Annotated in this window: 40 protein-coding genes and 1 tRNA gene; 13 read left to right on the top strand and 28 right to left on the bottom strand. The window is 63.6% G+C overall.

The window, feature by feature from the left end; translation table 11 throughout:
- Window positions 1–1226, top strand: a 1226-nt coding sequence (locus tag A3736_RS02700; protein ID WP_067678871.1) for a L,D-transpeptidase family protein, incomplete at its 5' end; no start/stop codon positions are given.
- A 100-nt stretch (window positions 1227–1326) separates the two neighbouring features.
- On the opposite strand, the gene A3736_RS02695 is transcribed toward A3736_RS02700, so the two are convergent.
- The 3 genes from A3736_RS02695 to ispG form a co-directional block, all read right to left on the bottom strand.
- Complete coding sequence (locus A3736_RS02695; protein ID WP_067678845.1) at window positions 1327–2043, bottom strand: murein L,D-transpeptidase catalytic domain-containing protein; 717 nt, start codon at window positions 2041–2043, stop codon at window positions 1327–1329.
- An 89-nt stretch (window positions 2044–2132) separates the two neighbouring features.
- Window positions 2133–2675 (bottom strand): TIGR02281 family clan AA aspartic protease, encoded by a 543-nt coding sequence (locus A3736_RS02690; RefSeq protein ID WP_067678868.1) that lies wholly within the window; start codon window positions 2673–2675, stop codon window positions 2133–2135.
- Window positions 2676–2719: 44 nt separating this feature from the next.
- Complete coding sequence (gene ispG, locus A3736_RS02685) at window positions 2720–3871, bottom strand: flavodoxin-dependent (E)-4-hydroxy-3-methylbut-2-enyl-diphosphate synthase (protein WP_067678843.1); 1152 nt, start codon at window positions 3869–3871, stop codon at window positions 2720–2722.
- A 192-nt stretch (window positions 3872–4063) separates the two neighbouring features.
- On the opposite strand from ispG, the gene A3736_RS02680 reads away from it, so the two are divergent.
- Together A3736_RS02680 and A3736_RS02675 are read left to right on the top strand one after the other, a co-directional pair.
- Window positions 4064–4849 (top strand): hypothetical protein, encoded by a 786-nt coding sequence (locus A3736_RS02680; RefSeq protein WP_067678840.1) that lies wholly within the window; start codon window positions 4064–4066, stop codon window positions 4847–4849.
- 44 nt (window positions 4850–4893) lie between these two features.
- Window positions 4894–5895 (top strand): zinc transporter ZntB, encoded by a 1002-nt coding sequence (locus A3736_RS02675; RefSeq protein WP_067678837.1) that lies wholly within the window; start codon window positions 4894–4896, stop codon window positions 5893–5895.
- A gap of 87 nt (window positions 5896–5982) precedes the next feature.
- On the opposite strand, the gene A3736_RS02670 is transcribed toward A3736_RS02675, so the two are convergent.
- Window positions 5983–7263: a mechanosensitive ion channel gene (locus tag A3736_RS02670; protein WP_067678834.1), complete on the bottom strand. Its 1281-nt coding sequence runs from the start codon at window positions 7261–7263 to the stop codon at window positions 5983–5985.
- A 103-nt stretch (window positions 7264–7366) separates the two neighbouring features.
- Here A3736_RS02670 and A3736_RS02665 point away from each other — a divergent pair, with 103 nt between their 5' ends.
- Window positions 7367–8449 (top strand): isoaspartyl peptidase/L-asparaginase family protein, encoded by a 1083-nt coding sequence (locus tag A3736_RS02665; protein ID WP_082851274.1) that lies wholly within the window; start codon window positions 7367–7369, stop codon window positions 8447–8449.
- An 18-nt stretch (window positions 8450–8467) separates the two neighbouring features.
- On the opposite strand, the gene bla is transcribed toward A3736_RS02665, so the two are convergent.
- Window positions 8468–9391, bottom strand: coding sequence for a class A beta-lactamase (gene bla, locus A3736_RS02660; protein WP_067678831.1), 924 nt, complete (start codon window positions 9389–9391; stop codon window positions 8468–8470).
- On the bottom strand, window positions 9388–10302 hold the full coding sequence (locus A3736_RS02655; protein WP_067678827.1) for a prephenate dehydratase: 915 nt from the start codon (window positions 10300–10302) through the stop codon (window positions 9388–9390). The genes bla and A3736_RS02655 overlap by 4 nt, the downstream gene beginning before the upstream one ends.
- Before the next feature lie 160 nt (window positions 10303–10462).
- On the opposite strand from A3736_RS02655, the gene A3736_RS02650 reads away from it, so the two are divergent.
- Window positions 10463–11170: a cytochrome c family protein gene (locus A3736_RS02650; protein ID WP_067678824.1), complete on the top strand. Its 708-nt coding sequence runs from the start codon at window positions 10463–10465 to the stop codon at window positions 11168–11170.
- Between the two features lie 71 nt (window positions 11171–11241).
- On the opposite strand, the gene A3736_RS02645 is transcribed toward A3736_RS02650, so the two are convergent.
- Both A3736_RS02645 and A3736_RS02640 read right to left on the bottom strand, forming a co-directional pair.
- Window positions 11242–11907 carry an RlmE family RNA methyltransferase gene (locus tag A3736_RS02645; protein WP_067678821.1) on the bottom strand — a complete coding sequence of 222 codons (666 nt, stop codon included), beginning with the start codon at window positions 11905–11907 and terminating at the stop codon, window positions 11242–11244.
- Window positions 11904–13109 (bottom strand): Ppx/GppA phosphatase family protein, encoded by a 1206-nt coding sequence (locus A3736_RS02640; RefSeq protein ID WP_067678819.1) that lies wholly within the window; start codon window positions 13107–13109, stop codon window positions 11904–11906. The genes A3736_RS02645 and A3736_RS02640 overlap by 4 nt, the downstream gene beginning before the upstream one ends.
- Window positions 13110–13314: 205 nt before the next feature.
- Here A3736_RS02640 and A3736_RS02635 point away from each other — a divergent pair.
- Window positions 13315–13388 (top strand) — tRNA-Gln (locus A3736_RS02635).
- Between the two features lie 652 nt (window positions 13389–14040).
- Here the strand turns inward: A3736_RS02635 and A3736_RS02625 are convergent.
- From A3736_RS02625 to A3736_RS02600, 6 genes are all read right to left on the bottom strand, one after another.
- Complete coding sequence (locus A3736_RS02625; protein ID WP_067678813.1) at window positions 14041–16215, bottom strand: prolyl oligopeptidase family protein; 2175 nt, start codon at window positions 16213–16215, stop codon at window positions 14041–14043.
- Between the two features lie 124 nt (window positions 16216–16339).
- Window positions 16340–18445 (bottom strand): TonB-dependent siderophore receptor, encoded by a 2106-nt coding sequence (locus tag A3736_RS02620; protein ID WP_067678810.1) that lies wholly within the window; start codon window positions 18443–18445, stop codon window positions 16340–16342.
- A gap of 14 nt (window positions 18446–18459) precedes the next feature.
- Window positions 18460–18690, bottom strand: coding sequence for a hypothetical protein (locus tag A3736_RS16915; RefSeq protein ID WP_233999190.1), 231 nt, complete (start codon window positions 18688–18690; stop codon window positions 18460–18462).
- Window positions 18687–19844 (bottom strand): PepSY domain-containing protein, encoded by a 1158-nt coding sequence (locus A3736_RS02610; protein ID WP_067678807.1) that lies wholly within the window; start codon window positions 19842–19844, stop codon window positions 18687–18689. The genes A3736_RS16915 and A3736_RS02610 overlap by 4 nt, the downstream gene beginning before the upstream one ends.
- A 67-nt stretch (window positions 19845–19911) precedes the next feature.
- Window positions 19912–20448, bottom strand: coding sequence for a group 1 truncated hemoglobin (locus A3736_RS02605; RefSeq protein ID WP_082851269.1), 537 nt, complete (start codon window positions 20446–20448; stop codon window positions 19912–19914).
- An 18-nt stretch (window positions 20449–20466) separates the two neighbouring features.
- Window positions 20467–21531: a DUF3034 family protein gene (locus A3736_RS02600; RefSeq protein ID WP_067678804.1), complete on the bottom strand. Its 1065-nt coding sequence runs from the start codon at window positions 21529–21531 to the stop codon at window positions 20467–20469.
- 84 nt (window positions 21532–21615) lie between these two features.
- Between A3736_RS02600 and A3736_RS02595 the strand changes: the two genes are divergently transcribed.
- The 3 genes from A3736_RS02595 to A3736_RS02585 all read left to right on the top strand — a co-directional run bounded on the left by A3736_RS02595 (window position 21616) and on the right by A3736_RS02585 (window position 25517).
- Window positions 21616–22227 carry a plastocyanin/azurin family domain protein gene (locus tag A3736_RS02595; protein WP_067678801.1) on the top strand — a complete coding sequence of 204 codons (612 nt, stop codon included), beginning with the start codon at window positions 21616–21618 and terminating at the stop codon, window positions 22225–22227.
- On the top strand, window positions 22224–24539 hold the full coding sequence (locus A3736_RS02590; protein WP_067678798.1) for a bifunctional diguanylate cyclase/phosphodiesterase: 2316 nt from the start codon (window positions 22224–22226) through the stop codon (window positions 24537–24539). The genes A3736_RS02595 and A3736_RS02590 overlap by 4 nt, the downstream gene beginning before the upstream one ends.
- Before the next feature lie 84 nt (window positions 24540–24623).
- Window positions 24624–25517 (top strand): LOG family protein, encoded by an 894-nt coding sequence (locus A3736_RS02585; protein WP_067678795.1) that lies wholly within the window; start codon window positions 24624–24626, stop codon window positions 25515–25517.
- 13 nt (window positions 25518–25530) lie between these two features.
- Here A3736_RS02585 and thiD read toward each other — a convergent pair whose 3' ends face one another.
- On the bottom strand, window positions 25531–26352 hold the full coding sequence (gene thiD, locus A3736_RS02580; RefSeq protein ID WP_067678792.1) for a bifunctional hydroxymethylpyrimidine kinase/phosphomethylpyrimidine kinase: 822 nt from the start codon (window positions 26350–26352) through the stop codon (window positions 25531–25533).
- Window positions 26349–27686, bottom strand: a complete 1338-nt coding sequence (glmM, locus tag A3736_RS02575; protein WP_067678789.1) for a phosphoglucosamine mutase — start codon at window positions 27684–27686, stop codon at window positions 26349–26351. The genes thiD and glmM overlap by 4 nt, the downstream gene beginning before the upstream one ends.
- Before the next feature lie 205 nt (window positions 27687–27891).
- On the opposite strand from glmM, the gene A3736_RS02570 reads away from it, so the two are divergent.
- Window positions 27892–28506: a superoxide dismutase gene (locus A3736_RS02570; RefSeq protein WP_067678786.1), complete on the top strand. Its 615-nt coding sequence runs from the start codon at window positions 27892–27894 to the stop codon at window positions 28504–28506.
- A 78-nt stretch (window positions 28507–28584) separates the two neighbouring features.
- Here A3736_RS02570 and A3736_RS02565 read toward each other — a convergent pair whose 3' ends face one another.
- The 3 genes from A3736_RS02565 to A3736_RS18240 all read right to left on the bottom strand — a co-directional run bounded on the left by A3736_RS02565 (window position 28585) and on the right by A3736_RS18240 (window position 30677).
- Window positions 28585–29802: an AI-2E family transporter gene (locus A3736_RS02565; protein ID WP_082851268.1), complete on the bottom strand. Its 1218-nt coding sequence runs from the start codon at window positions 29800–29802 to the stop codon at window positions 28585–28587.
- Between the two features lie 75 nt (window positions 29803–29877).
- Window positions 29878–30486 (bottom strand): sigma-70 family RNA polymerase sigma factor, encoded by a 609-nt coding sequence (locus A3736_RS02560; protein ID WP_067678784.1) that lies wholly within the window; start codon window positions 30484–30486, stop codon window positions 29878–29880.
- Window positions 30486–30677 carry a NepR family anti-sigma factor gene (locus tag A3736_RS18240; protein WP_067678781.1) on the bottom strand — a complete coding sequence of 64 codons (192 nt, stop codon included), beginning with the start codon at window positions 30675–30677 and terminating at the stop codon, window positions 30486–30488. Before A3736_RS18240 ends, A3736_RS02560 begins: the two co-directional genes overlap by 1 nt.
- Window positions 30678–30958: 281 nt before the next feature.
- Here A3736_RS18240 and A3736_RS02550 point away from each other — a divergent pair, with 281 nt between their 5' ends.
- Window positions 30959–32584, top strand: a complete 1626-nt coding sequence (locus A3736_RS02550; RefSeq protein WP_067678857.1) for a CHASE domain-containing protein — start codon at window positions 30959–30961, stop codon at window positions 32582–32584.
- Window positions 32585–32753: 169 nt separating this feature from the next.
- Here A3736_RS02550 and A3736_RS02545 read toward each other — a convergent pair whose 3' ends face one another.
- A complete protein-coding gene (locus A3736_RS02545; RefSeq protein ID WP_067678778.1) occupies window positions 32754–33548 on the bottom strand; it encodes a response regulator in 795 nt (264 codons plus the stop codon).
- Between the two features lie 208 nt (window positions 33549–33756).
- Between A3736_RS02545 and A3736_RS02540 the strand changes: the two genes are divergently transcribed.
- Window positions 33757–34443 (top strand): Crp/Fnr family transcriptional regulator, encoded by a 687-nt coding sequence (locus A3736_RS02540; RefSeq protein ID WP_197465466.1) that lies wholly within the window; start codon window positions 33757–33759, stop codon window positions 34441–34443.
- A gap of 261 nt (window positions 34444–34704) precedes the next feature.
- Here A3736_RS02540 and A3736_RS02535 read toward each other — a convergent pair whose 3' ends face one another.
- Together A3736_RS02535 and A3736_RS02530 are read right to left on the bottom strand one after the other, a co-directional pair.
- Window positions 34705–35133, bottom strand: coding sequence for a response regulator (locus A3736_RS02535; protein WP_067678854.1), 429 nt, complete (start codon window positions 35131–35133; stop codon window positions 34705–34707).
- A 143-nt stretch (window positions 35134–35276) separates the two neighbouring features.
- The gene (locus tag A3736_RS02530; protein WP_233999189.1) at window positions 35277–36476 is read right to left on the bottom strand and encodes an N-acetyltransferase; all 1200 of its coding nucleotides are present in this window, start codon (window positions 36474–36476) and stop codon (window positions 35277–35279) included.
- A gap of 124 nt (window positions 36477–36600) precedes the next feature.
- On the opposite strand from A3736_RS02530, the gene A3736_RS02525 reads away from it, so the two are divergent.
- On the top strand, window positions 36601–37707 hold the full coding sequence (locus A3736_RS02525) for a fatty acid desaturase (RefSeq protein WP_067678769.1): 1107 nt from the start codon (window positions 36601–36603) through the stop codon (window positions 37705–37707).
- Window positions 37708–37717: 10 nt separating this feature from the next.
- On the opposite strand, the gene A3736_RS02520 is transcribed toward A3736_RS02525, so the two are convergent.
- The 6 genes from A3736_RS02520 to phaP all read right to left on the bottom strand — a co-directional run.
- The gene (locus A3736_RS02520) at window positions 37718–38200 is read right to left on the bottom strand and encodes a GNAT family N-acetyltransferase (protein ID WP_067678766.1); all 483 of its coding nucleotides are present in this window, start codon (window positions 38198–38200) and stop codon (window positions 37718–37720) included.
- Window positions 38197–39294, bottom strand: a complete 1098-nt coding sequence (gene lptG / locus A3736_RS02515; protein ID WP_067678763.1) for an LPS export ABC transporter permease LptG — start codon at window positions 39292–39294, stop codon at window positions 38197–38199. The genes A3736_RS02520 and lptG overlap by 4 nt, the downstream gene beginning before the upstream one ends.
- Window positions 39295–39312: 18 nt before the next feature.
- Complete coding sequence (locus A3736_RS02510) at window positions 39313–40572, bottom strand: LptF/LptG family permease (RefSeq protein ID WP_082851266.1); 1260 nt, start codon at window positions 40570–40572, stop codon at window positions 39313–39315.
- Window positions 40573–40675: 103 nt separating this feature from the next.
- Window positions 40676–41173 (bottom strand): DUF427 domain-containing protein, encoded by a 498-nt coding sequence (locus tag A3736_RS02505; RefSeq protein WP_067678848.1) that lies wholly within the window; start codon window positions 41171–41173, stop codon window positions 40676–40678.
- A 28-nt stretch (window positions 41174–41201) separates the two neighbouring features.
- Complete coding sequence (gene clpS, locus A3736_RS02500) at window positions 41202–41612, bottom strand: ATP-dependent Clp protease adapter ClpS (protein WP_082851265.1); 411 nt, start codon at window positions 41610–41612, stop codon at window positions 41202–41204.
- A 204-nt stretch (window positions 41613–41816) separates the two neighbouring features.
- On the bottom strand, window positions 41817–42020 hold a 204-nt coding region (phaP, locus tag A3736_RS02495; RefSeq protein ID WP_156501935.1), incomplete at its 5' end, for a phasin family protein.

Below are 42020 nucleotides of genomic sequence, written 5' to 3'. Positions count from 1 at the left end.
GGTTCGGCATGTCGAGCTTCATCAGGCCCAATGAATTGGTCGGCGAATGGTCCCTGGCGGAGGCGCAGGCGCTTGCAAAATTCATCGACGGAATCGGTGCGGAAGGCCTGATGCCCAAGGATTACGGCCACGAAGCGCTCGCCGCCGCGATCGCTAAAGGGCCCGGCCCGGCGCTGAACCAGATCGCCAGCGAACGCTTCGTCTGGCTGGTCGAGGATATGCGCGACGGGCGCACTCCGATGGACGGGCGCAAGCAATGGTTCGCGATGGACCCCGATGCGGACCGGATGCCGACGCACATCCTGCTCGAACGCGCGCTCGAAACCGGCGACATCGCGGGCACGCTGACCGCGCTCGATCCGGTGCATCCCGATTACGCGCTGCTGAAGGCCGAACTCGCCAAGACTCCGGCCAGCAATTCGGCCAAGCGCAAGCTGATCATGGCGAATATGGATCGCTGGCGCTGGCTGCCGCAGGATCTCGGCAAGAAATATCTGATGACCAATGTCCCCGAATATCAGCTGCGGCTGACGGTGAACGACAAGATCATCAAGAATTACCGGACCATCGTAGGCAAACCTGGTCGCACGGCAACGCCCCAGCTTGCCGAAATGGTCGAAGGGGTGATCTTCAACCCGACCTGGACGGTGCCGCAATCGATCGTGAAAGGCGAAGGGCTGGGCGCGCGCGTGCTCGGCAATCCGGCCTGGGCGCGCCGCAATGGCTATACCGCGACGCGCGCCGATAACGGCTTCGTCACCGTGGTGCAGCAGCCGGGGCCGACCAATTCATTGGGCCTGATGAAGCTCGACATGCCGAACCGCCACGCGATCTTCCTGCACGACACGCCTTCGCGCAATCTGTTCGCGCAGGATGCCCGTGCGCTGAGCCATGGCTGCATCCGCGTACAGGGCGCGCGCGAGCTGGCGATGACGATGGCGATCCTCGGCAATATGGAGAGCAAGGACGATATTCCCGGCATCCAGCAGGAGGTGCAGGATATCGCCGCGTCGGGCGAATACACCTCCTACCCGATCACCAATCAGTGGCCGGTCTACATCACCTATTTCACCATGGCGCGCGACGTCGATGGCAAGATGGCGACCTTCGACGATATCTACGACCGTGACGGTGCCGTGCTCGCGAGCTTCGACGCGCCGCGCAAGGCGAACCGCAGCCGGGTGCAGGATGAAGAGATCATTCCGCTCGAAGCGCCGGGGGCGTAATTCGGATCCGGGGCCTCGACGGCCTGAATAAAGAATTATGGGGCGGGGCGGACTTCAAGGTCGTCCCGCCTTTTTCGGTCGTGAATTACGAGGCGGCCGCTCAGTAAACGCCCGGATTGGTCCTCTCGAACGTCCCGCCGCGATCGCTGCGCAGCAGGTCGGTCTGGACGATCGGCGGCCTCACGATGCTGCCATCGGCGGCGAGGCCATAGCTGCCCGCCACCACCAGCCGCCCGCCCGACAGATCGATCAGAGCGCGATCGAACTGTTCCGGGCCCATGGCGAGGCAGCCATTGGAACGGCCGAGCCGACCCCACCGCTCGACATGTTCCGGCGTCGCGTAATCCGCCTGGTGCATCACGATGGCGCGCGGCAGAGCGTTGGAATTGGTCGGATCAAGCCCGTCGAGCCGCAGGGACGTGCCGTAGCGCCCCTTGTACCAGCTGCGCGTGAGATAGGCGCCGCGGCTGGTCGCTTCGGAGCCTTCGATATTCGAATAGCGCTTGAGCCAGCCGTCATGCTCCGAATCGGAGCCGGTGCCGTGGCTGACATGGTAGCTTTCGACGCGTTCCTTTTCGAGATCGACGAAATGGAAGCGCCGCTGGGAGGAATGGAGGCCGAAATCTGCGATCCCGACGATGTCGGTCCGCCACACGTGATTGCCGCCTTCGATGGCACGCGCGATTTCCTCGCGGGCGATCGAAAGCAGCTTGCGGTCGCGTGCGGCAGTCCCGCCGAACTGCGCAAGCGCGCCGGTCGGGGCGGCCATGACGGCGCCCGCGGCCAGAGCGCTGGTGATGAGGGTACGACGGTCCATGATCCAGGCTTAGCAGCCCCGGCGTGGCCGGGCCATGAACGATGGCGATTTGCGGCGCGCGATGCGGACGAAGCTTGTCGAAAACGCGATCAACTGCCGATGACCATACGGTCCCCTTCGATCCGCATCGTGCCCATCTCCGAAAGATAGCTCTGGCCAAGCAGCGACACGGGTAGTCCCTGCGGGACGATCACCGCGTTCAGATTTCGAATTTCATGATTGCCCAGGTCGATCGCGTCGATCGTCACGCGCACGCCTTCGACCGGGCCGCTCGCCCCTCGGGCCACGGTTTCCAGATCGGTCGGCGACCAGAATATCCCTGCGGCGCGCGCATCGTCGCCGGTCAGCGCCACGCCATTGGCCCCGGTATCGACGAGGAAGCGGATCGGACGGTCGTTGACGCCGACCTCGGCGTAGAATTGCCCGTCGGCAGAGCGCGGAACCGCGATTTCACCCGGCGCCAGATAAGTCGGCGTGGGCGAAGGTTCGGCAAAATTGCCCGGTTCGGAAAGTGTTTCGGAAGGCGGTGCGGTCTGCTCGGGGCGGGTCGCCGTGTCGATCGCCCCGCCCGGCACGAAGGCCGAGGCGATGAAGGCCGCTATGGCCACGATCAGGAGGGCAGATTCCCGCATGCCTGCCGGCATAGACCGACAGGGTTAGCGGACCGTTAAGGATATTATTCGGCGGCTTCGCGCTGATTGGCCGCATGCGGATCGAAAGCGGTCGCTTCGCCCGCTTCGATCAGTGCGGCCTTTTCCTCGACCAGCTTGACGATGTGGTCGAGCATGTCGTCGGACTGGACGTGGTGGTCGGTCACGCCGGACAGATAGACCATGTGCTTCCCCGCACCGCCGCCGGTGATCCCGATATCGGTTTCCCGCGCTTCGCCCGGCCCGTTGACCACGCAGCCGAGGACCGAGAGGCTCATCGGGGTCTTGATGTGTTCGAGGCGCGCTTCCAGTGCTTCGACCGTGCGGATCACATCGAAACCCTGGCGCGAGCAGCTGGGGCAGGAGACGACGCGTACGCCGCGGGTTCTGAGGCCGAGCGCCTTCAGAATCTCGAAGCCGACCTTCACCTCGCGTTCGGGCTCTGCTGAGAGCGAGACGCGGATCGTGTCGCCGATCCCGGCCCAGAGCAGGCTGCCGAGGCCGATCGAGGACTTTACCGTACCGCCGATCAATCCGCCCGCTTCTGTAATGCCGAGATGGAGGGGGCAATCCACCGCGTCCGCCAATCCGTGATAGGCGGCGACCGCCAGGAAGACGTCGCTGGCCTTCACCGCCACCTTGTATTCGTGGAAATCGTGGTCCTGCAAAAGCTTGATATGGTCGAGCGCGCTTTCGATCAGCGCTTCGGGGCAGGGTTCGCCGTATTTTTCGAGCAGGTCCTTTTCGAGAGACCCCGCATTGACGCCGATGCGGATGGCACACCCGTTCGCCTTGGCGGCGCGGACCACTTCGGCCACGCGCTTGCTGTCGCCGATATTGCCGGGATTGATACGCAGGCAGGCCGCGCCCTTGTCGGCGGCTTCGAGCGCACGCTTGTAGTGGAAGTGGATGTCCGCAACGATCGGGACATTCGCCGCCTTGGTGATCTTGTCGAAATGCGCGGTCGATTCGGCTGTGGGGCAGGACACGCGGATGATGTCCGCGCCCGCATCTTCGCAGCGGCGGATCTGGTCGAGCGTGGCGCCGACATCCTCGGTCGGCGTGTTGGTCATTGTCTGGACCGAAATCGGCGCGTCGCCGCCCACGGCGACATTGCCGACCATGATCTGGCGCGATTGGCGGCGCTCGATCGAGCGCCAGGGACGGATAGAGGACATGGCCCTCTTATAGGGCGGATCGCGGCGGAACTAAAGGCGTGGATCGCATGGCGGGCCCAGACGGTAGGACTTGGCCGGCGGAATGTCCTGAAATGGTCAGATGCGTTCATCCGGGCTGCGCGGCGGTCCCGATCGGTCTAGTCGGGCAGATCGGTCGCTCGATCGCAGACCCAGACACGCAGGCAACCCGCCATGACGCTTTCCGAGATTTTGAGCCAGTCGCGCCACTTCCCGACCCTGCTGCGCGATCTGATCCGCTCGCCCGCCTTCCGGAATTCCGCGCTCCTCGTCCTACCCTACGCCAGCCTGCTCGTCGGGCTCGACATCGCGACGCGCTATGGCGAGCTGACGGGGGCGCTCTTGCCCCGCGATTTCATGCTTTCGCAGGATCGCAGCTTGGGCGAATATCTCGAATACGGGCTGATGACTGCGATGGCGATCATGCTGCTGCGCATGTGGCGGCGTGACGGGTCTCCTCTCTATCTCGTCAACGCGATCCTGTTCGTGGTCCTGACGCTCGATAATGCGCTGGAGATCCATGAGGCGTTCGGTTTCTGGATCGCCCCGATCCTGCCGCAAAATCTGCCGATTTCTGCGCATCATCTGGGTGAGCCGCTGATGTTCGCCGGGATCGGCGTGCTGTGGCTGGCAGGTCTGGGTCTGGCGCTGCGCGCGGCGCGGATCGATTCGGTGCTCAATTCCCTGATCATCGTCGGCTGCATCGGCGCGACCGCGATGTTCGGCGTGGTCGAGGATGCGGTGGTGAGCTACGGGACGCACAGCGATCTGATGATCGTCACGGAAGCATTCATCGAAGATGCGGGCGAATTCGCCATGATCATCCTCGCCTTTCTGTTCACCGTGGCGATTTACGATGCGGCGCGGCGGCGGTGGCTAGCGGAGGACGGGGTCGGATCGGCCGCACGCGAGACGCGCGCAGCCGGCATGCCCTTGATGGGATCTCCCCGCGCCGTCTGAGCGAGGCCATTCCCAAACGCGGCGATCCGCGCCATGACCGGCGCATGCCTGTTCAGACCGACGATACCGAAACCGATACGCCCCTGCTCTTCGGCCGTGTGCTTGACGGGCAAGGGGGCGGCCGCCCGATCCTGTGGGACGAGGCGAAGCAATGGCGACCCGGCGCGCCGGGCGAAGTCCTGTGGCTCCATCTGTGTCGCAATCGGCCGGGCGTACAGGACTGGCTCGAAAACGCCCTGTCCATACCCGAGCCCACCGCCGAACTCTTGACCAGCGACGAAACGCGACCGCGCGCCTTTCGCGAGGGCGAGGCGCTGGTTGCGACCCTGCGGGGCATCAATTTCAATCCGGGTGCCGAGCCCGAGGACATGATCTCGATGCAGGTCTGGTCGGACGGGGAGCGCCTGATCACGCTGCGCCGTCATCCCCTCCAGACCCCGCGCGACGTGCTGGCCCAGGTAGACAGGGGCCACGGGCCGCCCGATGCCGGCGCCACCATCACGCTGCTCGCCGAGCTGCTGATCGGGCGGATGAGCCAGTCCATCGTCGATATGAACCGGGTGCTGGATACGCTGGAGGAGACCGATCCCGACGAAATGGCCGAATCGATGCTGACGCAGATTTCGATCATCCGGCGCAATTGCCTCGGCCTCAAGCGGCACATGGCGCCGCAGCACGAGGCGCTGGAACAGATCAGCCGCGATGCGCCCGCCTGGTTCGAGGACCACGATCGCCGCGAGATCGCCGAGAGCATCGCCCGGCTGCGCCGCTATCTCGACGATATCGACATCAGCAAGGAAAGCGCCGTCGTTCTTCAGGACGAAATCCGGTCGCGCAGCGCCGCGTCGAGCGAGCACGCGACCTATATGCTGACGATCGTGGCGGGCATCTTCCTGCCGCTCGGTTTCCTGACTGGCCTTCTCGGCATCAATGTCGGCGGAATGCCGGGCATGGACGATCCGCATGCCTTCTGGTTCGTGGTGGTCGGCTGCGTGATCCTGATGGTGGGCTTGGTTGCCATCTTCCGGCGCTTGCGCTGGCTGTAGATCGGACAGCTCGAACGGAAAACTCCGTTGGGACGAGAAAAGGGCGCGAAGAACCGGTCTTCGCGCCCTTTTTTGATGGAATGGCGATCAGGCGCCGGGCGGCAGCGGATCGTCGTCCGTCGAAGCGGCGGCGGGCTTGTTCGTGCTGCGCGCGGCAGGTGTCGAGCCCTTGCGAGTGCCGGACGTATCCGATGTCGAGGCGCTGGCGATACTCTCGTCCAACTCTTCGAGCTTGCGCGCGGCCCATTGCCGCCCGCCAAGCCCGAAAGCGAGAGCGAAGGCCACCGAGACGCCCGCGACCAGAATGGTCAGGGCGGTGCCGGGGATCATTCCGCCGATGCCGGTGAATTGCAGGCCCATGAAGACGAACAGCACGATGGTTGCCCATTTCACGATCAGCGCAGCCGTTCCTTCGCCGCTTTCGCCCCCGATAAGGCGCGCGAGCAGATTGGCGATGAAGAACCCGAAGGCAATCACCACCGCACCGAAGATCACGCGTCCGCCCAGTTCGAGCAATTGATCGAGAATGCTCGTCAGCTCGGGAAAGCCCAGCAGGCGAGTTGCCGCGATGGCGAAGAACAGGATGATCGCGACCTGCACCACGCGGGCGATGATGCCCGAAGCGGTGGTGGATGTGCCGACCATGCCGGTTTCCGCCAGCGCGCGATCGACACCCAGGCCCGGCAGCACTTCCTTCAGGATCTGCACCACGAACTTGCTGATCAGATAGCCGATCCCGAGCAGGATCGCCGCGCCGATGATGTTCGGAATGGCATAGAAGATCATCCGCAACATGTCCGAAGCCGGTTCGCTGATGGCGCGAATGTCCAGCACGTCCAGAGCCATGATCGCGACGAAGATCACGATCAGCGCATAGACGATGGTGGCCACGGTCTTGCTGATGGCGTGATTGCCGGTGACGGCGTCGACACCGCCGCGATTGGCCCATTTGTCGAAATCGACCGTCTGCAACGTCGTGCTCACGATGTCGCGCACGATGCGCGCCACCATCATGCCGATGAAGAAGATCAGGCCTGCACCGACCAGGCGCGGAATGAATTCGATGAAGTTTTCGAGCAGGCTGTCGATCGGTCCGGCGACGGAGCCGAGGCCGAGCACGGTGAGAATGATCAGCAGGCCGAACAGCCAGATCACGAGACCGACGATCTTACCGAGCGATTCGCCCAGCGAAGAACCCGTTCCGGTGCCGCGCTGGAAGAAGGAGATGTTGTCGACCAGCTTGGCAAAGGCCCATTGGGCGGCCTTGGCCAGCGCCCACGTAATCAGCAAGACGAGGAGCGCCAGCCCCACTCGTTCGAGCAGCATCATCGCCACATCCTGATCGTAGCGGTATCGTCCGACTTGCATGATTTTTCCCCTGTATCCCTGTCAGCAGGCGCTTGTTGGCGCTCCATGCTCCCAATCGAAATGCATGGGTGATGGCGATGGTTCCGCGTGCTATCGTCGGCCCATGACTCACAAAGCCCTCCGTTCTCTTTCGCCGCTGCCCGCCGCACTGCTCGCTCTTGCTGCCGCGCTGTCCTTTCCAAACCAGGCCTTTGCGCAGGAAACCGGGCGTTGGTCTCTGGCGATCCACGGCGGGGCGGGCACGCTGACTCGCGATGCGATGACGCCCGAGCGCGAGGCGGAGTATGAAGCCGCGTTGCAGGCGGCTCTCGATGCCGGTGCAGCGGTGTTGCGCGATGGCGGCGCGGCGATGGACGCGGTCGAAGCGGTGATTGTGCGGCTTGAGGACGATCCCAAATTCAACGCCGGGCGCGGCGCCGTCTTCACGTGGGACGGGCGCAACGAATTGGACGCAGCCGTGATGGACGGACGCGATCGCTCGGCAGGCGCGGTGACGGGTGTCACTTCGGTCAAGAATCCGATCCGCCTCGCACGCGAAGTGATGGCCGATGGCCGCCATGTCTTCCTGAGCGGGGCGGGCGCGGAAGAATTCGCACGCGATCACGCGTTGGAAACCGCAGGCCCCGAATGGTTCGCGACCGAGGCCCGGCGCGAGGCGCTGGAGCGGATGAAGGCGGAACAGGTCTCCGCGCTCGATGTGGACCGCAAGTTCGGTACTGTCGGGGCCGTCGCGCTCGATCAGAACGGCAATCTCGCGGCAGGCACCTCGACCGGCGGGATGACCGGCAAGCGCTGGGGCCGGATCGGCGATGCGCCCGTGATCGGCGCGGGCACCTATGCCGACAATCGCAGCTGCGCGGTATCCGCCACCGGATGGGGCGAATATTTCATCCGTGTCGGCGTGGCGCAGGAAATCTGCACCCGGCTGCGCCTGTCCAGCGAAACCTCGCTCGAAGACCTCGCGGAGGAGAACGAGGCAGGCGGCGATGTCCAGCTGACCGACGCGCTGGTCCAGCGTGTATCCGATGCGGTTCTCGACGAGGTCGCCGATCTCGGCGGCGATGGCGGCGTGATCGTTGTCGCGCCTTCGGGCGCGGCGATCTACAGCTTCAACACCGCAGGCATGTATCGCGGGCGCGCAACCAGCGAAGGCGTCAGCGAAGTGGCGATCTTCGGCGAGGAATAGCAGGCGGTCCGCCGCCCCCTAGCGAGCGAAGACCGCCGCAATGGTTCTGCCGACCTCCGCGAGGAGCGCTTCGGCTTGCGGGTCCATATCGTCATGGACGGCGTCGACCATGTAATAGGTCGCGAATGTCAGTGGGCCGCGTCCATCGGGAACGACGAAGCCGATATCGACATAAGCGCTGCCCATGCCTTCGATCATCGCGGTGCCCGTCTTGTCCCCGGCACGCCATCTGTCGGGCAGGTCTGCGCGCACGCGGCGCGATCCGGTTTCGGTCTTCGCCATCCAGCTCGCAAGGCGTTCGGAAACCGAGGGGGCAAGGGCATCGCCATAGAGGATCGTCGCCATCGTCCGCGCCATGGCATCCGGCGTGGTGGTGTCGTGGACTTCGCCGGGCAGGACGCGGTTGAGGGCCGGTTCGGTCCGGTCGAGGCGGCTCGTTCCATCGCCGAGCGCGCGCCACCATGCCGTGAGCGCTTCCGGCCCGCCAAGTTCGCGCAGGAGTACGTTCGCGGCCGTATTGTCGCTCGTGACCTGCGTCGCGCGCGCCAGTTCTAGGAAAGTCGCGCCCTGGCCGAGGCGGCGTGTCGTGAAGGGGGAGACCCACATCAGATCCGCTTCGCTCCAGTGCAGCAGCCGCTTGCCGTCGATCTGCCCGCGGGCCACGAGGTCGAGCACCATGGCGGCGAGCGAAACCTTGAAGCTGGAACAATGGGGGAAGCGCCTGTCACCGTTCCACGAAGCGAATGCGCCGCTGCCGGGATCGAGGACTGATGCGCCCAAAGTGCCCTCAGCGCGTTCAGCGAGTTCGGCTAGGCGCGCGTATATCTCTTCGGCCCAATAGCCAGTCTTACCTTCGGACGAATTCGTAACCGGAGCGCAGGCCAGTGCCGCCAGGCTGGCCGAAGCCGCGATCAATTCGCGTCGGCTGAGACGCCCTTTCATCCCCGCTTTCTCGCCTGCGCGTAGCTGCCGAGCAGGCGTACGCTGTTGCACTGGAATTCCAGTTCCTCCAGCGCCGCATCCATGCGCGGATCGCCCGGCGCGCCTTCCGCATCGGCATAGAACCGCGTCGCGGCGAAGCTGGCGCCCTTCTGGTAGCTTTCCAGCTTGGTCATGTTGACGCCATTGGTGGCGAAGCATCCCAGCGCCTTGTACAGCGCGGCGGGCACGTTCTTCACTTCGAACACGAAGGTCGTCATCGCGGTCTCTTGCCCGCCCGTAAGCTCGGCGGGATCGCGCGGCTCCTTTGCCAGCAGCACGAAGCGCGTGGTGTTGTCGTGCGCGTCCTCGACTGCGTCCTCCACGATTTTCAGCCCGTAAAGCTCGGCCGCCATGGGCGGGGCGAGGGCGGCGAGGTTCGGATCGCCCTTCTCCGCAACGAACGCCGCCGCACCTGCCGTATCGGCATGGCTCATCGGCACGATATTGCGCGCCAGCAGATATTCGCGCGATTGGCCCAATGCCTGGGGATGGCTGTAGGCGGCCTGGAACGGCCCGAATTCCCCGCTTTCGTTCGGCAGTGCCATCAGCGCATGCGTGATGCGCATGAAATGTTCGGCCACGATGGAAAGGCCGCTTTCGGGCAGGAGGAAGTGGATGTCCGCCACGCGCCCGTGCTGCGAATTCTCGATCGGGATCATGGCCGCGCCTGCCGCGCCGCTCCTCACCGCATCGAGCGCGTCCTCGAATCCGTAGCAAGGCAAGGGGAGCGCTTCGGGCGCGAATTGCATCGTCGCCTGGTGGGAATTGGATCCCGGCGCGCCGCCGAAGGCGATGGCGCGCATCGGATCGGCGGCGGCGGCGGCGCGCATGGAATCGACCATGGCTAGAGCGGGGGCGGGAAACTTACGCATATCCGCCTGCTATCCAGCGACGGAATCCGCCGCAAGCGGTTTGCAAGCATCCGATCCACGCACGCGCCCTTTCGGCCATGCCACTTGCGCCGCGCCCCCCGTCACACTAATGCCACCCCGAACACCTCGAAACAGAACAGATACGCGGACCTTTTCTCGCATGGACGACAAGTTCAACACTGCCGCCGGTTGGGTGCTTTTTGCAGGCATCGTCGCATTGGGATCCTCGATTGCATCGGACATGTATTTCCATGCCGATCGTCCCGAAAGCCCTGAAGAGCCCGGCTATTTCATCGACGCGCCGGAAGAAGGCGCGGGCGAGGATGCAGGCCCCGATCTCGGTACGCTGCTCGCCAGCGCCGATGCGGCGGCGGGCGAGAAGGTCTTTGCGAAGTGCACGGCCTGCCACACGATCAACCAGGGCGGGGCCAACGGCATCGGTCCGAATCTTTATGGGGTGATGGGCACTGCGATCGGCGCGCACGCGCCGGGCTTCGCCTATTCCAGCGCGCTTGCCGATCATGGCGGCCAGTGGACCTGGGAAAACATGAACGAGTGGCTGAAGAGCCCGCGCGCCTTCGCCAGTGGCACCAAGATGAGCTTCGCGGGCCTTTCCAGCCCCGAAGACCGCGCCAACGTCATGGAATATCTCGCGGCCAATGGCGGCGCGCCCGCCAAGCCCGCGCCCGCGGCGCCTGAAATTCCTGAAGAGGGCGAAGCGGTCGACGGTGCGGCTGAAGGGCCCGGCGCGATCGCAGGCGGCGATACCGGTTCCGTCCAGGCCGCAGGCTCCATGGGCGACGATCAGCCCGTGCCCAGCGAGCAGACGGCGACCACCAATGATGGGACCATGAAGGCGGGCGAATGACGCTTGGTTTCGAGCCGGACAATTCCGGCTGTCTGTAACCGGCGAGTTGCCTGTGCCGGCGGGATTGGCTTTCAGCCTCGCCCCTTGAAGCCCTGCGCGATCACATACCATTCGCTCGATCCCTTGCGGCTCGCGGGTGGCTTGGCGTGCTTGACCGTGCGGAAATGCTTCTTGAGCAGCGCCAGCAGATCGGCATCGGTTCCGCCCGCCAGCACTTTCGCCACATAGGCACCGCCGGGCGCCAAATTCTCGGTTGCGAACCAAGCGCCCGCTTCGACCAGACCCATAGTGCGCAAATGATCGGTCTGTTTATGGCCGACCGTATTGGCGGCCATGTCGCTCAATACGAGATCGGGCGGCCCGTCCAGCTCCGCTTCCAGAGCGGCGGGGGCGGCATCGTCCATGAAATCCATCTGTAGGATCGCGACGCCTTCGATCGGTTCGACTTCCAGTAGGTCGATTCCGACAATTGCCGCCTTGGGCGCGCGCTTGCGTACTACCTGGCTCCACCCACCGGGCGCGATGCCGAGATCGACGACGCGCGATACGCCCTTCAGAAGTCCGAACTTGTCGTCAAGCTCGATCAATTTATACGCCGCGCGGCTGCGATAGCCTTCGGCCTTGGCCTGCTTGACGTAAGGGTCGTTCAACTGCCTTTCGAGCCAGCGGGTGGAGGACGCGGTCCGCCCACGCGCCGTCTTCACGCGCTTGCCCATGTCCTTGCCGCTTCTGCTCATGCCGATGGTCCTTCGCCGATGTCGTGGCGCGAACGCTGCAATTGGACGCGGCTGCGTTCCCCCTCGGCATCGGCTGCGATCAGGCTGCGCAAAATGCCTTCGCGAATGCCGCGATCGGCGACTGCCAGTTCGCGCGCCGGCCAGATGTCGAGGATCGATTCGAGAATGGCGCAGCCTGCAACGACCAGATTGGCGCGATCGTCGCCGATGCAGGGCAGAGTGCCGCGCTCGGCTTCGCTCATGGTCGAAAGGCGCGTCGAGATATTTCGCATGGAGGCGGAAGGGACGATCAGCCCGTCCACCGCACGGCGATCGTATTGCGGCAATTCGAGGTGCAGGCTCGCCAGCGTGGTCACTGTCCCGCTGGTGCCCAGCAGGCGGATGCCGTCGCGGGCCTTGCGATACGAGGCAATGCGGCGCGCGAAGGGCGCGAAGCTCTTATCCACGATGTCGCGCATCGCGGCGTAGCGCGCGGCGCGCCCTTCGGCAGTCCCGTCCGGCCCCTGGACGCTGTCGGTCAACGAAACAACGCCCCAGGGCACGCTCATCCAGTCGAGAATGCGCGGGACGGGGCCGCCCGGTTCGATCAGGACCAGCTCGGTCGATCCGCCGCCGATATCGAAGATGACCGCGGGGCCTTTGCCGTCTTCCAGAAGGATATGGCAACCGAGCACAGCTAGGCGTGCTTCTTCCTGCGCGGAGATAATGTCGAGCACGATGCCCGTTTCCTCGCGCACGCGTTCGATGAAACGTTCGCCATTGGCGGCGCGGCGACAGGCCTCGGTCGCGACCGAGCGGGCGAGATGGACGTTGCGCCGTCTGAGCTTTTCCGCGCAGACATGCAGCGCCGCGAGCGCCCGATCCATCGCGACGTCGGATAGCCGCCCGGATGCGGCCAATCCTTCTCCGAGGCGTACGACCCGGCTGAACGCGTCGATGACCGTGAAATTCTCGCCCGATGGGCGCGCGATCAGCAGGCGGCAATTATTGGTGCCGAGATCGAGCGCGGCATAGGCCTGGCGTCGCGGCCCCCTGGCACGCATGGCCGCCGGGAGCGGTGCAATAGAGCCGGGGCGCGCGTCGCGGCGCTTGTGTTCGGGCTGGGCGGGGCGCTTGTAGCGGAAATCGGCTACCTTGCCGGACGTGCCGCCCCTTCGCTTGCCAGCCCCTGATTTCAAGTCCGGCGGAGGAGCGTCCGCCATAAGTCGTGTCTTTCCAATATCCTCCCGCACCGCGAGCTGCGACGCGGGGACCTGACGAAGATGCTACAGGCGAAGCGCGACAAGGGCAAGCCGCGGTGGGATCGCAATGAGATGGACCCTCTTGACCGCTCGACGCCGTTTTCCTAATGGCCCCGCTCGCATCGCTTCCCGGTGGGATTAACCCGCCAGGCAGCCCCGGTGCCGATGCCCCGTCGTCTAATGGCAAGACTACGGACTCTGACTCCGTCAATCGAGGTTCGAATCCTCGCGGGGCATCCAGTTTCGGCTCAGTAGATCGACAGCGCCGGTCAGGAAGACTGCGCATCGCCTGTATCCGAGACTATTGCCTAATGATCGCACGCTTTTTCGGGCCATAGACCCCGCATGTCACGCTTGGAAAATGTAGCAGCAACGATGCCGGGATCGCTTGCTGGCTATCGGAGGCGTTAACATTAAGCGGCCCGAAGGCCGCGAATTGACGCGCTAGTCCGCAGTGCGCGGCATGGTATCGATCTGTGGGGCCGGCGATGGCAGCTTCGGTCGTCGCATTCAGAGCCAGCATATTGGTCTGACTCGCCAAATCATGGATCGTGTCCGAAAAGGTGACAATCCCGGCGGCGCGATCCCGTCATTCCTTCAACGGATCGTGCGCGGTGCCAGCGGTTTCATTGGCATTCTCGCTCAATTGCACCTGTTGCGAGACTGCGGCCGCAATGGTCGAGATCGACGAGGACAGCTCGCTCGCGTGCTTCGCAAGATCGCGAATTGCTAAATATCGTCGAATGGCGCAGCTTCGGGGCAGGAGGAACGCGCGGCCGGACGCCATCCGGTCGTGCAGCAGATATCTCACTCCATCCGGTCCGTGACCGCGTTTTTCATCGGTTAGGCGGCGCGGCACGCCTTTTGTGGGCCGCACCGCCTCTTGAACGGACTATTCCTCGTCGTAACCGCCGCCTTCGTCCATAAGCTGCTGCATCAGATAGACGTGTTGCAAGGCCAGCAGCTTGGCGCGCTGATCGTTATCGACGCCGCCCGAATGGCCGCCGGTCATGTCCTCGTAATAGTAATAGGCCTGGCCCTGCGCGCTCATCCGGGCCGCCGCCTTGCGCCCGTGGGCGGGGTGGGTGCGGTCGTCGGCGGTGCTGGTGATATAGAAGGGCGTCGGGAAATCGGTGTCCTGGGTCAACTTCTGATAGGGCGAGTACGGCTCGATCCAAGCGCGCTGCTCCGCAATGCGCGGATCGCCATATTCGCCGATCCACGATGCGCCGCGCCCGATCTCGTGATAGCGCAGCATGTCGAAGAGCGGGATCTGGACGATTGCCGCATTATAGAGGTCGGGGCGCTGGGTGAAGGCGGTGCCGACCAATAGGCCGCCCTGGCTGCCGCCCTGAATGCCGAGATGCTGCGGGCTGGTAATCCCGCGCTTTACCAGATCTTCGGCGATGGCGATGAAATCGTCCCAGGTGCGCTGCTTGTTCTCGCGGATCGCGGTCTGGTGCCACTCGGGGCCGAATTCGCCCCCGCCGCGCATATTGCCGAGCACATAGGCTCCGCCGCGCTCCAGCCAGAGCTTACCCGTGGTGCCGAGATAGCCGGGAAGGCGCGGAACCTGGAAGCCGCCGTAACCGGACAGCAGCGTCGGCGTGGTCCCGTCCATTGTCATCCCTTCGGGCTTGACCACGAAATAGGGGATGCGCGTTCCATCCTTGCTGATGGCCTCGAACTGTTCGACCTCCATCCCCTCGGCCGAAAAGCGCGCAGGGCTGGTCTTGAGCACTTCCGGCGCGCCGCTGCCGTCCGAATAATAGAGCGTGCTGGGCGTCAGGAAGTCGGTGACCGAATACATGATCCGGTCGCTTTCATTGTCCGACGCGGCGACGCCGACCGTGGCGTTATCGGGCAGGGCGACGCGGCGGCTGGTCCATTCGCCGTCCTCGTAATCGAATTTGAGGACCTGGCCGCGCACATTGTCGAGCAGGTTCACGAACATCGAATTGGCGGTGATCGAGGCGCCCTGCTTGGTCTGGCGCTCGGCAGGCGCCCAGACCAGGGATTTGGCCGCGCCATTGGGATCGGCCTTCCATTCCGCGAGATCCGCGGCGACGATCGAATCTGCCGGGAAAGTGGTGCCGCCGACCGTCCAGGGCACGTCGGTGCTGAACAGGACATGCCCGTCGACAATCCCGAACAGGCCGGATTTTTCCGGCATGTCGAGCCGGGTCCAGTCCTCGCCCTGTTGCAGGTAATAGGCACGCTCGTGGAAGCTGAGGCCGCGATAGGCGGCGCGGGCCTGGACCGTCCCGGTCGAATCGCGCAGCAGGATCGCGCCCGCCGACACGTCGAACGGCTCGCCGCGGAAGATCTCGGGCGCGTCCTCGATCGGCGTGCCGCGTTTCCAGAGGCGAGTGGTGTACGGATAGAGGCTTTCGGTCAGCGTCCCTTCGCCGAAATCGCGGCTGACGAGCAGTGTATCCTCGTCGATCCAGCTGACGCCGCCCTGACTTTCGGGCAGGCGGAACCCGCCATCGACGAATTGCCGCGTTGCCACGTCGAATTCGCGCATTTCGTTCGCGTCCTTGCCCCCATCGGACAGGCCGACCATGCAGCGATTGCCTTCGGGCGGCAGACAGTTGAACCCGGCGAAGACCCATTCGCGGCCCTCCTCGCGCGCCAGCCTGTCGATATCGAGCACGGTTTCCCATTGCGGGTCGTCGGTGCGATAGCTGTCTAGCGTGGTCAGGCGCAGCACGCCTTTGGGATTGTTCGCATCCTGCCAGAAATTCATCAGCCCGTGCGGGGTGAAGCTGACATAGGGAATGCGATCCTCGCTATCGAGGATGGCAAGCGCTTCGGCCTTGAGCTCGGCAAAGCGCGGGTCTTCGCCCAGTGTCTGATCGACGCGCTCGTTTTCCGAGCGGACCCAGGAAAGGGCGGGCACGCTGCGCGCCTCTTCCAGCCAGATGAAGGGATCGTTTTCGCTTTCGAACGGCGCTTCGGCGTCTTCGGCCATGGTGCTGGTCTCCTGTGCCCGCAGCGCTTGCGGACCCATCTGTGTCGCCATGGCTGCTGCCAGCGCGAGCGCGGAAATCGTGTTTGTTTTCATGATAAACCCCTTACCCGAACAGTCGCACAGATCGTGCGGCGGGATCGCCGCGGGGGCAAGGCGAAACTCGACGAAGATACCATCCAGGCGGTCGGGTGACGGGCGCGCCGCTACCCGGGCCCTGTCAGAAGTCGGCGGAGATCGAGGCTTTTACAGCGCGCGGGCCGCCTTGCAGCAGAGCGGGAGAGAAGGCGTCGAACGCACTCGCCCAATAGCGCTCGTTGGCGACGTTATCGACCGAGAGGCGAACGGTCACCGGCGTCTCGCCCGCCGCGAAGACATAGCGCGCGCCGAGATCGAAACGCGTCCAGTTGTCGAGCTCCAATGTGTTGGCCTGGTCCACCCATTGTTCGCCGGTCCGGACCACTCGCCCGGTCAGCGTGAGGCCGGGGACGAAGCCCAGATCCCATTCGACATTCGCATTGGCAGTGTATTCGGGCACGCCCGCAACTTCGTTGCCGTTCACGAATTCGGTATCGGTCAGCGCCGCGCCGCCGATCAGGCGCAGGCCGGGTGCGATCTCGCCATTGGCGGTAAATTCGATCCCCTCGTGGCGCTGATTGCCGAGATAGCCGAAGCTGCCATCGGGCAGCACGCCTTCGCCCGGCCGCTCGATGCGATAGGCGCCGAGGGTGAGGAACATGCCGCCGAGACCGAGCTTCCCGCCGATTTCGTACTGGACCGACTTACGCGGAGCGAGCGACTGGCCGAAATTGGTGGTGGGGTTGTTTGGATCGACCGGCACGCTCGGCCCCTGCTGGAGCGCTTCGATCCGGTTGGCGTAAAGCGACAGGCGCTCCACCGGCTTGATCACGATACCGGCGACGGGCGTCACCGCGTTCTCGTCGTACAACGTACCCGGTGATCCGTCGTAATTGGTATTCTCCTGTCGAATGGTCTGGAGGCGCAGGCCGCCGGTCAGGAGCACGCGATCGCCGAACAGGCCGATCGTGTCGTTGGCAAAGGCGCTCCACAGCGTGGTGCGCGCGGTCGGATTCGGATCGTCGAGATCGCCGCCGACGAAGCCGGGGCCGATGGGTTCGGGCACTTGCGGCGTCGCATAGAGATTTGTGGCGTAGCCGGGCAGGAAGTCGAAGGCGGTGCGGAAGACCTGCCAATTGGCGTTGCCGCCGAAATTGAACTCGTGCGTGATCGTGCTGCCCAGCTTCACACGAAGGCCTGCCTCGATCGCTTCGTTATTGGTGGTGGCGGGCACGAACAGGGCCGAGCCGGAGGCTGCGCCGGTTGCCGCGTCGTTCACGGTGATGCCGCCATACAGTCCCGCTTCCTTGCCATCGCGTGCGCCGCCGCGCGCATAGAGCAGCGCATTGTCGGCAATATCGTATTCGAGGCTCAGGGTCCCGAACACGTCGCGCAATTCGCTATAGGTGAAATCCTGCGCGTAATTGGCGTCCGCTTCGGGAACGCTCGGTACCGTGGCCGTCGCGACCGTCACCTTGGGGCGCAGTGCGTCGACGCGGACTTCCTGAAACGCAAGGTCGAGCACGGCGCGGAATGGCCCGCTATCGTAATCGAGCGCGCCGCCGATCACGGCGGTGCGGCGATCCTCGCGGTCGATTGCCGTTTCGCCATCGCGATAGGCGCCGTTGACACGCAGGCCCCATTCCCCGCTCGCTCCGAACCGGCGCGAGATATCGACCGCACCGCCGAAGCGCGCGCTCTCTTCCGCGCTGGCGGTGACGCGAACGAAATCGCGCGCCTGCGCCCGCTTCAACACGAGATTGACGTTGCCGCCCAGGCCCGATCCGCCCGGCGCGGCCCCGTTCAGGAATGCGCTGGCCCCGTTCAGCACCTGGACGCTGCCGAACAATTCGGGCGCGACGAGCTGGCGCGGGCCGATCCCGTAGAGCCCGTTCACGCCGACATCGTCTCCGAACAGGCTGAAGCCACGCACGATGAATTGTTCGGCGGCGTTGCCGAAACCGTACGTTGTGCGGATGGTCGGATCGTTTTCCAGCACGGCACCCAAAGTCTGGGGCTGCTGGTTGCGGATCAGGCTCTCGTCATAGGAGCGCAGGTTGAAGGGCAGATCCTCTGCAGGTTTGTCGCCCAGAACGCCCGCCTGGCCGCCATTGACCACTTCGGTCGCGTTGCGAGCTTGCGCGGTGACGACGATCTCTTCGACCTGCTCGGTAGCCTCTTGCGCATGCGTCGCAGTTGCAAGCGATGCGATCAGGGCGAGCGAAGAAATGCGGTAAGCGAGTGCCATGAGGGAAGATCTTTCTAGCGATTTGACTGAGAGCGGCGGCGTGCGAGCGCCCCGATGATAACGAGCGGTACAAGGCCAAGCAGGACCCAGCAGATAAGATCGCGGATGCCGTCGCCGGTCAGGCCGGAGATCAGGCCTAGCAGGCTCGCAAGGGCAAGAGCGAGCGGCCAGGCGAACACTTGCGCGTTGGTGCGGCGACGCATGATGCGGCGCGGACGGACCGGATCGGGCGAAAAGTGGATCATGCGCGGACCTTCCTGAAACCGCCCGATGCGATTTCCTCGATCCGGCGGTCCAGCCCGCCGGGGCGACGGCGCAGCCACAACAGCACACCGGTCCACAGCACCCAGATCGTCGCCAAGGTCAGCACCGCCCAGATGATCTTGAGCGGAAGGCCGCCGTAATCGCCGAAATGCAGCGGCTTCGACATCATCAGCGCCTGATTGAGCGCAGGCATGGTGCGCGCATCGGTCAGCTCGCCGGTTTCGGCATCGACCAGCGCCGGTGTGAGGAGGTTTTCGGTCAGCGGGCGATCGCCCTGAAAGAAGATCGCATAATGATGCCCGCTCGACCAGTCGCCACCGGGAAAGCCGATGAATTGCGGGCGGCGACCGGGAAGGGCGGCTTGCGCCGAGGCCATCGCCGTGTCGAGCGAGCCATAGCGTGACGGCGGCAGGGGCGCTTCGCCCTCATAAGCGGCGGCCATCGCGGCGACCTCGCCATCGCGCCAGCTATCCGTCAGCGGATCGGCAAAGGCATTGATGGCACCCGTCAGCCCGATCACTGCCATCCAGGCGAGAGCGACGATACCGATCAGATTGTGCTGGTCCAGCCGCTTCACCCGAGGGCTCCGCTCGGTCCGCACGGTTCCGAAGGCGATCCGCCGCATGAAGGGAGCATAAAGGACCGTGCCCGAGATGAGCGCGACCACGAAGAGCAATCCCATCGCGCCCAGAACCCACATGCCCGGGAGGCCGAGAAACATGTCGGTGTGAAGCTGGAGGAGGAAATCCATCAGCGGATTGCCCGGCGCTGGCCCCAGCGAGGCACCGCTCGCGCGGTCGAGGAAGAGCAGGCTCATATCCTCGCCCGCCGCGTCGGGGGTGGGGCCGGTGGTGACAGTCAACAGCGGAGAATCGGGGCTGAAAGCCATGAACAACGGTACTTCGCCGGGCCGTTCGGCCAGAGCGGCGGCGAGCATCCGGTCGAGCGGGAGGCCCCCTTCGGCAGACGGTTCGCCCGTCAGCGCGTTCGCGGAATCCGCGCCCATCGCGATATCGATCTCGTCGTGAAAGATCAGCGGCAGGCCGGTCACGCACAGCATCAATAGGAACACGGTCGGGATCAGACCGCTCCATTTGTGGATCAGATACCAGATCTTGATCGTCCCGCGCGACATGGTGAGGCGGCTAGCCGGGCTGGCCTAGCCCGTCAATGCGAATAACTCGCAATAGCAGAATATACGATCAGCGCTCGATCACATCGCCCGACATGGGGGCGAGCTTCGACAGGAAGCGGTTCTGCGACCGGAAATCCACGCCTTCTTCGCGCATCGCCTTTTGCAAATTCTCGACCAGCGCGTTCATGTCGCCCCGCGTGGTGCCCATGCCGGAATGCGAGCTTTCCATGTCCCGCCCGGTATAAGTGCAGCCCGCGTTGAGGATGTAGCAGAACTGTTCGAACAGGACGCGCCGCAGGCGGACCATGTCGTGCCCTTCGAACACCGCGGCGATGCGCGGGTCGGCGGTGTTGAGCGCGACCAGGCGATCGGTGATGCGGCGAATACCGTCCTGACCGCCGAAGGCGCGTGCCATCGCATCGCCGGAGAAGGGCTTGGCCCCGGCATTGGCGTTGCTCTGTCGATACTCCTCTACCGGCAGCTCGCCCGTCACGGGATCGCGCTCGACCTTCTCGACGCCGAATTCAGCATCCCAGTCGACATCCTCGGCAGGCGCCTGCTGGAAGAGGAGAGCAAGGGCGATGGTGGCGGCATTCGATAGCATGCGAAAATTCCAGTCGGATCAGAAGGCCAGCTGGGCCTGGAGAAATGCGCCGCGCTGGTCTTCGAAGGTCGCGATCGAGCCGAGATCGGCATAGGCGGCGGTGAGCGTGAGAAAATCGGACGGCGCGTAGGCGGCGAACAGGTCCATCCAGTCGTCTTCACCGAGGCCCAGATTGTCCGGCTTGGTGCGAACCTCCGCGCCCACGACCGCGCGACGCGAAAGCTGATAGGCGAGCGAGCCTTCGAATTGGAGCGAGTAGTCCGGGTTCGATGCGCTCCCGAACCCGAGCAGCCCCGTCTGGTTCGCCTTGGTCAGGCGCACGGCTCCGCCGAGCAGAATGCTTTGCGCCAGCAGAAGCTTGGTCGCGGAAAGCGAGATATCGGTGCCGCTGTCGTACAAGGCACCGACCGCGCGCACGATGTCGCCATCGCGGTTGCGCTTGTGCTGCACGGAAAGGCTGACCTGCGGCAGCAGCGGGTTTCCGTATACCACGTCGCCGAACAGGCGCAGCTTCGCGCCGAACACGTCCTGATCGAACGTGAAACCCTGTCCCAGCCCCAGCGCCGCGCCGACATCGCGCGTGTCGAAGCGCTGCCGGGCATAGGACAGCTCGATCCGGTTGGCATAGCTCACGCCCGCGCCGAAACTCTGCCAGTCGAAATCCGGCAGCAGCACGGCGGTCGCATGGACGCCGCCGCCGAGGCCGCGCTCCTGCATCCCGGCGAGGATGGCCCAATTGGCGATGCCCCCGCCGCTGGCGCCTTCGAGGCTCGCGATACCGTTGGTCAGCAGCAATTTGCGCGAATAGCCATCGGTGAAGGACGGCATGTCCAGAGGCTGAGTCGGCCCGGCGCTCTCATCCGAATACGCAAATTGCGTAGCGCGCGTGTCATTCGAAGAACCGAGCTCCGCCATCGTTTCGGGCGGCGTGGCCGCTGCGTCGAACGCGGTCGGCGAAGGCGCATCGAAGCCATCGCCGAAGCTCGACGTATCGTAGGCGATCCGGGGCTCCGAAGCGTGGGCCACGGATGCGCAGAGGAAGACGGCAATCGCTGAAGCAGAGGGGAAAAGGCGATGCATCATGGCCGCCCTTTCCCATGGAATGGTTAAGTTTCTATCAAGGCTGACAGCAGGGAATCTTAAGGATTTTCGTGATAGTGCGGGGTCATGTTCCGTATCCTCTCCGCCCTCGCCGTTCTGATCGCCATTCCGCTCACTGCCGCCTGGGCTGCGTCGAGCGTGCCGGTGCGCGTGCAGATCGTGGATGCCAAGGGCGTGCCCGTACGCGATGCCGTGGTCGAGATCGATGCGGCGGGGCCTGAAACCGGGCGGATCACCTTCCCCTGGCGCATGGCGATGGCGCAGCGCAACGAACAATTCGTGCCCGGTACGCTGGTGATCGCGCGCGGCAGCACGGTGGCGTTCCCCAATCTCGATACGGTGCGCCACTCGGTCTACAGCTTTTCGAAACCCGCACGTTTCGAGATCGACCTGTTCGGCCGCGATCAGACGCGAACGCAGAAATTCCCGATCGCGGGCGCGGTCGCGCTGGGATGCAACATCCACGATCAGATGCGCGGCTATATCCGCGTGGTGGACACGCCTTACGCAGGAAAGACCGACCATAACGGCATGCTCGCACTCGACGCCGTGCCGAGCGGCGCGGCCAAGATTACGGTTTGGCACCCACGCCTTCGCGCTCCGGGCAACGAAATGCAGCGCGCGGTTGAGATTTCCGGCGGGTCCAACCGCCACCGCCTCGCGGTCACTCTGAGATGACGAGAGCTCTTTTCGGTCGCGTGCCGAACTTTCGTTTCGGCACGCTGCGGCTTCGCATCGCCGTACTGTTCACCATCCTGTTCGCGGCCGTCATGGCCGTCGTCATGCTTCTGGTCAGCCAGAGCATCGAGCGTTTCGGAGAAAAGGCTGCCTCCGGAAACCTGAGCGCGAATGCAAAAGTAGTCGACGAAATCCTCGATCTGCGCGCACGCCAGATGCTCGGCTCCGCCGATGTCCTGTCGCGCGATTTCGGATTTCGCGAAGCAGTCGCCACCGGGGATTCCGCGACCATAGCGAGCGCGCTGCGATCGCTGCGTTCGCGCTCGCAAAGCGGCTCCGCCTTCGTGGTCGGCCTCGACGGTTCGCTGGTGGAAGACGGCAGCGGCCGATACCCGCCGGTGGACACCATCTGGGGGCCGCTGGATGATGGGGGCCGGAAGGGCCTGATGCGGTTCGGCAACGATTTTGCGCTCGCCGCCGCTTCACCTATCGAAGTGCCCGACACCGTCGGCTGGCTAGTGGTCACGCAGCCGCTCGATGCGAGGGAAATGGATCGACTGGCCGAATTGGGAGGGGTCGATATGCGGGCGCGCGTCTCCGCCCGGTCGGATCTTCCTGAATGGGCCCGTGGCACGCAGGACGGGGAAATCCTCGAAGGGCGGGGCGAGAACGATCATCTCTATCACATCTCGCGCCTTCCCGCGCTGCAGGACGGAATCGAACCGCGCCTGGTGCTCGAACATTCGCTGGGCGAAGCGCTCGCCCAATACGCCTCGTTGCGGTATCTGCTCGCCGGGGTGATCGCTGCCGGTTTGGCGCTCGTCATCGCGCTCGGCTTTCGCATCGCCAGTGGCATAACACGGCCGCTGAACCGCCTCGACGTCGCGGTGCGAAAATTCGCTCGCGGCGAAGACGCGACGCTCGCCGTCGAAGGCGAGGACGAGATCGGGCGATTGGCGACCAATTTCAACGGAATGGTCAAGGCGATCGCCGAGCGCGAGCGCGAGATCATCCATGTCGGCCTGCATGACGGGTTGACCGGGCTGCCCAATCGCAAGCTCTTCGTCCAGCAATTGGACGAGGCGCTGTCCTTGCGCAAAGACGACGATCGCGTGCTCGTCGCCTATGTCGATCTCGACGATTTCAAGGTCGTCAACGACACGATGGGCCATCCCGCCGGTGACGCGCTGCTGCGCGAAACCGCCGCCCACCTTCGCAAGCAACTGCCGCAAGCCCGCATCGCGCGGTTCGGCGGAGACGAATTCGCCGTGCTGATCAGCCACATCGAACCGCACAGCAATCTCACCGCCCTGGCCGACGAAATCCAGGCCTGCTTCGAACGCCCCGTCGATCTCGGTGGGCATCAGGCGGTGAGTTCGGCCAGCATCGGCATTGCCATTGCACCCGGCGACGGTGAGGACGGCATTACCTTGATGAAGCACGCCGATCTTGCGCTGTATCGTGCCAAGCGCGACGGCAAGGCCAACCATCACTTCTTCGAACCCTCGCTCGACGAGCAGGCGCGCCGACGCCGCGAGATGGAACTCGATCTGAGGCTCGCGATCCGCGATGGCGGGTTCGAACTGTACTTCCAGCCGCTTTACGACCTGCGTGCAGACCGGTTGCAGGGCTTCGAGGCCCTGATCCGCTGGCCGCACCCGACGAAGGGTATGATAAGCCCGGGTGAATTCATCCCGTTGGCGGAAGAGACCGGCCTGATCCTGCCGATCGGCGAATGGGTGCTGCGCGAAGCCTGCCGCATCGCGCGCGACTGGCCGGACGAGCTTTCGGTCGCCGTGAATATCTCGCCCAAGCAATTCCTTGCTCCCGGCCTTGCCTCCACGATCATGCAGGCTCTGTCCACGACCGGTCTCTCGCCCAAACGGCTCGAGCTGGAAATCACGGAAAGCGTCTTCATCGCCAATGTCGATAAGACGCTGGGGACGCTCCATTCCCTGCGCGATGTCGGCGTCAGGATCGCGCTCGACGATTTCGGCACCGGCTATTCTTCGCTCAGCTATCTGCGCAGTTTTCCGTTCGACAAGGTCAAGATCGACCGCAGCTTCGTTCAGGATCTGGCGGGCGAGGGCAATGCCCACGCAGTCATCCGCGCTATCACGACGCTGGCGGAAGCGTTGGGAATGGATACGCTGGCAGAAGGCGTTGAATTGCCCGAACAGATGGAGATCCTGCGCCGCGAAGGGTGTCAGTACATCCAGGGATACCTGCTCAGCGAGCCGCTTCCGATGACAGGCGTCACCGAGCTCTTCCGCGAAATGGCGCACGACAAAAAGCGGCGCGCCATCGCCTGATTAAGCCGAGCCGCGGCAGGTGAACCCTTCGGTTGTAGAGCGAAGCGCTTGCCCAGGGGCCGCTTGCGACCTATCGCCGCGACGATGAAAAACGACACGACAGACAAGACCGAGCGCGATCTGAGCGATCGCAAATTCTATCCTGCCGAAGAAGAGGCGAAGTTCGAGAAATCGCAGCCGCGCCAGACGCCGCAGACCGCGCATCCCGCCTACAAGCTGGCATTCCAGGACACCGAATTTCTCCTGCGCGAAGAATTGCGCCCGGTCCGCTTCCAGCTCGAGCTGCTGAAGCCCGAAATGATCCTCGATGAAGCGGGCGTAGGCTCCACACTAGTGATGTATGGCAGCGCCCGCATCCCGCCGCCCGAAGCCGCGGAGACGGCGCTGGAAGGTGCGAAGGACCTGCCTGAAGGCGAGCGCCGCGTCGTCGAAAGTCTGGTCGCGAAGAGCAAATATTATGCCGAGGCGCGCAAGCTCGCCAAGATCGCGACCGAAAAGTCGATCATCGAGAACGGCAAGCGGCAATTCGTCGTCTGTTCCGGCGGTGGCCCCTCGATCATGGAAGCCGCCAATCGCGGTGCGAGCGATGCGGGCGGCGAAAGCGTCGGCCTCAACATCATCCTGCCGCATGAGCAGGCGCCCAACCAATATGTGACACCCTATTTATCGCTGAACTTCCACTATTTCGCGCTGCGCAAGATGCACTTCCTGCTGCGCGCCAAGGCGGTGGCGGTGTTCCCGGGCGGGTTCGGTACGTTCGACGAGTTCTTCGAGCTGCTGACCCTGATCCAGACCGGCAAGATGAAACCGATGCCGATCCTGCTGTTCGGCAAGGATTTCTGGACTCGCGTCGTCGATTTCGAGGCTCTGGCTGAGGAGGGGACGATCAACCACGCCGATCTCGACCTGTTCCGCTGGTGCGAGAGCGCCGAGGATGCGTGGGAGCATATCGCGGATTTTTACGACCTGAAGCGCTGAAAGCGCGTCCGGCTCAGTCGGAGGGAGCCTCCGCCAGCCTGCGTACAGCCTGATGGCCCAGCGGGCCGTGCCCGGCACCGAAGCCGGGCGCGTTCTCGATCGCCGCGAAAGTGAAGGCGCGCGCCATCCGAACCGCGTCGGTCAAGGGCAGGCGATGCGCGAGCATGGTGGCGAGCGCTGCCGAAAGGGTGCAGCCCGTCCCGTGCGTGTGCCGCGTTTCGAGCCGGGCGTGGCCGAAGCTCGCGATCTTGCCGCTGGGCGCGAGTACGCGGTCGAGCACCTGATCGCCGGTTTCCGCATGGCCGCCCTTGGCCAGCACCATGACATCGTGCCTGCTCGCCAGATCCAGACCCGCATCGACGATCGCGTCTTCGGCCGGTTCGGTGCGCCCGGTCAGCGCGGCGAGCTCGGGAATATTGGGCGTGACGATCGTGGCGATCGCCATCAGCTCGGCAAATCCGGCGATCGTCGCCTCGTCTGCCAGAGCCGCTCCGCTGGTCGCGACCATGACCGGATCGAACACGATCGGCCCAGCAAAGCTGTCCAGCCGACGGGCGAGGGCTTGCGCCGTCGCAGGCGAGCCCAGCATGCCGATCTTGATCCCATCGGCACCGATATCGTCGAGGCAGGCGTCCACCTGCGCCATCACGAAATCCGCATCCAGCGCCTCGACCGCGTGGACGCCGAGAGTGTTCTGCGCGGTGACGGCGGTAATCGCGCTCATGCCGTAACCGCCCAGCATAGCGATGGTCTTGAGATCGGCCTGGATTCCGGCTCCGCCCGAAGAATCGGACCCGGCGATGGAAAGAATGCGAGGGGGCGGGGAGGATGTCACGCGGCTGCGCGCACCGCGTTGCAGACATTGTCGACCACGCGTTCGACCTGTTGGGCATCGTCCCCTTCGGCCATTACGCGGATCAGCGGTTCGGTGCCCGAAGCACGGATAACGAGGCGGCCTTTTCCGGACAGCTCGCTCTCGGCTTCGGCGATTGCGCGTTTCACGCCGTCGGCATCGAGCGGAGAACCGCTTTCGTAACGAACGTTCTTGAGCAGCTGGGGTACGGGATCGAAGACATGCAGCAATTCGCTTGCCGGCTTGCCCGACCAGACCATGCTGGAGAGGACGCGCAGCGCCGCGATCGTCCCGTCTCCAGTAGTGCCGTGATCGAGCAGGATCATGTGACCCGATTGCTCGCCGCCGACATTGAAGCCACCTTCCTTCATCCGCTCCAGCACGTATCGGTCACCGACCTTCGTGCGCTCCAGCGTCAGGCCGCGCTCTGCCAGATGGCGCTCGAGCCCCAGATTGGACATCACGGTGGCGACCACGCCGCCTCCGGTCAGAACACCCTTGTCGGCCATTCGATCGGCAATCAGCGCCATGATCTGGTCGCCATCGACCGTGCGCCCCTTCTCGTCGACGACGATCAGGCGATCGGCATCCCCGTCGAGCGCGATGCCGATATCCGCGCCGACTTCGACAACCTTGGCCTTGACCGCGTCGAGCGCGGTGGAGCCGACGCCGCGATTGATGTTCGTGCCGTTGGGTTCGACGCCCAAAGTGACGATTTCGGCCCCAAGCTCCCAGATGGCGGAAGGCGCGACATGGTAGGCGGCACCGTTGGCGCAATCGATGACGACCTTGAGATCGTCGAACCGCATGGCCGGGCCCACCGATTGCTTGATCGCGTGGATATAGCGCCCGCGCGCATCCTCGATCCGGCGCGCCCGCCCGATTTCGGGCGCATCGGCGAGAACCGGCTCCTCGTCCATCAACGCTTCGATCGCCAGCTCGTCTTCGTCCGAGAGCTTGAAGCCGTCGGGGCCGAAGAGCTTGATACCGTTGTCTTCGTAGAGATTGTGACTGGCCGAGATCATGACGCCCAGATCCGCCCGCATCTCGCGCGTCAGCATGGCAATGGCAGGGGTTGGGAGGGGGCCGGTCATGATGACGTCCACTCCCGAACTGGTGAAGCCCGCCACCAGCGCGCTTTCCATCATATAGCCGGACAATCGCGTATCCTTGCCGATGACCACGCGATGGCGATGATCCCCGCGGCGGAAATGCCTGCCTGCGGCCTGCCCCACCCGCATCGCCATGGCGGCGGTCAGCTTGCCGGAATTTGTGCGGCCCCGGATACCATCCGTGCCGAAAAACCTGCGTGTCATGCAAAGCGTCCAAATATGAAAGTTTGTCGGGGCTTCTGCCGCGAAAGGCGTTGGAAGGAAAGGGTGAGAACCGAAATCCGCTTTCAATCGAGAGAGGCGATTACCGGCACGCAAGAAATTGGTTCCGAACGATGCAACAATCATCGCCCAGAAGCGTTAATCGACCATACACCCACAACCAACCGACCAAGAGGGACTTACAAACATGGCATTCAAGCTCACCGACCTGCCCTATGCCGACAGCGCGCTCGACCCGGCCGTTTCGGCGGAAACGCTTTCCTACCACCACGGCAAGCATCACCAGGCCTATGTCGACAAGACCAACAAGGCGATCGAGGGCACGGGCCATGCCGACAAATCGCTTGAAGAAGTGATCGCTGCGGCGCGCGGTAACGATCAGGGCCTTTTCAACAATTCGGCCCAGGCCTGGAACCACGGGTTCTACTGGCATTCGATGGCGGCCGAAGAAGGCAGCATTTCGGACGAATTGCAGGCCATGATCGACAAGGCCTTCGGTTCGACCGACGAGCTGAAGAAGAAGCTGGCCGAGCGCGGCGCAGGTCATTTCGCCAGCGGCTGGGTCTGGCTCGCCGTCAAGAATGGCGAACTGACGATCGAGGAAACGCATGACGGCGACACGCTGGCCGACAAGGACGGGATCAACCCGCTTCTGACGATCGACCTGTGGGAGCACGCCTATTATCTCGATCACCAGAACAAGCGTCCGGAATATCTCGACGCGGTTCTGGGCAGCAAGATCAATTGGAGCTTCGCCTCGGACAATCTCGCACGCGGCGAAACATGGAAATATTCGAGCTGATCGCGCTTGAATCGTAACGCAAAAGGCCCGCATCGTATTCGCGATGCGGGCCTTTTGTTTGGCGGCTGCCAATCCTGATCAGGCGGATCGCGTCTCTTCGGATGTCTTTTCGCCCGGCGTGTCGCTCACAAGGTCGAACATATCGTTCGCGAACAGCGGTTCACCGAAGACGAAGCCCACCAGGTTCGGACGCCCCGTATGTTCGAACAATGCGGTCAGGATAAGGAGGATCGGAACCGACAGAAGCGCCCCGACCATTCCCCATATCCATGAAAAATACATCAGGGCGATCAGGATCATGACCGGGTTCATAGTGAACCGCGCGCCGAGGATCGATGGAGTGACGACGTTCGCCTCGACGGTGTGAAGGCCGAGATAGGCCGCCGCCGGGATCAATCCGATCAGCACCGTTTCCATCGTCCCGATTCCGAACAGGGCGAGAAGGCCGACCATGATCGTGGGGCCGATATAGGGCAGGAAATTGAGGAGCGCGGCCAGGCCGCCCCACATCACCGGTGCCTCGACGCCGAGGGCCCATGCCCCCAATCCCGCGACGATGCCGACGCAGATGTTGATCCAACCGACGGTCATTACATAGGAGGCGACCCGGTCCTGCACCTCGCGCAGGACACGCGCGGCCTTCACGCTGGTTCCGAAGGAACTGCGCCCGAACAGCAGCTTCTGGCGCAGGCGAACGCGCGCCTCGACCATGAAGAACGCCATCAGGAAGGTCAGGATCGTTTCGATCACGACGCTGGGTGTTGCAAAAGCGAGCTCCTGCAACAGGCTCGGCGTGGCGACTACAACTTCGCGCCCCTCCTCGCGAGCCATCAGTTCGGCGAGCTGTTCGTTGATCTGCGCAATCCAGCCGAACTGATTGCGCAGATCGGAGAACCGCGCGCCCGCCGTGTCGATCATGGTCGGCAAGCGGTCGAAAAGGACCGTTGCGGGCTGCAGGATCAGTGCCAGCGCAAGGAGCAGGACGCCTAGGAAAATCAGCAGGGCGATGAAGGAGGCGAGCACATTGGGAAGACCCCAGGCCGCCAGCCTGTCTGCCAGAGGCGACAGAATGATGGTGAGCACCAGTGCGGCGGTAATCGGCAGGAACACCACCGATCCGATCGAGAGCACAAAAGGCATCGCGAAGAACAGGCCGAGCCCGATCAGGACGACCAGCGCCGAAATCAGACGCAATTCCTGCTCGGCGAATCCTTTTCGCCGACCGCGCGAGGTCGTGCGCTCGGTTTCGGCTCCGCTATCGGACGTCGCGCCCGGTCCAACTTCGCCCGTGTTCATGCCTCCGACTGCGCGCCAGCAGGAAGGTCGGTCGAAAACCGCTTGGCATCCTCGAAGGATGCGGCCGCACGGCGCTCAGTTACGCGCGGCAACGCCGTTGCCGGCGGCAACATCGTCCAGCTCTTCGAGAATTGCGCGATGCGCCGCATCGTCGGAAGTGGAGCGGCGCGGGATTGCACCGTCGGCAAGCATCGCGTTTAAAGCGGCGCGGGCACGGCCGACGCGGCTCTTGATCGTGCCGACCGCACAGCCGCAGATATTCGCAGCTTCCTCGTAGGAGAAGCCGCCCGCACCGACCAGCAACAGCGCCTCGCGCCGTTCGGGAGGAAGCGTCAGCAATGCGCGATGCATGTCGGACAGATGCAGCGGTTCTTCCTGGCCGGCAGGCGCGGTCAGGACGCGTTCCGCGACACCTTCGTCATATTCGCCGCGGAACCGGTTTCGGCGCATATCGGTAAGATAGGCATTGCGCAGGATGACAAAGGTCCAGGCGCGCATCGACGTGCCGGGCTCGAACCGCTCCTGGGCCGCCCACGCCTTTAGCAGGGCTTCCTGCACCAGATCGTCCGCCATGTCGGCGCGTCCGCAGAGACCCCGCGCAAACGCGCGAAGATGCGGAACGACCTCCGTCAGTTCCCGTTTGAAATCGGCCTTTTCCGCGACCGTGCGTGTGTTCGACCCCATCAGTTCTTAGTGTCCAGCTGCGACAGCAGATCCTTGAATTGGTCCGGTATATCCTCGTCGACGACGGAATCGTAAAGCTGGCGCAAGCCAGTTGCCCATTCGGGTCGTTCTTTTCGGTCGGTACGCTTCGCGGTACTGGCAGCACCCTCGGCGGGCGGAACCGCGACGTCTTTGTCCTGTTCGGATGTCATAGGCGAGAAGATAAGTTCCTGTCATTAACGGAGCTGGAGATAGGGAGCCCCGGCGCAGATGTCGATCCCGTGAATTGCGGGGGAACGATGCGCTTTGGGTTTGGTTCCCTATTCGACAGCCCCGACTTGCCGTTCGCTCCTGCGGATGGGAGGACGTTGTGAGGCAGAAACCGTTTTCACGGTGTTCGTTGGAAGATTTGATTTTGGAAGGCAGCGCGCTGGCGAGCAAACGGGAAATCACTAGCCCCGAGACGGGCAAAAGCGGCCCACGGCGATGGCTGGTGACCTATCCCAGGATCATCCCGGTGGCGATCTTTCTGATCATCATCGCTCTGACGGGCTTGAGCGTCTTCACGATCGAGCGTGGGGAACGTGCGCGGGAAGACGCAATGATGGCGCGCACGGCCGGGGCCTTGTCGGCGGTTATGGAGCGCCGCGCATCGGTCAACGCGTCCTATCTTCGCGCAGGCGCAGCGCTGTTTTCCGCCCAGGGAACCGTCGATCCCGCGCTCTTCAACCGCTTCGTCGCCGAATTGCGGCTCGATGCGGATTACAAAGGCGCCGAAGGATATGGCTGGGCGCCGGTGCTGCGCCCGTCCGAGGTTCGCGCCTTCGAAGAGGATCTCAACCGCTATCGCGTCGGCGATGTCCGCATTTCGCCCACTCTTGAAGAACAGCCGCGCGATCGGCTTGTGCCGGTACGCTTCCTTCAGCCCGATACCGTGAGGAACCGCAGGGCTCTTGGATACGACATGTATTCTTCACCTGTCCGGCGCGAAGCGATGGATCGCGCGCAACGGTCGTTACGGCCGACGGCCAGCGGTTCTGTCGTGCTCGTCCAAGAAGGAGGAGGGAGCGAGCCCGGCTTTCTGATTTACATGCCCGTATTTTCCGGAATGGGCGATGACCGGACATTGTTGGGCTTCATCTACAGCCCCTTCAATGCGCCCGATTTCCTGAGTTCGGCCGCGGAATTGGTAGATCACGAAGGTTTCGGTCTCTCGCTTTACGATGGGGGGCCTGGCGGGAGCGAATTGCTCGCATCGCTCAAGGGTGGCGATGCGGATGGCCGGGCGGTGGAGCGAGAAGTGAATGTCGCCAATCGCGAAATGCGGCTGGTTGTGCGCGCTGCAGACGATCCGGCCTTGTCGTCGCTTTCGATGATTACGATGCTCTTCGGACTCGCGGTTGCCAGCCTGCTGATGCTGGTCGCGCGACTTCTGACCAAGCAGGCGCTGGAGGATCAGCGCTCGCTCAACTGGTTTGCGGAGCAGAATTCGATCCGCAATTCGCTTACGCGCGAACTCAATCACCGGGTGAAGAATACGCTGGCCAACGTGCTGTCGATCGTCGCGCTGACCCGGCGCCGCGCGGACGATGTGCAGTCCTTCGCCGACGGGCTCGATGGGCGTATCCGCGCACTTTCAGCCACGCACGACCTGCTGACGCAGTCGGAATGGGGCACGACGCCGATCGCATCGGTCGTCGCAGCCGAACTCGCGCCTTACGCGCATGACGAGGCGCATACGATCGTCAGCGAAGGTCCACCGGTGGAGCTTGCGCCGAACGATGCCCTCTCGCTTGGACTGGCGCTGCATGAGCTTGCCACCAATGCGTCCAAATATGGCGCGCTCAGCTGCGAGAATGGGAGTGTCACGATTCATTGGGAACTGACGCCCGACGGTCTGGCGCGCATCGACTGGCAGGAGCGCGGCGGCCCGCCCGTACCGGAAACACGCAAGCGCGGCTTCGGCACCGATCTCATCGAGAAGATCGTTGCCCACGAATTGCGGCATCCGGTCGAGCTCGATTTCGACCCTCAGGGCGTGCGCTGCACGCTCATGGTTCCTGTTCGCGAGCGAGGGGATTTCGAAATACGCGCCGCTCGCCAGATGGACAAAATCTGACTTTCAAGTTTTTCGAGGCTTGATTGGATCAGCGCCCTTTCGGCTCGGCCACCGCTATCGAAGCGCTTTGGAGCCCCCTGCAACCGCACATAAATGACGAAACGGCCGGCGCCCTTTCCGGGGCACCGGCCGTCATTTCGCTATGTTCCGACGCGTCGGAGGCTGACGGTCAAGCCAGCGGGCGGCTCGATCCGAAGAACAGCGCCTGACTGATCGCCGCGCGGACAGTCTGTTCCTGAAACGGTTTGGTCACCAGATAGGTCGGCTCGGGCCGGTCGCCGGTCAGAAGGCGTTCCGGATAGGCCGTGATGAAGATCACAGGCACGCTGCCGATCGCGAGAATATCGTCAACTGCATCGAGGCCGGAAGACCCGTCGGCAAGCTGGATATCCGCGAGCACGAGACCCGGTGTCTTTTCGGCGACCACTTCCTGCGCCTGCGTGCGCGTTGCCGCGGTGCCGCAGATCTCGTGGCCGAGCGAGGTGACGAGATCTTCGAGTTGCATGGAGATCAGCGGCTCATCCTCGATGATGAGCACTTCGGTAGAGGTCTCGCGATCGATTTCCTCCACCGCTTCCTGAACCAGCTTCTCGATGTCCTCTTCGGACACTTCCATGATCTCGGCGGCCTGATCGGTGGAGAAATCCTCCAGCGTTGTCAGCAAGAGGGCCTGCCGGTTCATCGGCGTGATCGCTTTGAGGCGGCCGCTCGCCGCTTCTTCGTGCGCGTTCAGGTCCGAACCGCTGTCGGGCGCTTCCATATAGGCGCTGCCCCACACCTTGTTGAAAGCACGATACAGGGGAACGCGGCCGCCTTCGAGCGAGGCCTTCAAATCCTCGTCCGCCAGCGCTGCTTCCAGAGTGGCGCGAACGAAGGCATCGCCCGTCGCCTGAGAGCCGGTCAGCGCGCGGGCATAACGGCGTAGATACGGTAAATTTTTCGCAATTTGATCACCAAGTGACATAGAGACCCCTTCCAAGGAATGCGCGCCTAGAACGTCCCGTTAGGGGGATGGTTCCGTTGCGTCCGCGCTAATGTTGCGCCGCGATTTGACATACATTCCGCTCCTTGGGAATATCGCATTGCAAAAGGTGAGGGAGTGTCCGGTTTCGATGGAAAACATCGTGCGAACGATGACGTGTGCCCGCTGTCCGCTTCAGGGGAAGCCGGGATTGCGCGAGCTCGAAGATGATCAGATCGCGTATATGGAGGATTTCAAGACCGGAGAAATCAAACTCGTCAAAGGCGAGGTGCTGATCGAGCAGGGGGCAAAGCTCGAGCAGCTTTTCACGCTGACCGAAGGCGCCATGATGCGTTATCGCTGCCTCGACGATGGGCGGCGCCAGATCGTCAATTTCATGTTTCCCGGCGACCTCGTCGGCTTGCAGAGCGCCTTCGACGAACCTTCGCCTCATTCGGTGGAGGCACTACTCGATGCGCGGGTGTGCGTGTTCGAACGCACGCGTTACGAAGGCCTGATCGCTAAATATCCGCGCCTCGGATACGATGTGACCTGGCTGGCCGCGAAGGAAGAAACCGCGCTTGAAGAGCATCTAGTCGCTTTGGGACGCCGCTCCGCCAAGGAGCGCGTCGCCTATCTGGCGGTGTGGCTGATCGATCGAGCGAAAAGCGTCGGATTGGCGGGCGAGATGAACCGTCTGCGCCTGCCTATCCGGCAAGCGCAGATCGCGGACATGCTTGGCCTCTCGCTGGTACACACCAATCGTACCATTAAGGCTTTGGATCGCGACGGTCTGGTTTTCTGGCAGCCCGGCGAAATCCACGTTCCCGATTTGGAAGCCGCGAGCGATTTTGCCAATTTCGAAAGGCGCGAGGCAAGCCGTAAGCCATTCATCTAAAACGAGAATAATCACTCGTGAGGGTTTTTGCGATTTTTTCGGTCGGGGGCGGGAACCGCTTTTGCGGTCGCTCATTATACCCTTGTCACCGCCGAGACCCCCCCTCCCGTCCAAGCGGCTGGTGATACGATCCCGAAAGGCCTCCGTTCAAGAGAACGGAGGCCTTTTTTCTTGTGCGGTTCTTTCAGGAAAAAGAGGCGGAAGGTTTGAGCTGCTAAGGGAGAGCTGCGAGGCGAAACCGCCTGCGGATCGGCTTTCCGGTCAACGCAGGACAGCGCGCAACCGCGAAATCAGGCCGCGTCGCTTGGGTTCTGCCAGGATCCGGATCAGATCCTGCGGATCGTATGGCTTTTCCAGAATGCAGCCGATTTCCGCGATTTCCTCGGGAATATCCTGGGGGGCGCCGGTCGAGAAGACGATTCGCGGACCCGACGGGCCGAGGGATCGTGCCAGTTCTGCGATCGCCCACCCATCGTCGCGATCGGCGAGATGAACGTCGAGGATGATGGCATCGGGCTGTGCGGCCTTGAGCGCGGCCAGCGCCATCTCGGTCGTGGAGCTTACCTCGACCTGTTCGACGCCCGCGTCCCGCAGGGCCATTTCCAGCGACATCGCGAGCACCGCATCGTCTTCCACGACCAGCACATGGCCGGGCAGGGGGGCGGTTGAGATCTGATCCTTGCTGGTCATAGGAGAAAGTCGCGAATCCGTTTCGGGCACGGCGATCCGCACCTCCCCTTTCGAACCAAGCTCGGCCCTACTCGGTTCCCCCGCGGCTGGGATTTGCGACTTCCATGCGACCAGAATGCCTCATCGCTCGCTCGCTCAGCGCGTCAGCGGCCTGCGATCGCCTTTTCGAAGACGACATATTCGCGATTGATGCGGCTATCGATGGCATCGGCGATCGCCAGCATGCCTTTGTTATCGTCGAGGATCCAGCCGATCTCGCCGCGCACGGATCCGAAGTTTTCCGTCGCGCTGCGGCGGATGCGCTCGATCATCATGAAAGCGAGCTGGCTTGCCATCCGCGAATTCTGAAGCTCGCGCCGGACGCCCATCAGGGGCACGCGCATGTCCGCACCCGTCGGTTTTTTCAGCCAGCGCAGCATTTTCAACCAACCGAAGGGCAGGAGGCGGCCCCCGATGCGCTTCAGCACGGCGTTCATGTCGGGAAAAGTCAGCATGAAGGCCACCGGTTCGCCATCGACTTCGGCGATCATGTTGAGTTCTTCGTGTACGATCGGCTTCATCTTCTTCGCGGCATAGGCGATTTCGCGATCGGTGAAGGGGACGAAGCCCCAATTGTCCGACCAGGCATTGTTGAGGATGGCGAGCACGATAGCGAGATCGGCGTCCCAATTCGTCTTGTCCACCGGGCGGACGCTGATGCGCGCATTGCGTTCGCCGGACTGGATTATCCGGCGGATCAGGGGCGGAAATTCCTGCGTGATGTCGAGTTCGTAAGTCAGAAGCGATTTGGCCGCGCTGTAGCCTGCCGTTTCGATCCATTCGCGATAATGGGCCGGATGGTGGCCCATCAGCATGGTGGGGGAATGGTCCTGCCCTTTCACCAGCAAACCCGGCTCCTCCCAGATCGATAGCGAGATCGGGCCGAGGAGGCGATCCATTCCCTGCGCGCGGTTCCAGGCTTCGGCCTGCGCCAGCAGAGCGTGGGCGACCTGTTCGTCCTTAGCGTCGAAATACCCGAAGAGGCCGGTTCCGGGTCCCATACCCTGTTCGCGCGGCAGTTCGAGCGCCAGCTCGTCGATATGGGCGGAGATGCGCCCGACTGCAGTCTCGCCGCGATAGGCGATGAAGAGGGCAACGCGCGCATGCCCGAAGAACGGATTGCGATCGGGATCGATCAATTCGAGCTGTTCGGATCGCAATTGCGGCACCGAATGCGGTTCGGCCCGCGCGAAGGCACGCCCCAGATCGACGAATTCGGCCCGTCCGGCCTTGCCCGATACCGGGCGGATCACTATTTCGCCTGCCGTCACGGCGCGGACCTTTCGATAGGATGGGTCGATCACTTTAAAGGCGTTCAGCCAAGGTTCGCCCCTGCTGCCCCAACCAGCATCGTGTCAAGACGCCCGCTCGCTTCCCGGCCTTACCGGCCGCCTTGCGAGTTCGGCGCACTTTCGGATAGATCGTAGCATGAATTTTCAGCAAACCTTCAAGCCAGGCCAGTCCGATCGCAACGCGGCGCAAGCGCCGGAGGCGTCGACGCCCGTCGCTCGCAAACCTGTCGAGGACGACAAGGCGATGCTGCGCGCCGCGCGCGATCTGACCAAGGATATCGCTGAGGCCAATCCGGCAATCTACTGGACCGACATGCTGGCCTCCGCCCTGATCGGCTATGGTGCGCTGGCCGGTGCGATACTGGTCGACAATGTCGCGGCGGCCGTCGCGCTTGGCGCGATAGCGGCGCTCGCGCTGTATCGCGCGCTGCTGTTCATCCATGAAATCTCCCATTTCCGGCGCGGCGCCATGGCGCGCTTCGGCGCGGCGTGGAACGTGCTGGTCGGCATCCCACTGCTGACGCCGTCCTTCATGTATGAGGGCGCGCATGTGATCCACCACAAGCGCACTCAATACGGCACGGTAGAAGATCCCGAATACCTCCCGCTCGCGATGATGAAGCCGTGGACACTCCCGCTGTTCGTCATCATCGCGCCGTTCGCCACGGTCGGATTGCTGTTCCGGTTCGCCGTGCTGGTGCCGCTAGGTGCCGTCATCCCCGCCGTGCGCCGCATGACCTGGGCGCGCTTTTCCGCACTCGCCATCAATCCCAAGTTCCGCCGCCGCCCGGTGGAGGACGATCTGCGCCAGAAGGTATTCTGGCAGGAACTGGGCGGAGCGATCTGGGCCTGGACGCTGATCGCCAGCGTGTTCGTTTTGGGCTGGAAGCCGATCCTGATCGCGTTCGCCGTGTTCTCCGTCGTCGCGACCGTCAATCAGCTGCGCACTTTGGTCGCGCATCTGTGGGAGAACGAGGGCGAGCCGATGACGGTGACTGCGCAGTTCCTCGACAGCGTGAACGTGCCGCCGCCGGGACGGATCGCGGAATTGTGGGCGCCGGTGGGTCTGCGCTATCACGCGCTGCATCACCTGATGCCGTCCATGCCCTATCACTCTCTGCCCGAAGCGCATCGCCGCCTCGCGAGCGAACTCGGCGAGGGATCGACTTATCATGGCGCGAACCACCCCGGCATGGCCTCGCTGGTGGCGCGGATCACGCGGAGCACGATGGCGCGCCGCTAAGGCGCGTGGCTCAATCGAGCAGGCGCACCATCGCGCAGCGATCGGGCGCGAGCGTCTGCTCGGGATTCTCGTTCGCTATCTCGACGAAGCCGTGCGCTGCATAGAACGGCGCGTTCCACGCAATGTCGCGCCAGGTGGTCAAAGCGATCGCCTTGAAGCCCGAATTGCGGGCATCGATCGCCAGCGCTTCCAGCAATGTCGCTCCGATACGTCTGCGCTGCCAAAGGCGCGCGACGCCGAGTTCGCGAAGGTGCAATTCGCGGCCCGATGGAGCGGCGGCGGCGAAGCCGATCACCTCGTCATGCGCGACAGCCGACAGGCAATGGCCGCGTCGGATCAGGCGGGCATAGTCCTGTGCGCTCTGCGCGGGAGGGATTTCCATTCCCGCCAGCTCGGGCGCGGCGCGCAGGATTTCGGCTGCATCCTCCTCGACCCGGTGGAAACTATCCGCATCGTCCAGGCGTGCGAGGCGAAGCGACCAGTCGGCGCTCATTCCTCGGTCCGGATCAGCACCGTCTCGCCGAGCAGGAAGAACAGCAGGAAGGGCGCCCAGGCGGCAAGGTAGGGCGGATAGCCTCCGAAATTGCCCATCGCGAGGGCCGCGTTGTCGACGACGAAATAGGCAAAGCCCAGCGCCATCCCGATCAGGGCGCGCACGAACAATTGCCCCGATCGCGCGAGACCGAACGCCGCCACGGAGCCCAGCAGGGGCATCAGGACGGCAGAGAGCGGCCCGGACAGCTTGTGCCACCATTTGGCGCGCAGCTCCGCCGTACGCCGTCCCGCCGTTTCGTAGCGGTCGATGGCGGCAGACAGGGTCCAGAAGGACACGGTATCGGGATCGACCTGGGCGAGATCGACCTGTTCGGGCGTCAACGCTTCGCCGACCACAATCTCCGGTATCTCCTGTGCCCCCGCGCTGACGACTTCGAAGCGGGTCGCATCCTCCAGCCGCCATCCGGGGGCGGCATAGGTGGCAATTGGCGCGCGGATCTGTTCCACGATCGCGCCTTCGGGGCTGCGGCGATACCAGGTGACCTGGCGCATCCCGATCGCATCGCCACTGCCCGCCACGGCGGCGGCAGTGAGAATGTCGGTCCCATCGGTCAAATAGACATTGGTGCGCACATTGCTCGATTCGGGGATGGGGCCGAATTCGTTCGCCTCCCATGCCTTCAATGTGGCGGTCGCACGCGTCACCACGCGCTCGTTGAAGGCGAAGCTGACCCCGGCGACCACGAGCGATGTCAGAAGGAAGGGTGCCAGCACCTGATGCGCGGAAAGGCCCGCCGCCTTCATCGCCACCACCTCGCTGTTTTGATTGAGCCCTACCAGCGCGATCAGTGTCGCGAGCAGGACCGAATAGGGCAGGAAGCGGGCGACCAATTGCGGAATGCGCAGTCCGGCATAGGTCAGCAGTTCCGCCTGGCCGTTCCCTTCGACCGCCAAAATCTCGCCGCTGCTGGACAGCAAGTCGAGCATGAGCAGGACGAGCACCAGCATCACCAGCACCGCGAGGATGCGGGTGACGAACATCTTTGCGAGATACAGCGTCAGCGTGCGCGAGGGGAAGAAGTCGAATTGCATGGGTCTAGCCGCAGCGTCCTATTCCGCCGGTATCGGATCGGGCAAGGCCTGCTCGGCGGGAGCCGCCGCCTCGGCCCCGCGCCGCGGTTGCTTCCGCCCGAAGAGCCGACCGAGCCGTTTGGCGATCTTGGCGAACCAGCTTTCCAGCGCGCCGATCGCCTGCCCGCCCGGAACATGCGCCACCTGATAATACATCCAGCCTATAAGCGCCGCGAAAAGGACAAACGGGCCCCACAGCGCCAGGATCGGATCGAACCGGCCCAGAGCGGCCAGATCCTCTCCGTATTGGTTTATCTTGTGGTACGAGACCACCATCACAATCGACACGAACACGCCCAGCGCGCTGGTCGAGCGTTTGGGCGGAATGCCCAGCGATACCGCCAGCAGCGGCAGCAGCGCCATCATAACCACTTCGACCAGACGGAAGTTGAAGCTCGCCTGGCTGGCATCGCGGCGGGCCTCGCTCTCGCCCGAATTCCACCCTATGCGGAGCAGTTCGGGCAGGATGAATTCGCGCTCCGCATCGCCGCGGGCGCGGAATTCCTCGATCGCGGGCAGGTCGATGGGAAGATATTGGCGCGTAAAGGCGAGGACGCGGGGGCTCTGATTACCGGTGTCCTGAACTATGGTCCCGTCGTCGAGCCGCAGGATGATCGTGTCCGGACTGTCGGTGGTGGCGAGGAAGGCGCCTTCGCGCGCGCTGATCGAGAGGATCTGCCCCTTGTCATTGGAAACGCGGGCAAAGATGCCTTTCAGCCGGGTTCCGTCGTCCTCGCTTTCCTCGATGCGGAGCGCCATGCGGTCCGCCAGCGTGGTGAATTCGCCCACCTTGATCGAGGCGCCGAGCGCGCCCGAGCGCAATTCGTATTCGAGCTGCTCGTAATAATAGCGGCTGATCGGCTGAACGTAGAAGACGAGCGCCACGTTCACCGCCATCAGCACCGCCGTGATGATGTAGGGCATCCGCAGCATCCGCCCATAGCTCATCCCCACGGCGCGCAGCACGTCGAGTTCGCTGCTGGTGGCGAGTTTGCGGAAGGCGACGAGGATCCCAAGCATCAGCCCCAGGGGTATCGCGAGGCTGGCATATTCCGGGATGAGCGCGCCGAGCATCTTGAAGACGACACCGACCGGGCCGCCTTCGACAGCGACGAAATCGAACAATCTCAGCATCTTGTCGAGCGTTAGCAGCGATGCGGCGAGCGCGAACACTCCCAGCATCGGCACGACGACGAGCTTGAAGATATAACGATCGATGCTGGGGACAAAGTTGAACACTAGGGGCCTGGCTATCGTTCGGGGGACGCGATAGCCCTAGCGCGCTTTCCCGCGACGGTCATGTGCAAAGGCACTGCAACAGGGTCGCGCCCACCTCGCATCGCTACCAGAACCGGCTGCCGGGCACGCCCTTGAACGGCCCCGCTTCGCGCGAGGTGATCCAGCCGCCGTAAAGTCCACCCGGTTGCGGCACGACCTGTTCGCCGTCGACCAAGCATTCCTCGAACGGATCGGAATAAAAGGCGATGTGGCCTGCCACGGGAGCGAAGGACGATGTCGGGTCGGGATAGGACCAGCCGACGCCTTCGAACCGATCGCCCGCAATCGCGACATCCCAATAGCGTGCCTGCCCCTTCCATTCGCACAGCGACCGGCGCGCATTGGGCGACAGCAGATCCATCGCGATATCGGATGGCGGCAGATAATAGGTGGGGGGATGGCTGGTTTCGAGCGTCCGCCAGGCTGCATGCGTATCGGCGAGGACCACGCCCTTGTGGCGGATTACGATATGGCGATCGGTCGGCTCGGCAATGGCGGGGCGGGGATAGTCCCAGACGCTTTCCTGGCCCGGACCGGGCGCGTCGGGAGCGGGATGGCCCATCATCGCACCGATCCCTGATCGTCGTCCTTCACGCCTTTTCGAGCGTGCACTGGAGCGGATGCTGGTTCTGGCGGGCGAAATCCATCACCTGGTTCACCTTGGTTTCCGCCACCTCGTACGGGAAAATGCCGCAGACGCCGACGCCGCGTTGGTGGACGTGCAGCATCACGCGCGTGGCTTCTTCCATGTCCATGCGAAAGAACCGCTTCAGCACGATCACGACGAATTCCATCGGCGTGTAATCGTCGTTCAGCAGCAGAACCTTGTACTGGCTGGGCTTTTTGGGCTTGGTGCGCGTCTTGGTCGCAAGGCCGACGCGGCTTTCCCCGTCGCCTTCGTCGCCGCCCGGGCCATTCTGGCCGTCATCGTCCCCCGCCATCCGGAGGGGCAGGGCGGAGAGGCGGGCGGAGGCCGCAAGAGGAGAACGCAGGGATCGCATGACAGCTCGCATATCGTATCGATTGCGCGCTTCGCAAGTCGTGGCGCGATGCGCCGTGCTGTTTGCGCGCGATTTACCGGATGGGCCGAGGCCCTTCCGGATAAAAGAACGGGCCGGGAGGCATAATGCCACCCGACCCGTTGTCGCGACGCTCCCGGGCGGGAGAGAGAGGAGAGAGGCCCGGGAGCGAGGAGCGTATAAAGCTTAGGCGGCCTTCGAGAACTTCTCGGTGGCGACGCTGGCGCGGCTCGAAATCGGCGCGAACGCTTCGTTGACCAGCTTCATCATCATCTCGGTGTTCTTCGAGGTGGTGGCGACCATCGCGTCGAAATTGCGACGGGCGATCTCGCCCTGCAGCTGGAAGAATTCGGTCGGCGACTTGATCGCGGCCATCTTCTTCACATCGTC

Source organism: Erythrobacter sp. HI0063, from assembly GCF_001635685.1.
Taxonomy (GTDB): domain Bacteria; phylum Pseudomonadota; class Alphaproteobacteria; order Sphingomonadales; family Sphingomonadaceae; genus Qipengyuania.
This window is presented reverse-complemented; position numbering and strand designations above follow the sequence as displayed.

Bases quoted from the DNA above. Each gene is read 5' to 3' on its own strand.
- A3736_RS02695 (WP_067678845.1), bottom strand. From the start codon at position 2,043: ATGGACCGTCGTACCCTCATCACCAGCGCTCTGGCCGCGGGCGCCGTC.
- A3736_RS02690 (WP_067678868.1), bottom strand. From the start codon at position 2,675: ATGCGGGAATCTGCCCTCCTGATCGTGGCCATAGCGGCCTTCATCGCC.
- ispG (WP_067678843.1), bottom strand. From the start codon at position 3,871: ATGTCCTCTATCCGTCCCTGGCGCTCGATCGAGCGCCGCCAATCGCGC.
- A3736_RS02680 (WP_067678840.1), top strand. From the start codon at position 4,064: ATGACGCTTTCCGAGATTTTGAGCCAGTCGCGCCACTTCCCGACCCTG.
- A3736_RS02675 (WP_067678837.1), top strand. From the start codon at position 4,894: ATGCCTGTTCAGACCGACGATACCGAAACCGATACGCCCCTGCTCTTC.
- A3736_RS02670 (WP_067678834.1), bottom strand. From the start codon at position 7,263: ATGCAAGTCGGACGATACCGCTACGATCAGGATGTGGCGATGATGCTG.
- A3736_RS02665 (WP_082851274.1), top strand. From the start codon at position 7,367: ATGACTCACAAAGCCCTCCGTTCTCTTTCGCCGCTGCCCGCCGCACTG.
- bla (WP_067678831.1), bottom strand. From the start codon at position 9,391: ATGAAAGGGCGTCTCAGCCGACGCGAATTGATCGCGGCTTCGGCCAGC.
- A3736_RS02655 (WP_067678827.1), bottom strand. From the start codon at position 10,302: ATGCGTAAGTTTCCCGCCCCCGCTCTAGCCATGGTCGATTCCATGCGC.
- A3736_RS02650 (WP_067678824.1), top strand. From the start codon at position 10,463: ATGGACGACAAGTTCAACACTGCCGCCGGTTGGGTGCTTTTTGCAGGC.
- A3736_RS02645 (WP_067678821.1), bottom strand. From the start codon at position 11,907: ATGAGCAGAAGCGGCAAGGACATGGGCAAGCGCGTGAAGACGGCGCGT.
- A3736_RS02640 (WP_067678819.1), bottom strand. From the start codon at position 13,109: ATGGCGGACGCTCCTCCGCCGGACTTGAAATCAGGGGCTGGCAAGCGA.
- A3736_RS02625 (WP_067678813.1), bottom strand. From the start codon at position 16,215: ATGAAAACAAACACGATTTCCGCGCTCGCGCTGGCAGCAGCCATGGCG.
- A3736_RS02620 (WP_067678810.1), bottom strand. From the start codon at position 18,445: ATGGCACTCGCTTACCGCATTTCTTCGCTCGCCCTGATCGCATCGCTT.
- A3736_RS16915 (WP_233999190.1), bottom strand. From the start codon at position 18,690: ATGATCCACTTTTCGCCCGATCCGGTCCGTCCGCGCCGCATCATGCGT.
- A3736_RS02610 (WP_067678807.1), bottom strand. From the start codon at position 19,844: ATGTCGCGCGGGACGATCAAGATCTGGTATCTGATCCACAAATGGAGC.
- A3736_RS02605 (WP_082851269.1), bottom strand. From the start codon at position 20,448: ATGCTATCGAATGCCGCCACCATCGCCCTTGCTCTCCTCTTCCAGCAG.
- A3736_RS02600 (WP_067678804.1), bottom strand. From the start codon at position 21,531: ATGATGCATCGCCTTTTCCCCTCTGCTTCAGCGATTGCCGTCTTCCTC.
- A3736_RS02595 (WP_067678801.1), top strand. From the start codon at position 21,616: ATGTTCCGTATCCTCTCCGCCCTCGCCGTTCTGATCGCCATTCCGCTC.
- A3736_RS02590 (WP_067678798.1), top strand. From the start codon at position 22,224: ATGACGAGAGCTCTTTTCGGTCGCGTGCCGAACTTTCGTTTCGGCACG.
- A3736_RS02585 (WP_067678795.1), top strand. From the start codon at position 24,624: ATGAAAAACGACACGACAGACAAGACCGAGCGCGATCTGAGCGATCGC.
- glmM (WP_067678789.1), bottom strand. From the start codon at position 27,686: ATGACACGCAGGTTTTTCGGCACGGATGGTATCCGGGGCCGCACAAAT.
- A3736_RS02570 (WP_067678786.1), top strand. From the start codon at position 27,892: ATGGCATTCAAGCTCACCGACCTGCCCTATGCCGACAGCGCGCTCGAC.
- A3736_RS02565 (WP_082851268.1), bottom strand. From the start codon at position 29,802: ATGAACACGGGCGAAGTTGGACCGGGCGCGACGTCCGATAGCGGAGCC.
- A3736_RS02560 (WP_067678784.1), bottom strand. From the start codon at position 30,486: ATGGGGTCGAACACACGCACGGTCGCGGAAAAGGCCGATTTCAAACGG.
- A3736_RS18240 (WP_067678781.1), bottom strand. From the start codon at position 30,677: ATGACATCCGAACAGGACAAAGACGTCGCGGTTCCGCCCGCCGAGGGT.
- A3736_RS02545 (WP_067678778.1), bottom strand. From the start codon at position 33,548: ATGTCACTTGGTGATCAAATTGCGAAAAATTTACCGTATCTACGCCGT.
- A3736_RS02535 (WP_067678854.1), bottom strand. From the start codon at position 35,133: ATGACCAGCAAGGATCAGATCTCAACCGCCCCCCTGCCCGGCCATGTG.
- A3736_RS02525 (WP_067678769.1), top strand. From the start codon at position 36,601: ATGAATTTTCAGCAAACCTTCAAGCCAGGCCAGTCCGATCGCAACGCG.
- A3736_RS02520 (WP_067678766.1), bottom strand. From the start codon at position 38,200: ATGAGCGCCGACTGGTCGCTTCGCCTCGCACGCCTGGACGATGCGGAT.
- lptG (WP_067678763.1), bottom strand. From the start codon at position 39,294: ATGCAATTCGACTTCTTCCCCTCGCGCACGCTGACGCTGTATCTCGCA.
- A3736_RS02505 (WP_067678848.1), bottom strand. From the start codon at position 41,173: ATGGGCCATCCCGCTCCCGACGCGCCCGGTCCGGGCCAGGAAAGCGTC.
- clpS (WP_082851265.1), bottom strand. From the start codon at position 41,612: ATGCGATCCCTGCGTTCTCCTCTTGCGGCCTCCGCCCGCCTCTCCGCC.